The organism is Cupriavidus pauculus, from assembly GCF_022179805.1.
Lineage (GTDB): Bacteria > Pseudomonadota > Gammaproteobacteria > Burkholderiales > Burkholderiaceae > Cupriavidus > Cupriavidus pauculus_E.
Map to the genome: position 1 here is coordinate 169,289 of NZ_BPUO01000003.1, position 56,956 is coordinate 226,244.

54 protein-coding genes and 1 pseudogene (1 of these 55 only partly in view) are annotated in these 56,956 nt (G+C 66.4%); 30 read left to right on the forward strand and 25 right to left on the reverse strand.

What is annotated here, in order from left to right:
* Window positions 1–82: 82 nt before the first annotated feature.
* Entirely contained in the window at window positions 83–526 is a 444-nt protein-coding gene (locus tag MFF62_RS06935) for a hypothetical protein (RefSeq protein ID WP_238261536.1), read from the reverse strand.
* A gap of 174 nt (window positions 527–700) precedes the next feature.
* On the opposite strand from MFF62_RS06935, the gene MFF62_RS30865 reads away from it, so the two are divergent.
* Entirely contained in the window at window positions 701–829 is a 129-nt protein-coding gene (locus MFF62_RS30865) for a hypothetical protein (protein WP_404990702.1), read from the forward strand.
* Between the two features lie 139 nt (window positions 830–968).
* On the opposite strand, the gene MFF62_RS06940 is transcribed toward MFF62_RS30865, so the two are convergent.
* Together MFF62_RS06940 and acnB are read right to left on the reverse strand one after the other, a co-directional pair.
* The gene (locus tag MFF62_RS06940) at window positions 969–2,516 is read right to left on the reverse strand and encodes a choice-of-anchor tandem repeat GloVer-containing protein (RefSeq protein WP_238261538.1); all 1,548 of its coding nucleotides are present in this window, start codon (window positions 2,514–2,516) and stop codon (window positions 969–971) included.
* A gap of 508 nt (window positions 2,517–3,024) precedes the next feature.
* Window positions 3,025–5,616 carry a bifunctional aconitate hydratase 2/2-methylisocitrate dehydratase gene (gene acnB, locus MFF62_RS06945; RefSeq protein WP_238261540.1) on the reverse strand — a complete coding sequence of 864 codons (2,592 nt, stop codon included), beginning with the start codon at window positions 5,614–5,616 and terminating at the stop codon, window positions 3,025–3,027.
* A gap of 488 nt (window positions 5,617–6,104) precedes the next feature.
* Between acnB and fliL the strand changes: the two genes are divergently transcribed.
* The 7 genes from fliL (at window position 6,105) to fliR (ending at window position 10,654) form a co-directional block, all read left to right on the forward strand.
* Entirely contained in the window at window positions 6,105–6,593 is a 489-nt protein-coding gene (gene fliL, locus MFF62_RS06950; protein WP_238261541.1) for a flagellar basal body-associated protein FliL, read from the forward strand.
* 149 nt (window positions 6,594–6,742) lie between these two features.
* Complete coding sequence (gene fliM / locus MFF62_RS06955) at window positions 6,743–7,753, forward strand: flagellar motor switch protein FliM (protein WP_238261543.1); 1,011 nt, start codon at window positions 6,743–6,745, stop codon at window positions 7,751–7,753.
* On the forward strand, window positions 7,746–8,216 hold the full coding sequence (fliN, locus tag MFF62_RS06960) for a flagellar motor switch protein FliN (RefSeq protein WP_238261545.1): 471 nt from the start codon (window positions 7,746–7,748) through the stop codon (window positions 8,214–8,216). The genes fliM and fliN overlap by 8 nt, the downstream gene beginning before the upstream one ends.
* Window positions 8,213–8,746, forward strand: coding sequence for a flagellar biosynthetic protein FliO (gene fliO / locus MFF62_RS06965; RefSeq protein ID WP_238261547.1), 534 nt, complete (start codon window positions 8,213–8,215; stop codon window positions 8,744–8,746). The genes fliN and fliO overlap by 4 nt, the downstream gene beginning before the upstream one ends.
* Complete coding sequence (gene fliP, locus MFF62_RS06970) at window positions 8,743–9,552, forward strand: flagellar type III secretion system pore protein FliP (RefSeq protein WP_238261549.1); 810 nt, start codon at window positions 8,743–8,745, stop codon at window positions 9,550–9,552. The genes fliO and fliP overlap by 4 nt, the downstream gene beginning before the upstream one ends.
* Before the next feature lie 13 nt (window positions 9,553–9,565).
* Window positions 9,566–9,835: a flagellar biosynthesis protein FliQ gene (gene fliQ / locus MFF62_RS06975; RefSeq protein ID WP_238261551.1), complete on the forward strand. Its 270-nt coding sequence runs from the start codon at window positions 9,566–9,568 to the stop codon at window positions 9,833–9,835.
* 33 nt (window positions 9,836–9,868) lie between these two features.
* A complete protein-coding gene (gene fliR, locus MFF62_RS06980) occupies window positions 9,869–10,654 on the forward strand; it encodes a flagellar biosynthetic protein FliR (protein WP_238261553.1) in 786 nt (261 codons plus the stop codon).
* 13 nt (window positions 10,655–10,667) lie between these two features.
* Here fliR and blaOXA read toward each other — a convergent pair whose 3' ends face one another.
* Window positions 10,668–11,519 (reverse strand): OXA-1206 family carbapenem-hydrolyzing class D beta-lactamase, encoded by an 852-nt coding sequence (blaOXA, locus tag MFF62_RS06985; RefSeq protein ID WP_238261555.1) that lies wholly within the window; start codon window positions 11,517–11,519, stop codon window positions 10,668–10,670.
* A 144-nt stretch (window positions 11,520–11,663) separates the two neighbouring features.
* Here blaOXA and MFF62_RS06990 point away from each other — a divergent pair, with 144 nt between their 5' ends.
* Entirely contained in the window at window positions 11,664–13,319 is a 1,656-nt protein-coding gene (locus MFF62_RS06990) for a hypothetical protein (protein WP_238261557.1), read from the forward strand.
* A 1-nt stretch (window position 13,320) separates the two neighbouring features.
* Here the strand turns inward: MFF62_RS06990 and MFF62_RS06995 are convergent, their stop codons facing one another.
* Entirely contained in the window at window positions 13,321–14,949 is a 1,629-nt protein-coding gene (locus tag MFF62_RS06995; RefSeq protein ID WP_238261559.1) for a methyl-accepting chemotaxis protein, read from the reverse strand.
* A 409-nt stretch (window positions 14,950–15,358) separates the two neighbouring features.
* Between MFF62_RS06995 and MFF62_RS07000 the strand changes: the two genes are divergently transcribed.
* Together MFF62_RS07000 and MFF62_RS07005 are read left to right on the forward strand one after the other, a co-directional pair.
* Complete coding sequence (locus MFF62_RS07000) at window positions 15,359–16,561, forward strand: NnrS family protein (RefSeq protein WP_238261561.1); 1,203 nt, start codon at window positions 15,359–15,361, stop codon at window positions 16,559–16,561.
* 140 nt (window positions 16,562–16,701) lie between these two features.
* A complete protein-coding gene (locus MFF62_RS07005) occupies window positions 16,702–17,145 on the forward strand; it encodes a nuclear transport factor 2 family protein (RefSeq protein WP_238261563.1) in 444 nt (147 codons plus the stop codon).
* 113 nt (window positions 17,146–17,258) lie between these two features.
* Here the strand turns inward: MFF62_RS07005 and MFF62_RS07010 are convergent, their stop codons facing one another.
* Window positions 17,259–17,525 (reverse strand): TFIIB-type zinc ribbon-containing protein, encoded by a 267-nt coding sequence (locus MFF62_RS07010; protein ID WP_238261565.1) that lies wholly within the window; start codon window positions 17,523–17,525, stop codon window positions 17,259–17,261.
* A 274-nt stretch (window positions 17,526–17,799) separates the two neighbouring features.
* Here MFF62_RS07010 and MFF62_RS07015 point away from each other — a divergent pair, with 274 nt between their 5' ends.
* Together MFF62_RS07015 and MFF62_RS07020 are read left to right on the forward strand one after the other, a co-directional pair.
* Window positions 17,800–18,396: a biliverdin-producing heme oxygenase gene (locus tag MFF62_RS07015; RefSeq protein WP_238261568.1), complete on the forward strand. Its 597-nt coding sequence runs from the start codon at window positions 17,800–17,802 to the stop codon at window positions 18,394–18,396.
* Window positions 18,368–20,050, forward strand: coding sequence for a sensor histidine kinase (locus tag MFF62_RS07020; protein WP_238261570.1), 1,683 nt, complete (start codon window positions 18,368–18,370; stop codon window positions 20,048–20,050). Before MFF62_RS07015 ends, MFF62_RS07020 begins: the two co-directional genes overlap by 29 nt.
* Before the next feature lie 85 nt (window positions 20,051–20,135).
* Here the strand turns inward: MFF62_RS07020 and MFF62_RS07025 are convergent, their stop codons facing one another.
* Window positions 20,136–20,573, reverse strand: coding sequence for a response regulator (locus MFF62_RS07025; RefSeq protein WP_238261572.1), 438 nt, complete (start codon window positions 20,571–20,573; stop codon window positions 20,136–20,138).
* Window positions 20,536–22,989, reverse strand: coding sequence for an ATP-binding protein (locus MFF62_RS07030; protein WP_238261573.1), 2,454 nt, complete (start codon window positions 22,987–22,989; stop codon window positions 20,536–20,538). The genes MFF62_RS07025 and MFF62_RS07030 overlap by 38 nt, the downstream gene beginning before the upstream one ends.
* A 300-nt stretch (window positions 22,990–23,289) precedes the next feature.
* Between MFF62_RS07030 and MFF62_RS07035 the strand changes: the two genes are divergently transcribed.
* From MFF62_RS07035 to MFF62_RS07075, 9 genes and pseudogenes are all read left to right on the forward strand, one after another.
* Entirely contained in the window at window positions 23,290–24,798 is a 1,509-nt protein-coding gene (locus MFF62_RS07035) for an NCS1 family nucleobase:cation symporter-1 (protein ID WP_238261575.1), read from the forward strand.
* A 19-nt stretch (window positions 24,799–24,817) separates the two neighbouring features.
* Window positions 24,818–25,555, forward strand: a complete 738-nt coding sequence (locus MFF62_RS07040) for an aspartate/glutamate racemase family protein (protein ID WP_238261577.1) — start codon at window positions 24,818–24,820, stop codon at window positions 25,553–25,555.
* A 264-nt stretch (window positions 25,556–25,819) separates the two neighbouring features.
* Window positions 25,820–26,575, forward strand: a complete 756-nt coding sequence (locus tag MFF62_RS07045; protein WP_238261579.1) for a GntR family transcriptional regulator — start codon at window positions 25,820–25,822, stop codon at window positions 26,573–26,575.
* A 9-nt stretch (window positions 26,576–26,584) separates the two neighbouring features.
* A complete protein-coding gene (locus MFF62_RS07050) occupies window positions 26,585–27,520 on the forward strand; it encodes a LysR family transcriptional regulator (RefSeq protein ID WP_238261581.1) in 936 nt (311 codons plus the stop codon).
* A 114-nt stretch (window positions 27,521–27,634) separates the two neighbouring features.
* On the forward strand, window positions 27,635–28,831 hold the full coding sequence (locus tag MFF62_RS07055; protein ID WP_238261583.1) for an MFS transporter: 1,197 nt from the start codon (window positions 27,635–27,637) through the stop codon (window positions 28,829–28,831).
* A gap of 138 nt (window positions 28,832–28,969) precedes the next feature.
* A pseudogene (locus MFF62_RS07060) lies at window positions 28,970–29,649 on the forward strand (hypothetical protein); the annotation flags it as partial.
* A gap of 153 nt (window positions 29,650–29,802) precedes the next feature.
* Window positions 29,803–31,119, forward strand: coding sequence for an MFS transporter (locus MFF62_RS07065; protein WP_238261585.1), 1,317 nt, complete (start codon window positions 29,803–29,805; stop codon window positions 31,117–31,119).
* A 36-nt stretch (window positions 31,120–31,155) separates the two neighbouring features.
* Window positions 31,156–31,758: an RBBP9/YdeN family alpha/beta hydrolase gene (locus MFF62_RS07070; protein ID WP_238261587.1), complete on the forward strand. Its 603-nt coding sequence runs from the start codon at window positions 31,156–31,158 to the stop codon at window positions 31,756–31,758.
* Window positions 31,759–31,830: 72 nt separating this feature from the next.
* Window positions 31,831–32,994 (forward strand): porin, encoded by a 1,164-nt coding sequence (locus tag MFF62_RS07075; protein ID WP_238261589.1) that lies wholly within the window; start codon window positions 31,831–31,833, stop codon window positions 32,992–32,994.
* 113 nt (window positions 32,995–33,107) lie between these two features.
* Here the strand turns inward: MFF62_RS07075 and MFF62_RS07080 are convergent, their stop codons facing one another.
* Entirely contained in the window at window positions 33,108–34,127 is a 1,020-nt protein-coding gene (locus tag MFF62_RS07080; protein WP_238261591.1) for an AraC family transcriptional regulator, read from the reverse strand.
* 117 nt (window positions 34,128–34,244) lie between these two features.
* Between MFF62_RS07080 and MFF62_RS07085 the strand changes: the two genes are divergently transcribed.
* The 5 genes from MFF62_RS07085 (at window position 34,245) to MFF62_RS07105 (ending at window position 37,553) form a co-directional block, all read left to right on the forward strand.
* Window positions 34,245–35,303, forward strand: a complete 1,059-nt coding sequence (locus tag MFF62_RS07085; protein ID WP_238261593.1) for a beta-keto acid cleavage family enzyme — start codon at window positions 34,245–34,247, stop codon at window positions 35,301–35,303.
* Between the two features lie 32 nt (window positions 35,304–35,335).
* On the forward strand, window positions 35,336–35,542 hold the full coding sequence (locus MFF62_RS07090; protein WP_238261595.1) for a DUF1289 domain-containing protein: 207 nt from the start codon (window positions 35,336–35,338) through the stop codon (window positions 35,540–35,542).
* 161 nt (window positions 35,543–35,703) lie between these two features.
* Entirely contained in the window at window positions 35,704–36,681 is a 978-nt protein-coding gene (locus MFF62_RS07095) for a Bug family tripartite tricarboxylate transporter substrate binding protein (RefSeq protein WP_238261597.1), read from the forward strand.
* A 52-nt stretch (window positions 36,682–36,733) separates the two neighbouring features.
* Window positions 36,734–37,096 (forward strand): ArsR/SmtB family transcription factor, encoded by a 363-nt coding sequence (locus MFF62_RS07100; RefSeq protein ID WP_238261599.1) that lies wholly within the window; start codon window positions 36,734–36,736, stop codon window positions 37,094–37,096.
* On the forward strand, window positions 37,074–37,553 hold the full coding sequence (locus MFF62_RS07105; protein ID WP_238261601.1) for an SRPBCC family protein: 480 nt from the start codon (window positions 37,074–37,076) through the stop codon (window positions 37,551–37,553). Before MFF62_RS07100 ends, MFF62_RS07105 begins: the two co-directional genes overlap by 23 nt.
* A 7-nt stretch (window positions 37,554–37,560) precedes the next feature.
* On the opposite strand, the gene MFF62_RS07110 is transcribed toward MFF62_RS07105, so the two are convergent.
* Window positions 37,561–38,457 (reverse strand): LysR family transcriptional regulator ArgP, encoded by an 897-nt coding sequence (locus MFF62_RS07110; RefSeq protein WP_238261603.1) that lies wholly within the window; start codon window positions 38,455–38,457, stop codon window positions 37,561–37,563.
* 73 nt (window positions 38,458–38,530) lie between these two features.
* Between MFF62_RS07110 and MFF62_RS07115 the strand changes: the two genes are divergently transcribed.
* Window positions 38,531–39,220: a LysE/ArgO family amino acid transporter gene (locus MFF62_RS07115; protein WP_238261605.1), complete on the forward strand. Its 690-nt coding sequence runs from the start codon at window positions 38,531–38,533 to the stop codon at window positions 39,218–39,220.
* A 68-nt stretch (window positions 39,221–39,288) separates the two neighbouring features.
* On the opposite strand, the gene MFF62_RS07120 is transcribed toward MFF62_RS07115, so the two are convergent.
* From MFF62_RS07120 to MFF62_RS07130, 3 genes are read right to left on the reverse strand one after another with little or no spacing between them, the layout of a single operon-like run.
* Window positions 39,289–40,938 carry a fatty acid--CoA ligase gene (locus MFF62_RS07120; protein ID WP_238261607.1) on the reverse strand — a complete coding sequence of 550 codons (1,650 nt, stop codon included), beginning with the start codon at window positions 40,936–40,938 and terminating at the stop codon, window positions 39,289–39,291.
* Between the two features lie 14 nt (window positions 40,939–40,952).
* Window positions 40,953–41,801 (reverse strand): TauD/TfdA dioxygenase family protein, encoded by an 849-nt coding sequence (locus MFF62_RS07125; protein WP_238261609.1) that lies wholly within the window; start codon window positions 41,799–41,801, stop codon window positions 40,953–40,955.
* Between the two features lie 10 nt (window positions 41,802–41,811).
* On the reverse strand, window positions 41,812–42,792 hold the full coding sequence (locus tag MFF62_RS07130) for a quinone oxidoreductase family protein (protein WP_238261610.1): 981 nt from the start codon (window positions 42,790–42,792) through the stop codon (window positions 41,812–41,814).
* A 193-nt stretch (window positions 42,793–42,985) separates the two neighbouring features.
* Here MFF62_RS07130 and MFF62_RS07135 point away from each other — a divergent pair, with 193 nt between their 5' ends.
* Window positions 42,986–44,020 (forward strand): AraC family transcriptional regulator, encoded by a 1,035-nt coding sequence (locus MFF62_RS07135; RefSeq protein WP_238261612.1) that lies wholly within the window; start codon window positions 42,986–42,988, stop codon window positions 44,018–44,020.
* Here MFF62_RS07135 and MFF62_RS07140 read toward each other — a convergent pair.
* From MFF62_RS07140 to MFF62_RS07160, 5 genes are read right to left on the reverse strand one after another with little or no spacing between them, the layout of a single operon-like run.
* Window positions 43,977–44,426, reverse strand: a complete 450-nt coding sequence (locus MFF62_RS07140; protein ID WP_238261614.1) for an ion channel — start codon at window positions 44,424–44,426, stop codon at window positions 43,977–43,979. The two genes, MFF62_RS07135 and MFF62_RS07140, sit on opposite strands and share 44 nt — an antisense overlap.
* A gap of 28 nt (window positions 44,427–44,454) precedes the next feature.
* The gene (locus MFF62_RS07145) at window positions 44,455–45,483 is read right to left on the reverse strand and encodes a DUF2955 domain-containing protein (RefSeq protein WP_238261616.1); all 1,029 of its coding nucleotides are present in this window, start codon (window positions 45,481–45,483) and stop codon (window positions 44,455–44,457) included.
* Entirely contained in the window at window positions 45,473–46,612 is a 1,140-nt protein-coding gene (locus tag MFF62_RS07150; protein ID WP_238261618.1) for an HlyD family secretion protein, read from the reverse strand. The genes MFF62_RS07145 and MFF62_RS07150 overlap by 11 nt, the downstream gene beginning before the upstream one ends.
* A complete protein-coding gene (locus tag MFF62_RS07155) occupies window positions 46,609–48,144 on the reverse strand; it encodes an efflux transporter outer membrane subunit (protein WP_238261620.1) in 1,536 nt (511 codons plus the stop codon). Before MFF62_RS07155 ends, MFF62_RS07150 begins: the two co-directional genes overlap by 4 nt.
* Window positions 48,145–48,146: 2 nt before the next feature.
* Window positions 48,147–49,265 carry an AI-2E family transporter gene (locus MFF62_RS07160; protein WP_238261621.1) on the reverse strand — a complete coding sequence of 373 codons (1,119 nt, stop codon included), beginning with the start codon at window positions 49,263–49,265 and terminating at the stop codon, window positions 48,147–48,149.
* A 203-nt stretch (window positions 49,266–49,468) separates the two neighbouring features.
* Between MFF62_RS07160 and ppk2 the strand changes: the two genes are divergently transcribed.
* Entirely contained in the window at window positions 49,469–50,317 is an 849-nt protein-coding gene (ppk2, locus tag MFF62_RS07165; RefSeq protein ID WP_238261623.1) for a polyphosphate kinase 2, read from the forward strand.
* Window positions 50,318–50,342: 25 nt separating this feature from the next.
* Here ppk2 and MFF62_RS07170 read toward each other — a convergent pair whose 3' ends face one another.
* The 7 genes from MFF62_RS07170 to MFF62_RS07200 form a co-directional block, all read right to left on the reverse strand.
* Window positions 50,343–50,735 (reverse strand): hypothetical protein, encoded by a 393-nt coding sequence (locus tag MFF62_RS07170; RefSeq protein WP_238261625.1) that lies wholly within the window; start codon window positions 50,733–50,735, stop codon window positions 50,343–50,345.
* A 31-nt stretch (window positions 50,736–50,766) separates the two neighbouring features.
* Entirely contained in the window at window positions 50,767–51,360 is a 594-nt protein-coding gene (locus MFF62_RS07175; protein WP_238261627.1) for a hypothetical protein, read from the reverse strand.
* A gap of 22 nt (window positions 51,361–51,382) precedes the next feature.
* Window positions 51,383–51,871 (reverse strand): glycine zipper domain-containing protein, encoded by a 489-nt coding sequence (locus MFF62_RS07180; RefSeq protein WP_238261629.1) that lies wholly within the window; start codon window positions 51,869–51,871, stop codon window positions 51,383–51,385.
* 3 nt (window positions 51,872–51,874) lie between these two features.
* Window positions 51,875–55,051, reverse strand: a complete 3,177-nt coding sequence (locus MFF62_RS07185; protein ID WP_238261631.1) for an efflux RND transporter permease subunit — start codon at window positions 55,049–55,051, stop codon at window positions 51,875–51,877.
* Window positions 55,048–56,304, reverse strand: coding sequence for an efflux RND transporter periplasmic adaptor subunit (locus MFF62_RS07190; protein WP_238261633.1), 1,257 nt, complete (start codon window positions 56,302–56,304; stop codon window positions 55,048–55,050). The genes MFF62_RS07185 and MFF62_RS07190 overlap by 4 nt, the downstream gene beginning before the upstream one ends.
* Before the next feature lie 30 nt (window positions 56,305–56,334).
* Complete coding sequence (locus MFF62_RS07195; RefSeq protein WP_238261635.1) at window positions 56,335–56,589, reverse strand: RNA recognition motif domain-containing protein; 255 nt, start codon at window positions 56,587–56,589, stop codon at window positions 56,335–56,337.
* A 123-nt stretch (window positions 56,590–56,712) separates the two neighbouring features.
* Window positions 56,713–56,956, reverse strand: partial view of a response regulator transcription factor gene (locus MFF62_RS07200; protein WP_238261637.1) — the 3' portion only. Its footprint extends 128 nt past the window's final position; the window shows 244 of its 372 coding nt (coding positions 129–372); the start codon falls outside the window, past its right edge; its stop codon occupies window positions 56,713–56,715.

Consider the following 56,956-nt stretch of genomic DNA (forward strand, 5'->3'; position numbering starts at 1 on the left):
GCGTTGTAGCGCTGCGCAGCGTCTGCCGAAACTCCTCGCTCCCACGTCTGGTGGGAGCGAGGAGTTTTTCATTGGTAACGCCTCAGTCCGCCGTCACATGGGCCGGCGCGCCTTCCTTGAGCCAGGGCAGGAACGCATGCAGAAAGCGCGACGCGGCCGGCATGAAATAGCTGCCGTGGTGATAGCACGGGTCCAGCGTCGCTACGATGCGGCGTCCCGGTCCGCTAGCCGCATCGTCGTACAGCACCGACCGACCATTGACGGTATCCTCGACCGACACGGCACCTTCGGGTGGCACCAGTTCACCATGCCGATGCCACGTGTCATCGGGCAGCCCCATGCGCGCATACAGGCCATGGCGCACATCGCCCACGCGCAGGCCGGAATCGGCCTCCGGTGCGCGCCACCACCAGAAATTGACTTCGCCCGCATGCCATTGCGCGTCGTCGAGCCATAGGTCGGCCCGGCTTTCACCCAACGCCACCACGAGCTTGCCGGCCGTCCAGGAAATCGGAGACCACGCCACGCACCGCCACCATGTCGGCCGGATTCTGGCGGCTGGCCACGTACAAGCAATCGACCTGCGCGAGGTTGGCGCGCGCCAGCTCCGGCGCATAGACGTTGACGTCGAAGTACCGGCGCAGCGCCGGGGCGTTGAAGGTTGCGTGGTGGTAAGCGGCAACTGGCAGCCAAGCTTGGGGTGCGCGCCGAAACGCTGAGCCGGCTGCTGTCCGACTGGCGCAAGCTTGGGTATTTGGCGGGATGGGGAAGGCAGTGGCTGATCGCCAGGCCGTGTGTGCTGGATGCGGTGGCACGGGGGGTGCGGTAACACTCAGCGGCGTGGAAGAAGCAACGCCAAACAAAAAACCCCGACGGACGCTCACGCGCCCGTCCATGTATCAGCAAATGAAAAATGGAGCTTTATTGGCAGACACCTCTTCTTCGGTGTCTGCCGGGTGCGTAGCCGTTCAGTTCACCCTGAACACCGTACCGCGATTGCCGGAGCCGCCATACATGGTGGTGCCAAACATATTGCCGCGACTGTCCACGACGAGGCCGCCATTCGGGGTGCTACCATCGGCCGCGCCGGTGAAGGTGTACAGCAGCAGCGACGTGTACGTGCCGTCGCCATTGGCCTTCAGCTCGAACACCACGCCGTTGCTGCTTGCGCCACCTGCCGACGTCGTGCCAAACAGATTGCCCTGTGCGTCGAGCGTGAGGCCCGCCAGCGGCGTAGCGCCCGTGGCGCTGGAAAACGAGTAAAGGGTCGTCGTCGTATAGGTGCCGTCACCGTTGGGCTTCAGCTTGAACGCCGTGCCGCTGCCATTGGTGCCGCCATTCTGGGTCGTGCCGAACAGGTTGCCCTGGGCGTCCATGGCCAGCTCCGTCGGAACGTTGCCATCGGTACCCATCCCCGTGAAGGCATGGAGGGTAACCGGCGTCGCATAAGTGCCATCTCCGTTGGCCTGCATCCTGAAGGCGGTGCCATTGCCGCCAGTGGTCACGCCATACAGGTTGCCCTGGCCGTCCAGCATCAGTCCGGCTGGCTTGCTGCCCGCGGCGCCTTCGAAGGCATAGAGCGTCGTCGCCGACTGGTACGTGCCGTCGCCGTTCGCCTGCAGCTTGAAGACCGTGCCGCAACCAAACATGCACGAGAAAAAGCTGCCGCCGGTGCTTGTAGTGCCGAACAGGTTGCCTGCGGAGTCGATCGTCAGACCGGTCGGCCTGCTGCCGTCGGTGTCGGCAAACGAGTGCAACGTCACCATGGTGTAGGTACCGTCACCGTTGGCCTTGAGCTCGAAGACCGTGCCATAACCGTTGGCGCCGCCAGACTGAGTCGTTCCGAACAGATTGCCGTGGCTGTCGATCGCCAGGCCGGTGGGAACGCTGCCATCCGTGCCGGTGAAGGCATACACCGTGGCGGTGGTGTAAGTACCGTCGCCATTGGTCTTTACCGAGAACACCGTGCCATAGCCGGCAATGCTGTCCTGAGTCGTGCCGTACAGGGTGCCCTGCGCATCCGCGACCATCCGGCCAGTCGGACGAATCCCGTCTGCACCAGAGCCCGAGAAAACGTGCAGCGTGTTCAGTTGCGGAGCGTGGCAGTCGACCGTAATGTTGTTGACGTTGGTCGCCACGGTGCCCTGGCCATTTGTCACCGGGCACAACAGCACGCTACTGCCTGCGGAGATGCTGCTCACCGTCACCACGTAAGTGTTGCCGACCTGTACCTTGGCGCCGAAGCTGAACGGCACTGCCGCCGTGCCCGAACTCGGGCCATTGACTACAGTAGGATTCGCGCCGTCGAGCATCAGCGTCACGCTCTGCCCTGCCGAGAGACCCGACACGGAGCCGGTGATGGCATAGGCAGCTACCGGTTGCGGCGTCTCGGGCTGCGGAGCCGCAGGCTGCTGCGCCCCAGGCTGCGTCGCGGTCGGGGAATCGTTGCCCCCGCATCCGGCGAGGGTCAACAGAAGAAGCGCGCAGGCGGCGACGCCTGAGGAGATTCGAGGCATTTTGGGGGACGGTCTTGAGTTCTAGAAATCAGAATGGGAGCGCAGCGAGCCGCGCGCAGCCGATCGCTAGCCATTTGACGGAAGCCGACTGCCGACCTTTGCACGAAGTACATTTCAACCGGCATAGTGCCCAGTCGCTTTCGCGCGATCGCGCAGCAGTATATCGACGCAATCCGGCCTGATTCACTACCCCGTTGTGGGGTGGACGATTGAGACTGGTAGTGTTTCTCGGTCTGCACGCTTGGTACGGCGCCGACGTTGGTTGGTAAAACAGCCAGGAAAACGCGAGCGTCATCCACATACCCGCAGGACGCGTGCCACCAAAATGGAATCGCTCACTGATGCGGAGTACGCGCAAAAAAGAATTGGCCGGCAAGCCGGCCAATCGATACAGCGAATTTGCTCGAAGCGGTGATGCATTAGTTGACGGTCACTAGTTTCAACCGTTGCGCCAATTAGCGCTCAATAATGCACGCGCCCGTTGGTTCTCACCAGCGGGCAGTGACGATCAGACCGTCACCGTATCGGCAACTTCCTTGAAGTCTTCGATCTGGTCGAAGTTCATGTACTTGTAGATCTTGTCGCCGTTGGCGTTCAGCACGCCCATGTCGGCCATGTACTCTTCCTTGGTCGGGATACGACCCAGGCGCGAGCAGATGGCGGCCAGTTCGGCCGAACCCAGGTACACGTTCGTGTTCTTGCCCAGGCGGTTCGGGAAGTTACGCGTCGACGTGGACATCACCGTTGCACCTTCGCGCACTTGTGCCTGGTTACCCATGCACAGCGAGCAGCCCGGCATTTCGGTACGCGCACCAGCCGTTCCGAACACGCCGTAGTGGCCTTCCTCGGTCAGCTGTTTCTGGTCCATCTTGGTCGGCGGGGCCACCCACAGCTTCACGGGGATGTCGCGCTTGCCTTCCAGCAGCTTCGATGCAGCGCGGAAGTGACCAATGTTGGTCATGCACGAACCGATGAACACTTCGTCGATCTTGGCACCGGCCACATCCGACAGCGTCTTCACGTCGTCCGGATCGTTCGGGCAGGCCACGATCGGCTCGTGCACGTCGGCCAGGTCGATTTCGATCACGGCGGCGTACTCGGCGTCGGCGTCCGGCTCCAGCAGCTTCGGATCGGCCAGCCATGCTTCCATGGCCTTGATACGGCGCTGCAGGCTGCGCGGGTCCTGGTAGCCTTCGGCGATCATCCACTTCAGCAGCGTGATGTTGCTGTTGATGTATTCGATGATCGGTTCCTTGTTCAGGCGCACCGTGCAACCGGCGGCCGAACGTTCTGCCGAGGCGTCGGACAGTTCGAAAGCCTGTTCCACCTTCAGGTCAGGCAGACCTTCGATCTCCAGGATACGGCCCGAGAAGATGTTCTTCTTGCCTTGCTTGGCCACGGTCAGCATGTCCTGCTTGATCGCGTACAGCGGAATGGCGTTGACCAGGTCGCGCAGCGTCACGCCGGGCTGCATCTTGCCCTTGAAGCGGACCAGCACCGATTCCGGCATGTCCAGCGGCATCACGCCGGTGGCAGCAGCAAATGCCACCAGGCCCGAGCCGGCCGGGAAGCTGATGCCGATCGGGAAGCGGGTGTGCGAATCGCCGCCGGTGCCCACGGTGTCGGGCAGCAGCATGCGGTTCAGCCACGAGTGGATCACGCCGTCACCAGGACGCAGCGAGATACCGCCACGGGTGCTGATGAATTGCGGCAGCGTGTGGTGCGTCTTCACGTCCACGGGCTTCGGATACGCGGCGGTGTGGCAGAACGACTGCATCACCAGGTCGGCCGAGAAGCCCAGGCAGGCCAGGTCCTTCAGCTCGTCGCGCGTCATCGGGCCGGTGGTGTCCTGCGAGCCCACCGAGGTCATCTTCGGTTCGCAGTACGTGCCCGGACGGATACCCTTGTTGTCGGTCAGGCCGCAAGCACGACCCACCATCTTCTGGGCCAGCGTGAAACCCTTGCCGGTATCGACCGGGTTCTGCGGCAGGCGGAACAGCGTCGACGGGGCCAGGCCCAGTGCCTCGCGGGCCTTGGCGGTCAGGCCACGGCCAACGATCAGCGGAATGCGGCCACCGGCGCGCACTTCGTCAAACAGCACGTCGGACTTGACCTTGAATTCGGAGATCACGGCGCCGTTCTTCAGGGCCTTGCCTTCGTACGGGCGCAGTTCCACGACGTCGCCCATTTCCATCTGCGACACGTCCAGCTCGATCGGCAGCGCGCCGGCGTCTTCCATCGTGTTGTAGAAGATCGGGGCAATCTTGCTGCCCAGGCACACGCCGCCAAAGCGCTTGTTCGGCACGAACGGGATGTCTTCGCCCGTGAACCACAGCACCGAGTTGGTGGCCGACTTGCGGCTGGAACCCGTACCGACCACGTCGCCGACGTAGGCCACGAGGTGACCCTTTTCCTTCAGCGATTCGATGAATGCCACCGGGCCGCGCTTGCCGTCTTCTTCCGGCTGGAACGCCGCGCCTTCGCGCTTGTTCTTCAGCATGGCCAGCGCGTGCATCGGGATGTCCGGGCGCGTGGTGGCGTCGGGCGCCGGCGACAGGTCGTCGGTGTTGGTTTCGCCCGGCACCTTGAACACGGTGATGGTCATCGACTCCGGCAGTGCCGGACGGCTCGTGAACCACTCGGCATCGGCCCAGCTTTGCAGCACGGACTTGGCGTTGGCGTTGCCGGCGTCGGCCTTTTCCTTCACGTCATGGAAGGCGTCGAACATCAACAGCGTCTTCTTCAGCGCGTCGGCGGCGACGGTGCCCACTTCGGCGTCGTCCAGCAGTTCGATCAGCGGCGAGATGTTGTAGCCGCCCAGCATCGTGCCGAGCAGTTCGGTGGCGCGGGCGCGCGAGATCAGCGCGGTCTTTTCGGTACCCAGGGCCACGGCGGCCAGGTACGACGCCTTGACCTTGGCGGCGTCGTCCACGCCGGCCGGCACGCGGTAGGTAATCAGGTCCACCAGGGTCTGCTCTTCGCCCGCCGGCGGGTTCTTGATCAGTTCGATCAGCTCGGCCGTCTGCTTGGCGGTCAGCGGCAGAGGAGGAATGCCAAGCGCGGCGCGTTCGGCGACATGGGCGCGATAGATATCAAGCATGGGAACCTGCTGTTAATAGGGTTGTAACGGGGGTGCTGCTTTGTCTCTTGTGGGCTGACGGCGCAATGCCGCCAACTGCGCCGTGATTGTAGTCCGAAGTCCGCCGCAGATCAAACGTCTTATATCTTATATAAGAGTTAAACGAGATGATGCACGGCACCACAAGGGCTGGCGGCCGATTGGCTGTTGTAAATCCGCAGATCGCCCTGACGCAAGGGTCACAAAAGCCGGCGCGATACCTCTCCGCCTAAAAGCGCCTTATACATTACATACACGTCATGTCACGCACCGAAACGGCATGCACGTCTTAAGTTCCGCGCCCCTTTATCGTTAACCACCGTAGCAGGTGCAAATGGCGCGCCAATGCGCCCCTGCGCCCGATGCCCGCTCGCTCAAACGGCCAAGCTGAGCGGGTTTCCCCCTTTTTATCGGCCCTTTGCTTACCTGCGATTCGGGAAGAATGGCAGGCATTCCGACACAGGCATCTCATGGCGAACACGCTTTCCCCCTCCCAGACTGGCGGCACTTCGAGCAAGCGCGGCCGACTGCTGCTGATTGGCGGCGGCGTGCTGGTGGTGGTGCTGGCTGCTGGCGGCTTTTTCCTGGGCAGCATCCTTAGCAGCAATCATCAGCCGGCAGCTCCGGCTGCCCCGGTGGTGCCGCCGCCGATCTTCGTGCCGCTGGACGCGTTCACCGTGAATCTCAAGAGCGAGGACGGCGACCGCTTCCTGCACACCGGCCTGTCGCTGAAGGTAGCGGATGCCGACACCCAGGGACGTCTGGCGCAGTACCAGCCGGAAGCACGCAGCCGCATCCTGCTGCTGCTCTCGGCACGCCAGCCGGGCGATCTGGCCACGGTGGAAGGCAAGCGCAAGCTGGCCCAGGACATTCAGGCGGCGATCAGCCAGCCGTTTGCCACTGGCCTGCCGCCGCAGAAGGTGCTGGATGTCTTGTTTACTTCGTTCGTGGTGCAGTAAGTCTTGCTGTCCGCACCGCGAACTCAGAGCCAACCGATAGATATGAAACTGCCCGCCGATCAACTTCCCTGCCGCCGCGTCATGCGTGGCGTCTGAAGACTGACATGGACCGTTTCATCCTCACAGCCGTTCACGGGGCAGGACACTAGATGGCCTACGACAAGTTCCTCTCGCAGGACGAGGTAGACGAATTACTGAAAGGGGTATCGGGTGAAGCCGATACGCCCACGGCCAGCGCGCCGGTCGTCGAAGAAGGCGGCGTACGGCCGTACAACCTGGCCAACCAGGAACGCGTCGTCCGCGGCCGCCTGCACACGCTCGAAATCATCAACGAGCGTTTTGCCCGGGCACTGCGCACCGCGCTGTTCAACTTCATCCGCCGTGGCGCCGATATCTCGGTCGGCACGGTAAGGATCGAGAAGTACGGCGATTTCGTGCGCAACCTGCCGGTGCCGACCAACCTGAACCTGGTCCACATGAAGCCGCTGCGGGGCACCGCGCTGTTCGTGTACGACCCGAATCTGGTCTTCCTGGTCGTCGACAACCTGTTTGGCGGCGACGGTCGTTTCCACACTCGTGTGGAAGGCCGCGACTTCACCCAGACCGAGCAGCGCATCATCCGCCGCATGCTCGACCTGACGCTAAACAGCTACAGCCAGGCCTGGCGCACCGTGCATCCGATCGAGTTCGACTATGTCCGCTCGGAGATGCACACCAAGTTCGCCAACGTGGCCGGTCCGAACGATGCCGTGGTCACCACCGCGTTCCATATCGAACTGGGCGCGGTTGGCGGGCAACTGCATATCTGTATCCCCTTCTCGATGATCGAGCCGCTGCGCGATTTGCTGATGAATCCGCTGCAGGACGAAGTCGAGGTGGACAAACGCTGGCTCGGCCAGCTTTCCAACCAGTTGCGTGCCGCCGAAGTGGACCTGGTGGCCGAATTCACGCATCTGCGCAGCACCGTGGCCGAGGTTCTGGCCATGCGCGAAGGCGACGTGCTGCCGATCGAACTGCCCGAGAAGATCTTTGGCAAGGTCGACGGCGTACCCGTCATGCAGTGCGGTTTCGGCACCATGAATGGCCAGTACGCACTGCGCGTGGAACGAATGATCAATTACCAAGACAGCGATTCCAACAAGGAAACCGATCATGACTGACGGCACTCAGGACAAGCCGGTCGATCCGATGGACGATTGGGCCAGCGCCCTCGCGGAGCAGACCAGCGCCGAACAAACGGCGCCTGCTGCCGAAGCGGCCGCCACCACCACGGTAGCACCCGCTCCGGCCATGCCCACGGCCACGCCGGCGGCTGCCACCGTGTTCCCGCCCCTGGCACAGGAGGCGCCGAGCGGCTTTCACAACGATATCGGGATGATTCTCGATATCCCGGTGCAGCTGACCGTGGAACTGGGCCGCACCAAGGTACCCATCAAGAACCTGCTGCAACTGGCGCAGGGCTCGGTGGTGGAACTGGACGGCCTGGCCGGCGAACCCATGGACGTGCTCGTGAACGGCTACCTGATCGCCCAGGGCGAAGTGGTGGTGGTGAACGACAAGTTCGGTATTCGCCTGACGGACATCATCACGCCGTCCGAACGTATCCGGAAGCTCAACAAATGACATCCGCCTCGCGCCGGTTTGCAGCTGCCGCGCGCATTGCCTCGGTCACGGCCCTCGCGGGCCTGGCTGCAACCGGTGCGCAGGCAGCCGATGTCGTACTCAGCACTGCCCAGGCAGGCAACCCCGCCAGCAGTGCCGCAGCCAGCCATGCCTTTACCGGCAATGCGCCGGTGATCAGCAACGGTGCCAGTCTTGCCCAGGCCGGACTCGGCCTGTTCGGCGTCATCGCGCTGATCCTGGGCATGGCCTGGCTCGCCCGCCGCGTGGGCCTGGTGCGCCACGGCACGGGCAACGCCTCGATCAAGGTCGTGAACAGCCTGGCGCTGAGTGCGCGCCAGAAGGTCGTGACCGTGGAAGTGGGCGATACCTGGCTCGTGCTCGGTGTCTCGCCCAACGAAATCCGCCCGCTCCATACGTTGCCGGCCCAGCCCGACAACGGCGCGCCCGCCGGATCGCAGCCAGTCCCGCCGATGCAGGGCGGCTTTGGCGAACGGCTGATGCGCGCCATGCAGGAAAACCTCAAGAAATGAACACGCCGCGTGCCGCCGCTGTCCAGCGGCAATCCGTGAAGGCCCCCGTGCGTCCGTCGCATGTGGCTACCGCCCTGCTGGCCCTGGCGCCGCTGGCGCTGTGGCTCGCGCCCGACGCCGCGCTGGCACAGTCGCTGCCCGGCGTGACCAGCAAGGCAGCCGCAGGCGGCGGCCAGGTCTGGTCGCTGTCGATCCAGACGCTGGTCCTGCTCACGTCGCTGTCGTTCCTGCCGGCGGCCATGCTGATGATGACGGGCTTCACGCGCATCATCATCGTGCTGGGCCTGCTGCGCAACGCGCTGGGCACGGCGTCGTCGCCGCCCAACCAGGTACTGGTGGGCCTGTCGCTGTTCCTTACCTTCTTCGTGATGTCGCCGGTGCTGGACAAGGTCTACACCGACGCCTACAAGCCGCTGTCCGAGAACAAGATCAGCCTTGAGACGGCCGCGCAGCGCGCCGCCGTGCCGGTGCGCGCGTTCATGCTGCACCAGACGCGCGAAAAAGATCTGGCCCTGTTCGCGCAGATGGCCAAAACGCCGGAAATGCAGGGCCCGGACGACGTGCCGTTCTCGGTGCTGGTGCCGGCCTTCGTGACCAGCGAGTTGAAGACCGCGTTCCAGATTGGCTTCACGATCTTCATTCCCTTCCTGATCATCGACCTCGTCGTGGCCAGCGTGCTGATGGCGATGGGCATGATGATGGTGCCACCCGCCACCATTTCGCTGCCGTTCAAGCTGATGCTGTTCGTGCTGGTCGATGGCTGGCAACTGCTGCTGGGGTCCCTGGCGCAGAGTTTCTTGAACTGAGCGGAGCCCGCACATGACACCCGAAATGGTCATGACCATCGCCACGCAGGCGATGAAGATGACGCTGATGCTGTCGGCCCCGCTGCTGCTGGTGGCGCTGGCGGCCGGCCTGGTCGTGAGCCTGTTCCAGGCCGCGACCCAGATCAACGAAATGACGCTGACGTTCATTCCCAAGCTCATCGCGCTGTTCGTGACGATGGTGCTGATCGGGCCGTGGATGATCAACACGTTCGTCGACTACATGCGCGAAGTGTTCCAGGGCATTCCCGCCCTGGCGCACTGACGCCTTACCCACCCACAGCAGGACACAGGCGCCGTGTTCGAGGTCACCACCGACCAGATGTATGGGTGGATCGCCGCCTTCCTGTGGCCGATGTTCCGGCTGCTGGCGCTGATCGCCACCGCGCCGCTGTTCAGCGAATCCACCATCCCGCGCCGCGCCAAGATCCTGCTGGCCGCCGCGCTGGCCACGATCGTGTCGCCCACGATCAGCAACATCCCCACCGCGCCAATCTACTCGTACGAGGGCCTGCTCGTCGTCATGAACGAACTGGGCATCGGCGTGGCCATGGGCTTCACGATGCGGCTGGTCTTCGCGGCGGTGCAGATGGCCGGCGAAGTCATCGGCCTGCAGATGGGTCTGTCGTTCGCGGCGTTCTACGACCGGTCCTCGGGCGGCCAGACCATGGTGCTGTCGCGCTTTCTCAACATCGTGGCCACGTTGATGTTCCTGTCGCTGGACGGCCACCTGATGATGCTTGCCGCGCTGGTCGACAGCTTCCAGGGCGTGCCGATCGCCGCCGTTCCGCTGTCCGGCAACGGCTGGGGCATGGTCGCGCGGGCCGGGTCCACAGTCTTTGCATCGAGCACGCTGCTGGCGCTGCCGATGATCGCCGCGCTGCTGACGCTGAACCTGGCCATGGGTATCCTGAACCGCGCCTCGCCGCAACTGTCGATCTTTGCCGTGGGCTTCCCGGTGACGCTGCTGGGCGGCATGCTGGTGATGGTGCTCTGCATGCCGCAGATGGGCGTCTACATGCAGCATCTGGTCGATACCGGCCTGGAAGCCGCGGGCATGGTGATCAACCAGCTGGCGCCCTAGTCAGCCGCGCCGGTCAGGGCAGCGCGCCCACCTGCTTGAGCACCGCGCGGGCAATCTCCTGCCGTTTGGCGCCGACTTCCGGCCGGGGCATGTCCAGATTCATCGCGAACACGTAGGTATCGTCGCCGCGCGTGACCCAGCCCACCCACCAGCCCACGTCCACCCTGCCCGCCGTCGACCAGCCGGTCTTGGCGCGCAGCGTGTATTCCGGCGTGCGCTCGATGGTCAGGATGTCGTCGAGCGCTTCGAAGCTGTGCTCCGAGATCAGTGGCACCTTGTGCGCTGCCGCGCGGCTCAGGAAGTCCACCTGCTGGTAGGTATTGATCTGCAGGTGCCCGTTCAGCCAGAACCGGTCGATCGGCCCCTCGGCATCGGCATTGCCGAAATGCGCGGCGGTCAGGTACTTGCGGTACTGCGCCGTGCCCACACGGCGCGCCAGCGCCTGGTATGCCGGCACGCACGAGTTCTTCAGCGCCACGCGTAGCGGCACTTCGCCATTGCAGACCTCCGGCAGGATCGGCTTGCCGTGGTGCATCCATACCTTGCCGTCCCACGGCAGCTTGTCGTTGTCGACATCGGCCACGGCACCGGTCTCCAGGCCGATCAGCGTATTGAAGATCTTGAACGTCGAGGCCGGCGAGTAGGCCGTGGCGGCGCGCGCCGGGTTGTAGCTCAGCATCCGCTGGCGGCGTACGTCGTACACCACCATCGTGCCGTCAACGCCGGCGGCATCGAACAGCGCCTTGGCGTCGAGCGGCACCTCGGGCGAGGCCGTATTGGCTGTATTGGCCGCATGGGCCACGCCGGCCAGCAGCCATGGCATCAGGGACAGGGTCAGGAAAAGTCGGGCTAGTCTGTTTCGCATATCAACACGCTATGGTCTTGTGGTTGTGAGGGTTGTCGTCATGCAGACGGTTGGCAATCCAGGCCCGGATCGTGGTGCGGAGAATAGGTGCTGGCCTGAAAGTCGCCAACCGCCGCCGCTGTAACACGCGTAACATCGCCACCCATGCCCGCCTCCACATTCGTCCATATTGACCTGTCCGGCCCATACCGCGTGGACAGCCACACCGCGCGCTACCAGTCGGTCTGGCTGCTGGCGCGGATCTGGCTGGCCGCCGCGCGCGATGGTGAAGACCTTGGCGTGGCCACGGTGCGCACGCGCTTTGCCGATGCGGCGAATGTGCGCATGATCGTCTCGCGCGCGTTCTCGGATTTCGCACATTGGCGGGTACCGGTGGGATGGGGTGCCGACAAGGGCGTCGGCATTTCCGGCCTGCGCGCCGATGGCCGCAGCCGGGGTCCGTTCTGGATGTCCGCCGCCACGGCTCGCCGGCTGAAATTCGCGGTCCATGGCAAGCCGCTCGGCCCCGCAGGCGTGGCCCGCTGGCTCGGACAGGCGCCGGCCGGCGACGCGGCACCGCCGCCGCAAGCCAGCGAGGGCCTGCACTACGTGATGCGCGACATGGCGTTCTGGCGCCATCTAACCCAGGCGATGCGCGGTGCGCAGGACGGCTTTGCGGGCGTGATCGACCACGGCGTGGCCGAGTCGTTTCGCGCCGCGCAACGCAGCGCCGCCGACGACTTCCAGCAGGCGCTGTCCCTGCTCAAGGAAAGCCTGGCATGGCGCCGCAGCGACCGCCTGGACAAGAGCCGCGCGGCGCTACGGGGGTTCGAACGCATCGTCGTGGCGGGCGGAGTCAATGCGGCATTGCCGACGTTTGCAGCGATGGCGCATGTGGTGCGCGCGTGGGAACACTATGCACGCGGAGACCTCGATGCCGCGCAGGGCGAACTGGTGCGCCTGTCGGGCGATGCCGAACTGCGGCCCGTGGTGCGCTACAACCCGCGCGTCCGCTTCGAGACGCTGAACCTGGAAGCGCTGGTCAACAAGAGTCTTGCCTTGCGTCCGGAACAGCCCGAGCCCACGGCTGCAGGCACGTCGCAACGACAGGACGCCGCGCGGCGCGCGCTCGACGCATTCTCTGGCGCGCTGCAGGCCGCATACGAGGCCGATTCAGTCGATGCGGTCCAGCACGCGGCAGCCAATATCGGCTGGTCGCTATGGTTGTTCTGGCAATACCGGCTGGTCGACGAAGCGCGGGCGATGCCGGCCGGCGACGTGCAACGGCAGGCCATGCGCTGGCTAGGGCTATCGGAATGGATCTGCGACCGCTTTGGTGTGGGCGGTGGGTCGGCCTGGAACACGATCTTCCTGCTTCGCGTGGCCCGTGGCGAGGGGAGCGAGGGAAGTGACAACGCGCAGCCATCGCTGGCCGCGTTCCGCGCGCTGCAGCCGCTCACGGTAGCGGCGGCCATCGATGCGCTGCGGCCTTTCCACGCGCCATTCGCGCCGGCCAAGGGTTTTGTCAGATGGTCGTCGGTGGCCGCCTTCGCGCTGGAGGAGCACGATACCGGCCGCGTGCGCTACAACGCGCTGCAGTTGGCCAACCTGCTGCTGGAATCGGCCTGGTACCTGACGCACGAACAGGGTGCATCGGCCCAGGCCTATGCGGCCATGGAGCGCCTGGCCACGCAGCTCGGCACGTTGCGCGCCGCCGAGCGCGGGTTCTTTCACGCGGAGATCCGCGCGTTTCCGCCCGAACTGCGCGCGGCCGCCGCCGAGGCGGCACGCGCGCGGCGCGGGCGTACGGCAGCGGCCTGAATCAGGCCTGGCCGTAGGCCACGCCGCCCGGCACGCGACGCCGCTCGCGCCCGTCGCGCAGCGCCACGGCACTGCCCGGCAGTTTGAAGAAGGCCACCGCGTCGGTCAGCATCCGGCCCTGGTCCTCCAGCGACTTCGATGCCGTGGCGGCTTCGTGCACCAGCGACGCATTCTGCTGCGTGACCTGGTCGATCTGCACGATGGCCTGGTTCACCTGCTCGATGCCGCGATTCTGCTCGGCGGAAGCCGCCGCGATCTCGCCCACGATATGCGTCACCCGCGCCACCGCCTCGGTCACCTCGGCCATGGTCTGGCCGGCCTCGCTGGCAAGCGTGGAGCCGGCCTGCACCTGCGCCACCGATGCATCGATCAGTTCCTTGATCTCCTTGGCGGCATTCGACGAGCGCTGCGCCAGGTTGCGCACCTCGCTGGCCACCACGGCAAAGCCACGGCCCTGCTCGCCGGCACGGGCGGCCTCCACCGCTGCGTTGAGCGCCAGGATATTGGTCTGGAACGCAATGCTCTCGATGATGCCGGTGATGTCGGCGATCTTCGACGAACTCGCGCTGATGCCCTCCATCGTGTCCACCACGCGGCTCACGGTGCCGCTGCCCTGCTGCGCCACGTCGGCGGCACTGCGCGCCAGTTCGCTGGCATGCCGCGCGTTCTCGGTGTTGTGGCGCACCGTGGCCGTCAGTTGCTCGATGCTGGCGGCGGTTTCCTCCAGCGACGCGGCCTGCTGCTCGGTGCGGCTCGACAGGTCCATGTTGCCGTTGGCGATCTCGCCCGTGGCCACGCCGATATTGGCGCTGCTTTCGCGCACGCGCGACACGGTTTCGGCCAGGCGGTCGTTCATGTCGCGCAGCGCGGCCAGCAGGCGGCCGGGCTCGTCCTGCGAATCCACTTCGATATGCATGCCGACTTCGCCACGCGCCACGGTGCGGGCCACCTCGACGGCGCGCTGGATCGGGCCGGTGATGGCGCGCGTCAGCAGCAGCCCGCCAAAGATGCCGAACGCCACGGCGGCAATCGCCACCGCGATCAGGAACAGCCGCTGGCGTGAGTAGTCGTCGTCGAGCTGGCGGATCATCTCGTTCTGGCGCTCGCGCGTGAATTCCGCGTAGCCGGTGGTGGCCTTGATCAGCGCGGCCAGCAGCGGACGGCATTCGGCGTTCATCTTGGCGACGGCGGCGTCCTTCTTGCCGTCGAGCGCCAGCGCGACGATATCGGTGGCCACCGGGCCGTAGCGCGACTCGATGCGGTCGACTTCGGCCACCAGCTTGCGCGCGCCTTCGCTGACGCCCTCGGCCATGATCATCTGCTTGAGCTTGCCCAGGCGTTCCTGCACGTCGCCATGCGCCTTGAACACCTCGGCCTTTTCCAGGTCGAGATCAGCCTGGGTGGTTACCAGCACAAGGTTGCGCGCGGCAATGGCCCGCTGGTCCACGGCCGCCCTCACCTGCGACGCCACCTCGGCCCGGGCGTTGAGCCCGTTGATATAGGCGGAGAACCCGTCGGTGGATCGGCTCAGCGCGCGCAGCGACAGGCCAGACACCACCAGCACGGTGAGCGCCAGCATGCCAAACCCCGCCAGGAGCTTGGTCTTGATCGATAGATCTCGAAGTTTCACGGTCCTTCCCCTCTCTGTTTCCCGATTGATGGCCCTGACGCTGGACCGAAGGCGATTCATGCCACGACAGGTGTCATGGCACAGGCATCGCTGAGGTACCCGTTCAAAAGGCTTGGCAACGGCGTCATGGCGCCGCGCCTTGTAATGTCTGCTTTGTCTGGCTAACGGGCGGACAAGGGCTCGATTTACCCCTACGCGCGGAGGGGATGCGCCCAAAATGCATAGGTGCTTTCACTTACGCAACGCGTTGCAGTCACTGTTTCATCACTCCTACATCACGATTTCGCCGTCATCGAATCATTAAATTGCATTTAACATGCATCTTTCCTAGAATCCAATACGTCACACCGCGACATACCGTCTGCTTACACCGCATCCCTGCATCCGTATCCATCAGCCGCACCTCATCATGTCCGTCCTGCTGCAGATCTCCCCTCCCTCGCGCACGCCCAGCTATCGCGGCCTGCCTGTCCTGGCCCTCGGCTTCCGTCCGTTCTACCTGCTGGCCGCGACGTTCGGCGCACTGGCCATAGCCATGTGGGTGGCCATCTATCTGGGCTGGTGGGTGCCGGCCAGTCAGCCGTGGCTGGGCGCCATGGCCTGGCATGCGCACGAAATGGTGTTCGGGTTCGCCGCCGCTGTGGTGATCGGCTTCCTGTTCACGGCCGGCAAGAACTGGACGGGCATTCAGACGCCGCAGGGCGCCTGGCTGGGCGCGCTGGTGGGCGTATGGCTGCTGGCGCGCGTGCTGATGTGGACCGGGCCGGCATGGGCCGCCATTGCCACGGACGTCGCGCTGCTGCCGCTGTGCAGCCTGAGTTTCTTCCTGATCCTGCGCCGCGCGAAGAGCCAGCGAAACTACGGGCTGGCCATCGCGCTGGGCGTCATGGGCGCGCTCAACATCGGCTTTCATGCGGCCGCGCTGTCGGGCCGCATCGACTGGTCGCTGCACGCGGCCGAGGCGGCGACCGGCCTCGTGGCCATCTTCGTGACCGTGATCGGCGGCCGCGTGATCCCGATGTTCACCGCCAATGCCATTCCGGGCGTGCGCATCCGCCGCTGGCAGATCGTGGAGCGTGGCGTGATCGTCCTGACACTACTGGCCACGCTGGCAGCCGCCCTGCAGGCTCCGGTGTGGCTGACCGGCGTGCTGGCGCTGGGCGCCGCCGCCGCCCACGGCACCCGCCTGTATGGCTGGGACCCGCTGCGCACGTGGCGCAAGCCCATCGTCAGCATCCTGCACGTGGCCTACGCATTCCTGCCGATTGGCTTCCTGCTCATCGCCGCCGCTTCGGCCGGCTGGCTCGACCGCTCCACCGCACTGCACGCGCTGACCGTGGGCGTGATCGGCTGCGCGATCATCGCCATGGTCACGCGCACCGCCCTGGGTCACACGGGCCGTCGGCTGGAGACGGGCCGCATGGAACATCTGGCCTACCTGTTCATGACGCTGGCCGCTGTGGTGCGGGTGGCCGGGCCGCTCTGGCTGCCGTCGTACAAGCCCGAGGCCGTGGCGCTGGCCGGTGCGCTTTGGGTGCTGTCGCTGGTGCTGTACGTGATCAAGTACGCACCGTTCCTGACACGCCCGCGCATCGACGGCAAGGAGGGCTAGCACCCGGTGTCTCCCGGCCGCAACCGAACGTGTTGCGGCTCGAATTGCTGTGATACGATGACCTACAACTTAACGCGAAGACCATCCGCGTAGGTTGCCCTCATCCACACCCTCGAAATTCAGAACAAACGGGAGACATCATGCGTAAATTCACCGCGGCGCTGGGCGCCGCCGTTCTGCTTGGCATCGCCGCCGCGCCGGCACTGGCGCAATCGGGCGAGACCCAGGCCGTCACCTCCGCCGCCGAAAAGCTGCGCGTCGCCATGGTCGACCCCGACCAGGCAACGCTGTCGGGCCTGGTAGCGGAATCGCTGAGCTACGGCCATTCGGGCGGCCGCATCGACACCAAGACCAGCTTTATCGGCGATCTGCTCGACAAGAAGTCGGACTTCGTCAGCATCAACATCACAGAACAGAGCGTGAACGTGAACGGCGATGTCGCGGTGATCCGTCACACCCTGTCCGGCGAAACGCTCGACAGCGGCAAGTCGGGCACGGTCCTGCTGAAGGTGCTGCAAGTCTGGCAAAAGCAGGGCGGCCACTGGAAGCTGATTGCCCGCCAGGCCGTCAAAGCCGCCGCGTAAGCTGGCGCGTGCCTGTATGGAAGACCAGACATTGATACGATGTCTGATGTCTTGAGGCAGCAAGAAGGGCGCATCCATCGGATAGCGCCCTTTTTCATTGCGATTGAAATGGCTCAGTCGAAGATCTCGTAGAGCCAGGACTTCTTGCGTTTGTCATAGCCGTGGTGGCCGCGATGGTCGCCGTGATAGGCGGGCGACGCGTGCCGCTCGCGCGGCGCTGACGCCTGAGCCGGGGGCGTGGCCATGGTCGAGCGCTCGAGGATCTTGTCCAGCTCGCCACGGTCCAGCCAGACACCTCGACATTGCGGACAGTAGTCGATCTCAACGCCCTGGCGATCCGCCATGGTCAGCGTTGTATCGGGACAGGTCGGGCATTTCATTGAGAACTCCTTCGGACGGCTGCGCACGGGGCGCGGTACGGGCCATTCTATGGTCGGCATCCGCGGTGTGCCGCGCATGACGCAATTGTCATGGCCCCGTCATCGGACGCCGCGGAACCGCCCCGTGCGATAGGCATGAAACGCCGCAAATACGCTGCCGGTGGTGGAGTCCTGTACGATGTGGGCTTGCTGTCCTCGTGCGCGTTTGACGAAGACGGCCCACCGGCGCAAGCACCAATGGCGCGACTTTCAGGACCATCGGATCATCACCCGCGTGACTGAACACTCGACCCCATCTCACGATGTGCTGGCTTCGCTGCGCACCGCTACCTCCGCCCTGCACGACAAGCTGGACCGCGCCATGCCGCTGTCCCACGGCACGCCCACGCTGGACGACTATCGCGATCACCTGCTGATCCTGCGCGCGTGGCTGGCGCCACTGGAAACGTGGCTGGCCGGGTTCGGCGATGGCCCGCAAGACCCCGCGCTGCTGCCGGCCGCGATGCGCACGCCGATCCTGCGCCAGGACCTGGCGCATCCGGCGACACCGCCGGGCGGCGTCACGGTGCCCGACATCGACGTCGGCACGCTGCCCGCCGATGCCGCCTACCGCTGGGGCCTCTGCTACGTCATCGAGGGCTCGCAGCTGGGCGGTGCCGTGCTGTACCGGCAACTGGCCGAACGTCTGGCGCCGCATCCGCTGCAGTACCTGGGTGCCGGCAGAACGCCCGGGCCGCGCTGGCAACAGTTCATCCACGCGTTGCGCGCCAATGTGCGCGAGCCTGCCGAGATCGCGCAGGCCTGCGCTGGCGCCAAACGGGCGTTCGAGGATCTGCTCGATCGTGTGCCCGCCACCGCCGGTGCCCGGTAACCGCGCGAACCGCACGATGGAAGGCGCCGAACTCCAACGCTCGCAAGACCCTTCGCTCGATACCGCATCGCTGTTCGACGCCCTGCCCGAGTCCTACCTGGTACTGAACGCGCGGCACGAGGTGGTCGAGGCCAACACGCGCTACCTGGCCATGGCGGGCCGCACGCGCGGCGATGTCATCGGCAAGTCGGTGTTCGACATCAACCCGACGCAGTCCGAAGCCCAGATGCGGGCGCGCCGCGAATGGCTGCTGGCCACGCTCGACAACCTGGCCGAAGGCGAATCGCGCATGTCGCCGCTGATCCGCTACGACGGCCATCCGGCCGGCAGCGGCAACGGCGAGCGCTACTGGCAAGCCAAGGCGACACGGCTGGCGGATGCCGATGCCGCGGGCGCGGCATTCGTGCTGCAGGTCACCGATGTCACCGACCAGATCGTGCAGACCGAGCAGAACCGGCGCGAGCACGCCAAGCTACGGTCGCAGGCCAGGTTGCGGCAGGTGCTGGTGCAGGAAGCCAACGCCGCGCTGCAAACCCACCGCGAGCAACTGGAACAGCTACTGTCGTTTGCCAAGGTCGGGGCGTGGGAGCTGGACATGGCCACCGGCTTCATGGTCTGCACCGACCAATGCAAGGCCAACATGGGATTGCGCGCCGACGACACCATCGACGAGGCGCGGGTGTTTGGTGAACTCATGCACACCAACGACCGTGCCGGTGTGCGCGCCGCCATGGACCATGCCATCGCGTCGCGCACGCATTTCGAGGTCGAGTACCGCGTGATCTGGCAGGACGGCACCCTGCACTGGCTGATGTCGCGCGGCGCGGCCCACTTTCTCGACGACGGTTCGGCGCAGACGCTGATCGGCTTCACGATCGACATCACGGCACGCAAGGCGTCCGAACTCCACTACCAGGCGGTGGCCGAGGAGGAGCAGCGCGCCCGCGAGGTCAGCGAGCGCGGCGCCCGCGCCATGGACCACTTTGTGGCGGCGGTCAGCCATGAACTCCGTTCGCCGCTGCACGCCATCCTGTGGTGGACCACGCTGCTGAAGCGCGGCACCGACCCGACCCACGTGCAACGCGCCGCAGAGGTCATCGAACGCAATACGCGCCAGTTGGCCCGCATGGTCGACGACCTGCTGGACAGCGGCGCCATTGCCACCGGCAAGCTGTCGGTGGACCTGCGCCCGCTGGACATGGCGGCCCTGGCGGCCACCGTGGCCGAAGACCTGCGCCTGGACGCCGAATCGCGCAACGTCACGCTGGTGGTGACGCCCGCCCTGCCCTGCCCGGTCATGGCGGACGAACACCGGCTCAAGCAGGTGGTGCTGAACCTGCTGACCAACGCGTTGAAATTCGCCGAGCGCGGCACCGTGGAGCTGACCGTATCGGCCGATGGAGAACATGCGGTGATGTCGGTGCGCGACTCCGGCGTGGGCATTTCACCAGAGGCCCTGGAACGGATCTTCGAGCGGTTCGAGCAGGCCCACCGCGATCACGCCAACCGCGCGCCGGGCCTTGGGCTGGGACTGTGGATGGTCAAGAATCTGGTGCTGATGCACAACGGCAGCGTCACCGCGCACAGCGAGGGGCTGGGAAAGGGTTCGACGTTCCGGGTGCGCCTGCCGGTGGCGGGGCAGGTGCAAAGCTGATCCCTTGGGTTTTGCTCCCCTCTCCCACATGTGGGAGAGGGGAGCAAACTGGTCAGTCAGCAAAATCACCTCGCCTCAACGCGCATCACCGCGTATAAGGCGGCGGCTCATTCAACACCGCCCAGAACACCCCCAGATCATTGATCGCATCCATGAAGTCGTCGAACTCCACCGGCTTCACAACGTAGGCATTCACGCCAAGGTCATAGCTCTTCAGCAGATCGCGTTCCTCTCGCGACGACGTGAGCATCACCACGGGCACGCGGCGAAGCTGGTCGTCGGCGCGCACCGCGCGCAGTACCTCGTGGCCATCCACCTTGGGCAACTTCTTGTCCAGCAGGATCACCGCCGGATTTTCTTCCGGACGGTCGGCATAGGCGCCCTCGCGGCGCAGGAAGTCGAGTGCTTCGGCGCCGTCGCGAACGGACACCACCGGGTTGGCCAGCCGGCTCTTCTCCAGCGCGATCAGCGTCAGTTCGATATCGTCAGGATTGTCTTCCACCAGCAGGATCGGCCTCAGCACGCTCGCTCTCCAAGTTTTTTGCATCTTTCAGCACTGGCCGGTAAGGCTGGCCCGACGACACGGCGGCAAGGCGGGCCGCGGCCTCGGCTGCGGTTTCGTTGACGCCAGTCGTCCCTTCGGGCACGAAATCGCGCGGCAGCGAGAACCAGATCGTGGCCCCGCGATCCATCTCGCCCTCGGCCCAGGCAGTGCCGCCATGGCGCTCCACAATGCGCCGCACGCTGGCCAGGCCGATACCGGTGCCCGGAAACTCCTCCACGCGATGCAGGCGCTGGAACACGCCGAACAGCTTGTCGGCGTAGCGCATGTCGAAACCCACGCCATTGTCGCGGACAAAGAATACATCCTGGCCGGCCAGTTCGCCCTCGCCCGGCTGCATGCCGACCTCGATGGTCGCAGCCGCCGCGTCGGGCTCCACGCCGCGCGTGCCGGTGAATTTTATCGCGTTGGCGATCAGGTTCCGCAACACCACGTCCATCAGCACCGGATCGGCAGTGACTTCGCCGAGCGCTCCGACCTTGTACTGCAGCCGGCGCGTGCCGATCTCCTTCGATTCCTCCGCCAGCAGGCGCTCCGCCAGCGCGCGCAGGTCCACGCGTTGCGGCCGCAGGGCCGCGCGGCCCATCTGCGAAAACGCCAGCAGGTCGTCCACGAGCTTGCCGCCAAAACGGGCCTGCGCAATGATGCGCTCGACAAAATGCCGGCCACGGTCCGACAGCCGGCTCTGGTCCATCTCGCGCAGCAGATCGGCGAATCCGACGATATGGCGCAGCGGCGCGCGCAGGTCATGCGACACCGAATACGAGAACCCTTCGAGCTCGCGGTTGACGCGTCCAAGCTCCAGCGCCAGTTGCGCCAGTTCCTCGGCGCGGCGCAGCACGATGCCCAGCAACGCCCCGCGAAACTCCGTGGCGATCTCCAGTTCGGCCGCGCGCCACGGATCAGACCTGCCACGCACGGTCTGCGTCCAGACCTCGAAACTTTCGCGTGGCGACAGCGACACCGACAGTCCCGACAGCTTGGCGCGCGGATCGCCCGCCCAGCGGATTGTGCGCACTACCTCGCCACGGAACCAGATCACGTAATTGCGGAACAGGCGCGACAGCGGCACCACCAGCATGCCCGCCGCCTCTGGCCCCGCGCCCTGCGCGGCGGCCTCGGGCCACTCCTCGGCCAGATGGTCGGTGGCGTGGACGTCGTCACCGCGCGTATCCAGCCACGTCAGCAACTTCTCTACCACCTCGTCCGGCGGCGCGTCGCCAAACCGCACGATGCGCCCTTCGAACACCGCCACCGCGCCCGTGGCGCCCACCAGTGCCAGCAGGTCGTCGCCCTCGGCCTGGATCGCATCGACAAAGTCATCGGTATTGGCCATCGATGCCAGCAGCCGCGCCTGCCGCTGGCGCAACGCCAGCCGGTAGCTGGCCTCGGCGTGGTCCTCCTTGGCCTCCACCTGCAGCGACAGTACCTGCGCGATGTGCTCGCACGCGGTGCGCACCTCGAACGACGGCACGCGCGCCGTGTCGTGGTGGCACGAGATCAATCCCCACAGGCGGCCGCGCACGACGATCGACATCGACATCGACGCCCACGTGCCCATGTTCTTCATGTACTGCACATGCACGGGCGAGATGCTGCGTAGCGATGCGTAGGTCAGGTCGGTGGGCTTCCCGGTGTCCGGGTGCTGCGCGGGCACCAGTGGGGCGGCCACGTAGTCGGCGTCGGCAATCAGCCGGATACGGTTGCGCACGTACAGCGCGCGGGCCTGCTGCGGGATGTCGGATGCCGGAAAGCGCTGGCCCAGGTAGCTCGCGTAGCCGGGGTCCAGCGACTCGGCCAGCACGTGGCCGTGCCCTTCTTCGTCGAACGCGTACACCATGGTGCGGCCGAACCGCGTGATGCGATGCACTTCCTCGGCGGCCAGCCGGGCCAGCCCGTCCACGTTGTCCACGGCCTGCAGGCTGTTGATGAAGGTGCGCACCAGCGGGTAGATCGACGCGAACACATCGGCAGTACCGTGCGCGGGCTCGAACTCGACGATGTGCAGGCCCTGCCATACATGCACCACGATGGCCAGCGGCGACCTGCGGGTAGCGGCATCGGCCCGGCCGCGCGGATCCTCGATCGATCCGGCGTACAGCGGAATGCCCTCGATGTTCAACGTGGCCAGCGCGTCCAGCGCCAGCCGGGCGCCGTCGCCAATCAGCGCGGCCAGCGGCTGGCCCAGCAGTTGATCGGCCTGATCAGGGTCCTTGCCCGCCAGCAACGCCGTGTTGCGGCTGGCCTGGACGATGGTGCCCGCGGCATCGACGCTGACCAAAAAGCCGTGGGGCTGGATACCGCCGGGAATATGTATCGGTTCCTTGGCGCAATCCGCCGCCAGTGCAACCGGCGCGGACGTGGAATCGTGAACCATGCTTGCTCCGCCAGAAGGCATGCGCGGATTTTGGCACAGGCCCGTGCTGCCTGCCCGCTTTGTGTGGAATTGACCGCACCCCACGGGCCGCCCACAAGGCCGTCCGTAAAAGTTACAAGCCGCCCGCGTCACCCTCCGCTAGGTATCTACCCGCATCAGCCGGGCGTTATGTTGACAATCCATTTTCCGTGATCTACAACTTCGTACACAAACAAAAACGATTTTGTAGACAATTTTGTAGTCACAACGAAATCAGCGATGACCCGTGCATGTACGCGGGGCCACCAACGGAGACACCAAATGCCAGTGACAGCTTCACCCGCCGTCGATACCATCGGCACGCACGCCCCCGAAAGCAACGCCGTGATCAAGCCAGGCTACGACGAGCGGCTGACCAATGAAGACCTTGCCCCGTTGCGCAAGCAGACCTGGGGCACGTACAACATTTTTGCGTTCTGGATGTCCGACGTGCACAGCGTGGGCGGCTACATCACCGCTGGCAGCCTGTTCGCGCTGGGCCTGTCGAGCTGGCAGGTGCTGGTGGCGCTGCTGATCGGCATCCTGATCGTGCAGTTCTTCTGCAACCTCGTGGCCAAGCCCAGCCAGGTCACCGGCACCCCGTACCCGGTGATCTGCCGCGCGTCGTTCGGCGTGCTGGGCGCCAATATTCCGGCCATCATCCGCGGCCTGATCGCGGTGGCCTGGTACGGCATCCAGACCTACCTGGCATCGAGCGCCTTCCTGGTGCTGGCGCTGCACTTCTTCCCATGGCTGGCACCGTATGCCGACCTGAAGCAGCACGGCTTCGCCGGGCTCTCCACGCTGGGCTGGGCCGCGTTCATGACGCTGTGGGTGCTCCAGGCGCTGGTGTTCTGGACCGGCATGGAGACCATCCGCAAGTTCATCGACTGGGCCGGCCCCGCCGTGTACGTAGTGATGATCGCGCTGGCCATCTGGCTGATCAACAAGGCCGGCATCGAGAACGTGAACTTCACGCTGAGCTTCCTGAAGTACCAGGGCTGGGATGCGGTGCCCGTGATGCTCAGCGCGATTGCGCTGGTGGTGTCGTACTTCTCGGGCCCGATGCTGAACTTCGGCGACTTCTCGCGCTATGCCAAGGACTTCAAGTCGGTGAAGCGCGGCAACTTCTGGGGCCTGCCGATCAACTTCCTGGGCTTCTCGCTGCTGGTGGTGGTGACCACGTCGGCCACGCTGCCGGTGTTCGGCAAGCTGATCACCGACCCGGTAGAGACCGTCAGCCATATCGACAACACGTTTGCGATGCTGCTGGGCGCGTTCACGTTCATGACCGCCACCATCGGCATCAACATCGTGGCCAACTTCGTCTCGCCTGCGTTCGACTTCTCCAACGTGTCGCCCAAGCACATCAGCTGGCGCACGGGCGGCATGATCGCCGCGGTGGCGTCGATCTTCATCACGCCGTGGAACCTGTACAACCACCCGACGATGATCCACTACACGCTCGACGTGCTGGGCGCGTTCATCGGCCCGCTGTTCGGCATCCTGATCTCTGACTTCTTCCTGGTGCGCCGCCAGCGCGTGGTGGTGGACGACCTCTACACCATGCGCAAGACCGGCCGCTACTGGTACAGCCGGGGCTATAACCCGACCGCCGTGGCCACCATGATTCCGTCGGCCATCGTCCCGGTGCTGTGCGTGGTGATCCCGACCTGGCAGTGGCTGGCCAACTACAGCTGGTTCATCGGCATGGGCATTGCTTTGGTCCTGTACCGCGTGCTTGCCGTGCGGATGATGCCGAGCCATGTGGCCGACGCCCACCAGGACTGATTTCCCCGTGAACGACACCATGAAAATCAAGATCATCAATCCGAACACCACGCAGAGCATGACCGAGAAGATCGGCCAGTGCGCCCGGGCCGTGGCCAGCAGCGACACCCGCATCGTGGCGGTCAGCCCGCGCATGGGCCCGGCGTCGATCGAAAGCCACTATGACGAGGCGCTGAGCGTGCCCGGCATCCTGGACGAGATCATGCTCGGCGAGCGCGAAGGCATCGACGGTTACGTGATTGCCTGCTTTGGCGACCCCGGCCTGTACGCCGCCCGCGAACTGGCGCGCGGCCCGGTCATCGGCATCGCCGAGGCCGCCATGCACGCCGCCAGCTTCATCGGCACCAGCTTCAGCGTGGTCACCACGCTGTCCCGCACCTGCAATATCGCCTGGCACCTGGCCGAGCGCTACGGCATGGAACGCTTCTGCCGCAACGTGCGCGCCAGCGACCTGCCCGTGCTGGACCTGGAAAAGCCGGGCTCCGACGCCCGCCGCATCATCACCGACGCCTGCCGCCAGGCGCTGGCCGAGGACCGCAGCGACTGCATCGTGCTGGGCTGCGCCGGCATGACCGACCTCTGCGAGGAAATCGCCGACGCCATCGGCGCCCCGGTCATCGACGGCGTGACCTGCGCGGTCAAGATGGCCGAGGCGCTGGTTTCAGTACGATTGGCGACGAGCAAGCGTGGTGATTGGGCCCGGCCGCTGCCGAAGGCTTATGCGGGGATGTTGAGTCACTATGCTTTGAACGGCTAGAAACGCTTTCGCCTTGCGTATGTTTGCTCCCCTCTCCCGCATCGCGGGAGAGGGGTTGGGGGTGAGGGCCTGGCGGTGCAAATTGCGACCAGTCGGCAAGCAGAACCTCAACGCCCTCACCCCCAGCCCCTCTCCCAGCGGGAAAGCGGAGCCACATAGGGGAATAAAGCTAGAGCGCAAATCAGCCCCTGCACCATTTTTGTGTACGATATGCACAATTTTTGTCATCACTCGCACCACACACCGCGAGATATCGTTCCGAAAATGGCAACCCGACGCAAGAAAGCCGCCGATACCGAATCGGCTGGCTTGCAGGACGGCACCGATGCCGTGGCGGCCGACGCCGCTGAATCGTCCGTCAACGAAGGCATCTACCAGGACCTGCTGAACGCGATCATGGAACACCGGCTGCTGGCCGGTACCAAGCTCGTGGAAGAGCGGCTGTGCGAAGTCACGGGTGCCAGCCGGGCACGGATTCGCCAGGTGTTCGCGCGGCTGGCCCACGAGAAGCTGGTCACGCTGGTACCCAACCGTGGCGCGTTTATCTCCAGCCCCAGCATCGAGGAAGCGCGCCAGGTCTTCCAGGCGCGCCGGCTGGTGGAGCCCGAGCTGGCCGGCCTGCTGGCCACCACGGCCAGCGCCACCCAGATCCGCACGCTGCGCCGGCATATCAAGCAGGAAGACGATGCCCGTACCCGCGGCGACCGCGCGGCCGTGATCCGCCTGTCCGGCGAGTTCCATATCGTGCTGGCCGAGATGGCGGGCAATGCGATCCTCGAAAAACTGATCCGCGAGATGGTGTCGCTGACCTGCCTGATCATCACGCTTTACGACCGGCCCGGTGCGCCAGCCTGCCCCGAGGACGAACACCGCGTGCTCGTCGACGCCATCGAGCAGCGCAATGCCGCCCAGGCACAGGCCATCATGTCCGAGCACCTGGCCCACATCGAAGGCTCGCTGGACCTGACCGTGCGCGAATCGGGCGCGCCCGATTTCTACAGCATCTTCAGCAAGGGCTGATCCCGAACCATGGACAAGCTGCTCGCGCTGCGGATGTACGTCGAGACGGTGGATGCCAAGGGCTTCTCGGCTGCCGCGCGCCGCATGAACCTGGCCACGTCGTCGGTCACGCGCACGCTGGACGGCCTGGAGGCATCGCTTGGCGCGGTGCTGCTGAACCGGTCCACGCGGCAGGTGACGGTCACCGAGGCGGGGGCCAGCTACTACCAGCATGCGCGCCAGATCCTGGAAGCGGTGGCCGAAGCCGATGCATCGATTGCCGACCATGGCGACCAGCCCGTCGGGCAGCTACGCGTGTCGCTGCCCGTGGCGTTCGGGCGTTGCTGCATTTCGCCGTACCTCGGTGCGTGGATGGCGCGCCATCCGCAGCTCGAACTCGATGTCGAACTGACCGACAGCATCGTCGATCTGCTCGGCGCGCGCGTGGACGTCTCCGTGCGGCTCGGCAGTGCGGCGGACTACGACAACGTGATCGCGCGCGAAGTCGGGCGCTTTCGGCGGCTGGTGGTCGCGAGTCCCGCTTACCTGGATCAGCATGACGTGCCCGGCGAGCCGGCCGACCTGGTCAACCATCGCTGCCTGCGCTTCAGCTTCGGGGCGCGCGAGCAGGCATGGACGTTCCGCCGCCACGATACCGACACCGCCACCGACGCAGATCCGCTTGCAGTCCCCGTCAACGGCCATTTCCGCAGCAACAACATCGAGGTACTGCGCGACATGGCGCTGGCGGGCGGCGGCATTGCGCTGCTGCCCGACTGGCTGGTCGATGGCGATATCGCCGCGGGCCGGCTGCGCGTGCTGTTCGACGACTGGTCGGTCACGCCGAACCAGTCCAGCTCGGTCGTCACCGCGCTGTACCTGCCGAACCAGCGCGGCTCGCGTCGCATCGCGGCCTTCCTCGACTTTCTGGCATCGCTGCCCGGCCCGACGGCAACGCGCGACTGATTGCGGCATCGCACGCTTTGCGCGGGGCGCAACGCTGAGTTGCGCCGCATTGTGCTTCCCGCAACGCCGCGCGGCACCTACGCTCTGGACACACGTAAACACATGTCCAGAGTCATGCAAACCCAAACCTCTCCCAACGTAGCGTCTCCCGGCGTCGCGCCGATGTCCGGCGCGCTGGTCGCCCTGTTCTCGCTGTGCGCCGGCGTACTGGTGGCCAACCTCTACTACGCGCAGCCCATCATCGAGCTGATCGCGCCGGCCGTGGGCCTGTCCGCGCAGAGCGCCAGCATCATCGTGTCGCTGACCCAGATCGGCTATGCGATCGGGCTGTTCTTCCTGGTGCCGCTGGCCGACCTGCTCGAAAACCGCCGCCTGCTTGCCATCAGCGGCATCGCTGCCGCCATGAGCCTGGTCGGCGCCGCGCTCTCGTCGCATCCCGGCCCGTTCCTGCTGGTATCGCTGCTGCTGGGCCTGAGTTCGGTCAGCGTGCAGATCCTGATTCCGCTGGCCGCGCACCTGGCGCCCGAGGCGCTGCGTGGCCGTACTGTCGGCACGATCATGGGCGGCCTGCTGTCCGGCATCCTGCTGTCGCGTCCGCTGTCCAGCATGGCGGCCCAGTTCCTGGGCTGGCGCGCAGTGTTCCTGGTGGCAGCCGCGATGACGCTGGTCACCGTGGCCATCATCATGATCACGCTGCCGCGCCGCGTGCCCCAGCACCGCGCCAGCTACGGCAGCCTGCTGGCCTCGTTGTGGCATCTGTTCACGCGCTACGCCGTCCTGCGCCAGCGCGCGCTGCTGCAGGGCCTGCTGTTTGCCGCGTTCAGCCTGTTCTGGACCGCCGTACCGCTGGAACTGGCCAGCCGCCATGGGCTGTCCCAGTCGCAGATCGGCATCTTCGCGCTGGTCGGTGCGCTGGGCGCCGTGGCCGCTCCCATCGCGGGACGGCTCGCCGATGCCGGCCACACCCGCGTGGCGTCGTTCGCGGCACTGATCGCCGCCGTGCTGTCGTTCATGCCCGGCCTCGTGGACGGTCCGGCCGGGCTGTACGGCCTGGCGCTGACCGGCGTCGTGCTCGACTTCGCGGTGCAGATGAACATGGTGCTGGGCCAGCGCGCGGTCTACGCGCTCGACGCCCACAGCCGCGCTCGCCTGAACGCGCTGTACATGACGGCGATCTTCGCCGGCGGCGCGGTGGGCTCGGCCGCCGCCAGCGCGCTGTACACGCATGCCGGCTGGCACGGCGTGGTGGCTGCTGGCAGCGGGCTGGCCGTGGTCGCGCTCGTGGTGCTGCTCGTGACGTCGAAACGCTGATCACATGGACTGTAGCCCCGCCGACAGCGTATGCGCAGACAGTGTGGCCGCAGTCCATCAGGACTGAATTGAACTTTGCACGACCGTTTCATAGACTCCAGCGCAACGTTGTTCGATCCGACGCATGGAGAGTTGCCGATGAAAGACGTGCTCGCACACATCATGCGCAGGAAGCTGGCCTACGCCAGGCTGCCGCTATTCGATCGCATGCGCGATCAGAGCCTGCCGCCACAGACACGGCTGGCCTTCATGCGCGGCTTCGCGTTCTTCGTCATGGCGTTTGGCGACCTGAACCGCTACGTCCTGCGCCGCGATCCACCGCGCGACGCGTATCAGGAACAGGTCAACGCCCACACGTACGAAGACGACCACCACTGGCCCTGGTATCTCGAAGACTTCGAGGAACTTGGCTGGGACCATGCCACGTCGGCCACCGATGCCATGCGCATGCTCTGGAGCGAAGACACGCACCGCAGCCGCGTGCTGATGTACGACCTGTGCGCCATCGTGGCCGATGCCCAGGGCCCGGAACGCCTGGCCGTGATCGAGGCCATCGAGGAAACCGGCAACGTGCTCTTTTCGCTCACCACGCCGCTGGCCGAGGCCGTCCAGTTGCGCATCGGCGCCGAACTGCGCTACCTGGGCGCCTACCACTTCGCGCTCGAATCGGGCCACATGCAGCACGCCGACCACCGCGCGCTGGCCAGCATCACGCTGAACGGCAACACTGCATCGCACTGGTCGACCGCGTCTTCGAGACGTTCACCGCCTGGACCCACGAGGCAGCCGGGCAGATCGACCTCGCCGCGGCCTGCCCGCCATATCGTCCATGCTGGTCGGCGGGGTTTTCCCGCACTGTCCCGTCAAGCAAAAAGGATGTCCCGGATAGTCAAACCGTAAGCCCCCATTCCTAGATACTTCGCTCGTCGCAGCCTGACCGCGAACGGTACAGGTATCTAGGAGATGGTGTCATGTCGGGACTTCGTTCCACGCATCCTCAAACATCGGCCGGCACCCGCCGCGCCTCGCGCCACTATCCGTGGCTGGTTTTTGCGCTGAGCTTCGGCCTGCTGCTGAGCGACTACATGTCGCGGCAGGTGCTCAATGCGCTGTTTCCGCTGCTCAAGGCCGAATGGGCGCTCAGTGATGCCAGCCTTGGCGCACTGGGCGGCGTGGTGGCGCTGATGGTGGGCCTGCTGACGCTGCCGCTGTCGATCCTGGCAGACCGCTGGGGCCGCGTGCGCAGCCTGACGCTGATGGCCGCGCTGTGGAGCCTGGCCACGCTGGGCTGCGCGGTGGCCAGTTCGTATGGCGAGATGTTCGTTGCCCGGCTCTGCGTGGGCATCGGCGAAGCCGCCTACGGCAGCGTGGGCATCGCCTTGGTCCTGTCCGTCTTTCCGCGCCACCTGCGCGCCAGTCTCAGTGCCGCATTCATCGCCGGCGGCGCGTTCGGATCGGTGCTGGGCATGGCGCTGGGCGGCCTGATCTCGGCCTGGCTCGGCTGGCGTTTCGCGTTTGCGGGCATGGCGCTGTTCGGACTGGTGATGGTGGGCTTCTATCGCCTCGTCGTCACCGAGCCGCGCCTGCAGGCCCAGCGTGCCGCACTGGGCGAGCCAGCCACTGTCGAAGCCCCACGTGGCGCCATGCCGCTGCGTGCGCTGTGCAACGCGCTGTTCGCGTCACGATCCATCCTGTGCGCCTATGCGGGCAGCGCGCTGCAACTGCTGGTCATGGGGTCGCTGCTGGCGTGGATGCCGAGCTACCTGGGCCGCTACTACGCGATGAGCACCGAGCATGCCGGCCTAGGCGCCGCGGGCTTCGTGCTGGCAGGTGGTGCCGGCATGATCGTGTGCGGCGCACTGACCGACCGCGTGGCACGCACCAGGCCCGCACGCAAATGGCTGATGGCCGTGACGTACAGCGTGCTCTGCTTCGTACTGCTGGGCGCCGCGTTCCATCTGCCGCCGGGCACCGCGCAACTGGCACTGGTGGCGGCCGGCATGATGCTGGCCGGCGGCAGCGCGGGCCCGGCCAGCGCCGCCGTGGCCAACCTCACCGATCCCAGCATCCACGCCAGCGCGTTCGCCACGCTGACGCTGGCCAACAACCTGCTTGGCCTGGCGCCGGGACCGTTCTTCACAGGCGTGCTGGCCGATCACATCGGCCTGGCCGCCGCGCTGCAGTGGCTGCCGCTGACCGGCCTGATCGCCGCCTTCTGCTTCCTGGCCGGCCGCCGCACCTACGCGGCGGACGTGCAACGGCTAGGCCAGCGCCGCCGCTCCGCGTGAATGCGGCGACACCGTTCCAAACCCGTCGAGAACAACATGTCCCTGTCCCCCGCCTTGTCCCCCGATACCACCGTGTTGCTGGTGCCCGGCCTGCGCGAATACGTGCCCGACCACTGGCAGACCCTGCTGCAGGCCGATCTGCACGCCATGCGGCAACCCGTTGCGTCGGTGTCGCCGCTCGAACACGACAAGCTCAGTTGCGGCGCGCGCATCGCGGCACTCGACCGTGCACTTGCCGCCATCGACGGCCCGGTGCTGCTGGCCGCGCACAGTGCCGGCGTGATGATCACCGGGCATTGGGCCCGGCAATTGCATCGCCACCTGGCACCCGGCAAGATCGTTGGCGCATTGCTGGCCACCCCCGCCGACCTGGAATCACCCATGCCCACCGGCTACCCTGAAATCGACACGCTGGCGCACCACGGCTGGCTGCCGGTGCCACGCACGCCGCTGCCGTTCCCCACATTGCTCGCCGCCAGCCGCAACGATCCGCTCGCATCGTACGAACGCGCTGCCGGCATGGCACGCGACTGGGGCAGCGCAATAGTGGACCTGGGCCACGTCGGCCATCTGAACCCAGCCGCCGGCTTCGGTCCGTGGCCCGACGCCATGCCATTGCTGGCGCGGCTGGCACGCTGAAACGCGCCCTCGCATCCCCCCATTACCCACGCAGCAAACCCTCAAAACACAAGACCACACGGAGACAGTTTCATGAATTACAAGGGCATGGCCGCGGCCGTACTGCTCACCTGCATGGGCGGCGCCTTCGCGCAATCGAACGTCACGCTGTATGGCGTGGCCGACATCAACGTCGAATATGTGAATCACCTTGGCGCCGTGCCCACGGCGGCCAACGGCTTCAACCCGGGGCCATCCAACAACGCATACCGCATGAACTCGGGCGGCATGGCCGGCTCGCGCTGGGGCATGCGTGGCACCGAGGACCTGGGCGGTGGCCTGAAGGGTCTGTTCGTGCTGGAAAGCGGCTTCAACCTGGACAGCGGCACGATGCAGCAGAGCGGCCGCCTGTTTGGGCGCCAGGCATTCGTGGGCGTGCAGAAAGCGGCCATCGGGCAGATCAGCCTGGGCCGCCAGTACACGTCGATGTTCGAGGCGCTGGCCAATTTCTCGCCCACCGCGTACGCCACGCAATACGAACCGGTGGTGCTGCAATCGGGCGCCAACTTCCGCGAGGACAACACCATCAAGTACACGGGACAGTTCGGGCCGGTGACCGCGCTGGCGCACTGGTCGTTCGGCACAGGCCTGGCGCTGCCGGCATCGGTGGGCATCCCCACGCCAATCGGCGGCAACGGCGAAGTGCCGGGCGCGTTCCGTCGCGACACCGCGTATGGCGCCGCCGTGGCGTATTCGGGCGGCCCGTTTGGCGTGACGGTTGGCTACGACCAGTGGAATCCCACCATCGGCGCCAGCAGCGGCACCATGCGCAAGGCCGCGGTGGGCGCCAGCTACACAGTGAACAACACCGTGAAGATCATGGGCGGCTACCGCTGGGGACAGAACAAGAACGCGGCGGGCAGCATCATCCAGCGCGATGATTTCTACTGGATCGGCGCCAACTACCAGGTCACGCCGGCGGTTGGCCTGACGCTCGAATACAACTACGACGACATGAAGAACCTGTTCGGCGCCAACGCCCCGAACCCGTGGCAGATTGCCTTCGTGGCCAACTATTCGTTCTCCAAGCGCACGGACCTCTACCTGTCCACGGCCTACGCCAAGAACGCCGGCCTGATGCTCGAATCGCTGGGCACGGTCTACGCCAACAGCCTGTCGCTGGGCAACAGCTACGCGCTGGCCAACGGCCAGAGCAACATGCTTGGCGTGGCCGTGGGCATTCGCCACAAGTTCTGAGTTCATGCGGGGGACGGCGCTGCCGCCTGGATGAACGCGTACCCCTTGGGTGGCACGCGCCGCGCTTCGTTTGGCCACACCGGCATTGCGTGCCGGCGTGGCCTTTTTTGCTGTCAGGCGTCGGCATCGTCCGGCGTGCCGTGTCCGGCCCGCCACTTCGACACGCTGCAGCCGAACCGCGCCGCAAACCAGCGCGAGAACGCGCTCAGCGACGAGAAGCCCAGCAGGGTAGCCACCTCCGACAACGGCCGCGCGCGGTTGGCGATATAGCGAGTGGCCAGGCTGGCACGCGCCTCGTTGACGATATCGGAATAGGTCACGCCATCCTGCGCCAGCCAGCGATGCACGGTGCGACGGTCCACGCCGAGCTGCTGCGCCACGCGGTCCACCGAGCACATGCCGCTTGGCAGCAGCGCATGCACGAGCTTGCGCACCTTGTCGGTCATGCTGGTGTCCGACTGCGCCAGCAGCGTGCCCAGGTAGCGCTTCACCTGCTGCGCCATCACCGGATCGTACGAAGGCAGCGGCGCCTCCAGGTCGCTCGCCACGCAGACGATACCGTCGAAGTCCTGGCTGTACAGCGCCGGCATGCCAAACACGCGCAGGCAGGTGGTCTGGCTGTCGGGCGCCGTATGCGTGAAGCAGATGCTGCGCGGGCGCCATGCCGGCCCCAGGAACAGCGTGAGCATGCGGAACATCACCCCCGCCGCCAGTTCCGTGGCCTGCCGCGACGCGCCGCCCGTATCGGTCAGGATATGCAGCCGGATCAGCACAATGTCGTCGATCTCTTCCACGCGCATGGCCAGCGCCTCGTTCTGCAGGCCCATGTACCGCACCATCGACTCCAGCGCGCGCCGCAGCGTGGGTTCCTCGCGCACCACGAACGCCAGCGGCCCCAGGTTCGAGAACTGCCGCAGCTCGGCCATGCGCAGCCCGAAGTCGTCCACGTTTGCAGCGCTGGCCGATGCCTCCAGCAGCCGGTCCACCAGCGCCGCCGGAATGCGGATATCGGGGTCCAGCAGCGCGTTGCGGCTGATCCTGGCGGCACGCAGCATCTGGTGGGGATCGAGCCCCACAGCCCGCGCCACATCCACGTAGTTGGTCAGGCTCGCGCTGCGCAGAAAGTAGGACATCGTGTTTTCCCGGAGTGTCCCGAAATGTAAATCCAGCGTCCCCGATCGTCAAATTGCCGCGCACCGTTCGCCGATACTTCGGGCACTGGCACACACCCTACAAAACAGGAGACACAGATGCAGTTCCTCGACGATTCCCTGCACCCCGAGAACATGGACAAGGTGGTCATCACCGTGGCCCCGTACGGCCCCGAGTGGATGCCCGAGGACTTTCCGGAAGACATCCCCGTCACGATGGAAGAACAGGTACAGAAGGCGGTGGACTGCTACAACGCCGGCGCCACCGTGCTGCACCTGCATGTGCGCGAACTGGACGGCAAGGGCTCGAAGCGCCTGTCCAAGTTCAACGAGCTGATTGCCGGCGTGCGCGCTGCCGTTCCCGACATGATCATCCAGGTGGGCGGCTCGATCTCGTTCGCCCCCGAGAACGAAGGCCAGGCCGCCGTGTGGCTATCCGACGACACGCGTCACATGCTGGCGAACCTGACGCCCGCGCCGGACCAGGTGACCGTGGCCATCAACACCACGCAGATGAACATCATGGAGCTGCTGTACCCCGAGTACCTGGCCGGCACATCGCTGTCCAACCCGGCGTACATCGAGGCTTACCGCGAGATGACCGTGCCGGCCGGCCCGGGCTGGGTGGAGGAACACCTGCGCCGCCTGTCGGCCGCGGGCATCCAGCCGCATTTCCAGCTCACCGGCATCCACGCGCTGGAAACGCTCGAACGCATGGTGCGCGCCGGGGCGTACAAGGGGCCGCTGAACCTGACGTGGATCGGCATCGGCGGCGGCTTCGACGGCCCGAATCCGTTCAACTTCTTCAACTTCATCCATCGCGCGCCGGACGGCTGCACGCTGACCGCCGAGTCGCTGCTCAAGAACGTGCTGCCGTTCAACATGATGGCCATGGCGATGGGGCTGCACCCGCGCTGCGGCATCGAGGACACGATCATCGACCAGCACGGCAACCGCATGACGTCGGTGCAGCAGATCGAGCAATGCGTGCGCGTGGCGCATGAACTGGGCCGCGAGATTGCGTCGGGCAAGGAAGCGCGCCGCATCTACCGCATCGGCACGTGGTACGACAGCGCGGACGAGACGCTGGCCGCGCACGGCATGCTGCCGAACCGCCAGTCCGGCCAGAAGAACCTGCCGCTGCGCCGCGTCGCCTGACCGATCCAGCCGAACGCACTACCCGCCCCGTCATGCGATATCCCTCCGATAGCACGCCGCCCGCCAACCCCTGCATCAACATCTGCCGCATGGACAGCGCGCGCAGGTATTGCCAGGGATGCGGCCGGACTTCGACCGAAATCGGCCTGTGGGACGGCATGACCGACGCGCAGCGTGCCTTCGTGCTGGCCGCGCTGCCCGCGCGGCGCAAGCGTCCTGCCGCGCCCGGCCAGCCCTGAGGCACACCCTTTCCCCGGCGACGCGCCGCACACCGCATGCGGCGCGCGCCAGACGCCTTTTTCCGGGTCTGCCAGTCCCAACGCAAAGACACTTTCCTGTTCAGCCCGATGCGGGCAGGTCCGGCCTTCTACACCTCACAAGACCTATCATGGAGACAACCATGCCGAACCAACCTGCCCTTCTCCGCGTGCGCCGCGCCGCCGTGGCGGCCATGCTGACGCTGGTGATGCCCGCCGCCATGGCGTGGACCAGCAAGCCCGTGCGCGTGCTGGTGCCCGCGCCCGCCGGCGGCACCATGGATGTCATGGCCCGCGTGCTGGCCGAACAGCTTGCCGCCGACCTGGGCCAGCCCGTGGTCGTCGACAATAAGCCCGGCGGCGGTGGCGCCATCGCCATCAACACGCTGCTGGTCGCGCCCGCCGATGGCCAGACCATCATGGTCACGGCCACCAACGTGCTGACCGAGGTGCCGCAGGTGCAGAAGACCCCCTACGACACCATGAAGGACATCCGTCCGCTGGCCGCCGTGGGCCGCTCGCGCATGGTGCTGGTGGGCACGCCCAACCTGCCGGCCAAGGACCTCAAGAGCCTGATCTCGTATGCGCGCGCCAATCCGGGCAAGCTCAGCTTTGCCTCGTACAGCGCGGGCACCGCGTCGCACTATGCGGGCGCCATCCTGAACCAGGAGGCGGGCATGGACCTGCAGCACGTGCCGTTTGCCGGCTCCGGCCCCGCGCTGGCCCAGGTCATGGGCGGGCAGATTCCGCTCATGTACGACGGCATGGTCACGTCGCTGCCGATGATCCGCGCCGGCAAGCTGCAGCCGTACGCCGTGGCATCGAAGAACCGCTCGCCGATGCTGCCCCAGGTGCCCACGTTTGCCGAACTGGGCTATCCCGACATCGACTTCAGCAACTGGGTGGGCGTGATCGCATCGGCGCAGGTGCCGGCCGAAGTGGCGCAGAAGATCCGGGGCGCCGTGTACAAGGCCGCCGCCAACCCCAAGGTGCGCGAGCGCCTGGAGACGCTGGGCTACGAACCGATGCCGCCGCAGTCGCTGCAAGACCTGAACCAGTCCCTGCACGCCGAATACGACCGCAACGCCGGCATCGTCAAGACGTTCCACATCAAGCCTTGACCGGGCTTTTGGGTATTTGCAAACGGCTCCATCCTGACCTATAGTTATCCTTATGGCTAACTATCAAGTTCCGGTGAGCGACGTGTTCCACGCGCTCGCCGATCCCACTCGCTGCGCTATCGTTGCCGCGCTGGTTACCGGCGCGCAGACGGTTTCGGCCCTGGCAGCGCCATTCGACATGGCGCTGCCGTCGTTCCTGAAGCACGTAACGGTGCTGGAACGCAGTGGGCTGATCCGCACCAGCAAGGCCGGGCGCACGCGCACGTGCGAGCTGGTGCCGGCAACGCTTTCGCAGGCCGAGCAATGGCTGGCCGAACAGCGCGCCGTATGGGAAGCCAGATCCGACAGCATGGTCGCATTCGTCGAACGACTTCATCAGGAGGAGCAAGCCCATGCAGCAACAAGACGCCGCTGAATCCCGCGACCTCGTTATCTCGCGCGTCCTGCGCGCACCCCGTGCCGCGCTGTGGCGCGCCTGGTCCGACCCCGAACTGCTCAAGCAGTGGTGGTGTCCCAAGCCCTGGACCACCGAGGTCCGCGCCTTCGACATGCGGCCGGGCGGCGCCTTCCACACGATCATGCTGGGCCCCGACGGCGGCGTCAGCGACAACCCCGGCTGCTTCCTGGAAATCGTGCCCGCCGAACGCCTGGTGATGACGTCGATGCTGACCGGCGACTGGCGCCCGCAGACGCCGTGGCTGGGCTTTACCGCGATCATCACGATGGAAGACGAAGGCGACGGCTGCCGCTACACCGCCCGCGTGATGCATCCCGACGAAGCCACGCGCGACAAGCACGAGGAAATCGGCTTCTTCGACGGCTGGAACACGGTCATCGGGCAGCTCGAAGAGTTTGCGGCCAACCTGCGCTGAGCCGCGCCTATAACGGCAGCAACGCGGTGCGGGCCGCCGCCAGCACCTCGTTGCCCAGCCCTTCCAGCAGCGACGACGCAGCGCGCGCGTACTGCCAATGCAGCGGCACGTCGAGCGGCGTGCCATCCACCAGTTCGACCAGCGTGCCCGCCGCCAGATGGTCCTCGATCATCGACTGCGGATGCATGCCCCAGCCCATGCCCGCCAGCGCCGCCGTGACGAACGCGTGCGACGACGGCAAGGCATGGCGCGGCAACTGCACGTGCCGATGGCACAGCCGGCTGACCCAGCGTGCCTGCAATTCGTCCTTGGCGTTGAACACCAGGCTTGACGCCTGCGCCAGCGTGCCAGGACCCACGCCGGCCGAAAAATGGCGCGCCACGAAGTCCGGACTGGCGGCCGCCACATAGCGCATGGCGCCAAGCGGCTGGCTGTTGCAACCGGCGGCCGGCCGCGCCGTGGCCGTCACGGCAGCCAGCACCGCCCCGCCGCGCAGCCATTCGGTGGTGTGGTCCTGGTCGTCCACCGCCACCTCCATCAGCACCGGATGCCGCGCCGCGAACGTGGCCAGCGGCTGCGCCAGCCACGTGGCCAGGCTGTCCGCGTTCACCGCCACCGGCAATGCCACGCGCGCCTCACCCTGTGGCGCCAGCGCCGGCAGCGCGCCGTACAGTTCCTGCTCCAGCAGCCGCACATGATCGACGTGCTGGCACAGCCGACGGCCGGTCTCGGTCGCCCGGCAAGGGTTGTCGCGCACTACCAGCGCGCAGCCCACGCGCTCCTCCAGCGCCCGGATGCGCTGGGAGATGGCCGATGGCGTGACGTGCAGCGCGCGGGCCGCCCGCTCGAAGCTGCCTTCGCGGACAACCGCGGCCAATGCCGAAAGCGCGGCGTAATCGAGCATGATTTAGTTTTACTAATGGTGATGAAGACAGATTAGTTTGTCTTCACAGCGCTGTAATGGCAAGCTGCGCGCCATGAATCCTTCCGACATCGCCGCCTCTCCGCTGCTCCCCGCCTTGGCCCCCGGCCTGGCCGTGCTGGTCCAGGGCCTCGTCCTGAGCCTGGGCCTGATCGTCGCCATTGGCGCGCAGAACGCCTTTGTGCTGCGCCAGGGGCTACGCCGCCAACACGTGGGCAGTGTTGTGCTGCTCTGTGCACTGGCCGATGCGTTGCTGATCGCGGCCGGCGTGATGGGCATGGCCCGCGCGCTGGGCGACCGGCCGGCACTGGCGGCGGCGCTGGCGCTGGCCGGCGCCGTGTTCCTGGCCTGCTACGGGTGGCGCGCATGGCGCCGGGCCGGCGAACAGCATGCGCTGCGGGCCACCGAGGACCGCGCTGCGGCCACGCGCGGCGCAGTGCTGGCGCAGGCGCTGGCTTTCACCCTGCTCAATCCGCATGTCTACCTGGACACCGTGCTGCTGGTAGGCAGCATCGGCGCCCAGCAGCCGGCATCGATGCGTAGCTGGTTCGTGGCTGGCGCGAGCTGCGGCAGCCTGCTGTGGTTCGGCGCGCTTGGCTTTGGCGCACGGTGGCTCGCGCCGTGGTTTGCCAGCCCGCGCGCCTGGCAAGTACTGGACCGGCTGGTCGGCGCGACCATGCTGGTGCTGTCGGCGCTGCTGGTGCATCACGCCATCGGCGAATTCCGGGCGCTGACGTGGCTCTAGGCTGGTAAGCAAAAAAAAGCCGCCCGGCATGCGAACACATGCGGGCGGCGTCAGTTTTCCCGTTTGCCTCAGGCTGCTTGTCGTTGCCGCAGCAGCTTCTTGTCGATCTTGCCCACGCTCGTCTTCGGAATCGCCGTGACGAACGCGATGCGGTCGGCCTCGGGCACCGCGAACTTGCTCAGGCGCTGGGCGTCCACGTAGCCCAGCAGCACCGTGCGGATCCGCTGCGCATCCACCTCGATGCCAGCCGCGCGCACCACATAGGCCATCGGCCGTTCGCCCCAGCGCGCATCGGGCACGCCCACCACCGCGCATTCCTGCACGCCGGGTACCTGCGTGACCAGGTTCTCGATCTCGATCGACGACACCCATTCGCCGCCGGTCTTGATCACGTCCTTGAGCCGGTCCACGATCTGCACGAAGCCGTCCTCACCCCTGACCGCCACGTCCTGCGTGTGCAGGTAGCCGTCGGCCCACAACTCTTCCGACGCTGATGGCTTGCGGAAGTACGAACGGGTCAGGTACGGCGCGCGCAGCACAATCTCGCCCTGCGCCTTGCCGTCGTGCGGCACCTCGCGCATGTCCGGGCCGACGATGCGGAAGTCAGCCAACGGCACCGGCCGCCCCGTGGCGCAGCGCATGCGCACCTCTTCCGCACGGCTTTGTGGCACGCATCCGGGCGGCAACTGGGCCAGCGCCACGATGGGACCGGTCTCCGACATGCCATAGCCCGCGAAAATGTCGATGCCTCGCGCCAGCGCTGCCTCGCACAGCACGGGCGGCAGCGCCGACCCGCCGATGATCATCTTCCAGCCGCCCAGGTCGTGGTCGCCCTCGTTGGCCGCTTGCAGCAGCATCTGCAGGATGGTCGGCACGCAGTGCGAGAACGTGACCTTCTCCGTCTGGCGCAGGTGCAGCAGTGCTGCCGGCACATAGCGGCCCGGCAGCACCGTGCGCAGTCCCAGCATGATCGCCACGTACGGCATGCCCCACGCCATCACGTGGAACATCGGCGTAATCGGCATATACACGTCTTCGCGGTGCATACGCTGGCCTTCGCGCGGCGCGCAGAGGCTGGTGGCCGTGGTCAGCGTGTGCAGCACGATGTCGCGATGGCTGTAGCAGACGCCCTTGGGGTCTCCGGTGGTGCCCGTCGTGTAGAACGTGGTGGCCTTGGTGCGCTCGTCGAAATCGGGGAATTCGTACGCGGCCGACGCATCGGCAAGCAGCGCCTCGTATTCGCCGTCGAACGGCAGCGTGCCCGGCGCCACGTCCTGGCCGTCGGCCATCAGCACGAAGCGCGGCTGGCGCACCAGGTCGTCGCGGATCTGCTCCAGCACCGACACGAAGTCCGGATGCACCAGCACGACGTCGGCGCCGGCGTCGTTCAGCGTGTACAGGATCTGCTGCGGTGATAGCCGCACGTTCACCGTGAACAGCGTGGCGCCCATCATCGGCACACCGAAGTAGCACTCCAGGTAGCGATGGCTGTCCCAGTCCATCACGGCCACGGTGGAACCGTGCCGCACGCCCAGCGCGCCAAGCGTGTTGGCCAGCCTGCCCAACCGCCGGTTGAAATCGCGGTAGGTGTAGCGCATGTCGCCGCGATAGCTGATTTCCTGCGCACCGTGCAGGCTCATTGCGTTGATCAGCAATTGCTTGACCAGCAGCGGGTAGGCGTAAGCCGAGGGTGTGGATACGACGAGGTTGTCTTTCATGCCTGCTCTGTCCTTCAGTACGGCACGCCGCCGACGATGCCGGCGCGCTCCATCTTGCGGTGGCATGGCGCGTAGTCCATCACCGCGTAGTGCTGCGTGGCGGTGTTGTCCCAGATCGCCACGCTGTTCGGTTCCCAGCGCCAGCGCACCTGGAACTCGGGGATATACGCCTGCGACACCAGGTAGCGCAGCAGATCGGCGGCACCGGGATTGGCGTCCTGGCCGTAGCGCACGCGCGCGGCCGTGTGGTAGTTCGTGAAGTGCGTGGTGAAGCCGTTCACGTACAGGATCTTTTCGCCGGTATCCGGATGCGTGCGCACCACCGGGTGTTCGGCATCGGGGTACTGCGCCTTCAGCGCGAGCCGCTTCTCGATCGGCATGGCCGCGCCGAAGCTGGCCTCGATGCTGTGACGCGCGCGCAGGTCGGCGATCTGCGCCTTGACCGTGTCGGGCAGCCGTTCGTAGGCCAGCGCCATGTTGGCCCACATCGTGTCGCCGCCCACGGGCGGGCACTCCACGCAGCGCAGCACGGCGCCGAACTGCGGTGCGTCGCGCCACGTGGTGTCCGAATGCCAGCAGTTCTCGTAGCGGTCGTTCGGCTGGTCGGGCCGCTTGTAGATGCGCACCAGGCCCGGATGCTCGGGGTCGCTGCCCGCCACGGGGTGATCTTCCAGCTCGCCGAATCGGCGTGCGAATGCCACGTGCTCGGCGCGGCTGAACTGCTGGTTGCGCAGGAACAGCACGCGGTGGCGCAGCAGCTGCTCGCGAATCGCGCCGAACAGGTCGTCGTTGCGCGCGGCTTCGGCCAGATCGACACCCACCAGCTCCGCGCCCAGCGCGCAGCTCAGTTGTTGGACTTTCACGGCAGTCTCCTCAGATGACGAAGATCGAAGAACCGGTGGTCTTGCGCGACTCCAGGTCGCGATGCGCCTGCAGCGCGTCTTCCAGCGCATAGCGCTGGTTGATCTCGATGCGGATGCGGCCCGCGCCCACGTGGTCGAACAACTCGCCCGCCAGCTCGGCCTTCTCGCCGGGGTCGGCAATGTAGTCGGCCAGCGCCGGCCGCGTGACGTAGACCGATCCCTTCATCGCCAGCAGCACCGGATCGAACGGCGGAATCGGACCCGACGCCGTGCCCACGCACACCAGCAGGCCGCGCCGCTTGAGCGAATCGAGCGACGCCATGAAGGTGCTCTTGCCCACGCTGTCGAACACCACGTTGGCGCCCACGCCATCGGTCAGTTCGCGCACGCGCTGCGCCACGTCCTCGTGGCTGTAGTTGATGATGTGCTGGCAGCCATGAGCGCGCGCGATCTCGGCCTTTTCCTCGGTCGATACCGTACCGATCACATTGAGCCCCAGCAGCCGCGCCCATTGCGACACGATCAGCCCGACGCCGCCCGCCGCCGCGTGCAGCAGGATGGTGTCGCCCTTGCGGAACGCGTGGATGCGGCGCATCAGGTAGGCCGACGTCAGCCCGCGCATGGTCATGGCCGCCGCCGTCTCGAAACCGATGGTCTCGGGCAGGCGGATCAGCGGCGCGGCCGGCACGATGCGTTCGGTACTATAGGCGCCCAGCGTGTTCAGGAATCCGGTATAGGTCACGCGGTCGCCCACGGCCACGTTGGCCACGCCATCGCCCACGGCCTGCACCACGCCGGCAGCCTCGACGCCCATGCCAGCCGGCAGCGGAACCGGGTAGGTGCCATTGCGGAAGTACGTGTCGGCGTAGTTCAGGCCCACCGCCACGTGGCGGATGCGAATCTGACCGGGCCCCGGATCGCCCACCTCAGCGTCTTCGTAGCGAAGCACCTCGGGGCCACCGGTCTCATACATGCGCACTGCCTTTGCCATGGGAATCATCTCCAGAATCGGTTGGCGCCGCAACGCGCGCCGCCATGTCGACAATCTAGGATTCCGGCGGCCCGGCTGCTTTGCAGCGGCCCCGCGCCACTTTGCATTTCATGCCACGGCCACCTATCATCGCGGCAAAGACGCGTTGGCGCCCCAGCCATGTGACGCGCGAAAAACAGAAGCGGAGACAGACTTGAGAGCCCTGGTACGCGCGGTGGCGTTGACCAATTTCTTCGAGATCGCCCACGACCTCGGGCTCAACGCCGTGCCCCTGCTGCGCACCGCGCGCCTGAGCCGCGCGCTGCTGGCCGACCCCGAGCAGCGCATCCCGGCCGAGGCATGCGCCGGCCTGCTCGAAGCCGCCGCCGAGGCATCGGCCTGCCCTACGTTCGGGCTGCGAATGGCGGAATCACGGCAGTTGTCGGACTTCGGCGTCATGAGCCTGCTGATCAGCCAGCAGGCCACGTTGCGCGACGCGCTGGAAACCATCATCCGCTACCGGCATCTGGTCAACGAGTCGGTAGCGATCCTGCTCGAACCCTCAGGCAAGGTGGTGATCATCCGCCAGGAAGTGGTGCTCGATACGCCATCGCGCCAGGCCACGGAACTGGCGCTGGGCGTGGTGTTCCGGCTGTGCCGCACGCTATTGGGGCCACAGTGGCACCCGCTGAGCGTCAATTTCACGCACGCCGCGCCGCCAGACACGCATGTGCATCGGCGCGTGTTCGGCTGTCCGATCGAATTCGGCAGCGAGTTCAACGGCATCGTCTGCCTGGCCGCCGACCTGGCCGTGCCCAACCCCACCGGCAACGCCGCCATGGCGCGGCACGCCGAGCGCGTAATCGAAGCGTTGCCGCGCGTAAATGATGTCTCGCTCGCACGCGAGGTGCGCAATGCCGTATACCTGATGCTGCCGATGGGCCGCGCCACCAGCGAGGCGGTGGCGCAGGGGCTGGGCCTGACGCTGCGCACGATGCAGCGCCAGCTCGATGCGTCGGGCGAAACGTTCTCCGACATCGTCAACAGCGTGCGGCGCGACCTGGCCCAGCGCTATGTGGCAAATCCCGACTACTCGCTGCTGCGCGTATCCGAACTGCTCGGCTACGGCTCGGCGGCGTCGTTCACGCGCTGGTTCTCGGCGCAGTTCGGCGAGGCGCCGGTCGTCTGGCGGCGCCGGCATCGCATCACGGGGCATCCGGCGGACGCAGCCGGACCTGGTTGCTCTTGATCACGTCCAGCACGGCGGCCGTCATCAGCGCCGTGGACAGGCCGAACATCAGGATGCCCTGGGCTGACTCGATCGGCCCCAGCATGCGCCAGCGCGCGGACATCACGATGTCGCCATAGCCCAGCGTCGCGAAGTTCACGGCCGAGTGATAAAGCGCCGCGCCTAGGTTGTCGAATTCGCCGAGCAACAGGAACAGCAGCGCCCACAGCACCATCTGCGCGAAGTTGCACAGCAGCGTCAGCACCATCACGGCCGATAGCAGCGCCACGTCCAACCACAATGGCTTGCTGCCCTGCCATTCGCGCTGGAAGCTTGCGTAGCGGCGCAGACACAGCGCCACGGCCATGCATTGGAGCAGCAGGCACAGCAGCATGACCGGCGCGGCAACCAGCAGGTGCAGTTGCATGGCGACTCCTTCCCGGCTTTCCCCCGGCTCACGCCGGCACCGGCGTGCGCGGCCGGTCCAGCAACGCGATCATCAGCCACGCGTACAGCGATACGCCGATGAACAGCCCCATGCGCACCATGAACGCCTGGTAGACATCTTTGCCGGCGGCACTGTCCGCCACCGACTGCCCCAGCAGGATGATCATCGTCACCAGGCTGTTGAGCCAGAAGCCCGGCGACAGCGCATCGGGTCGCAGCCGGAACAGCCGGCGCGCCACCAGCAGCGCGAACAGCAGCATCCAGAGGAAGAACATCCACAGGTGGACGAACAGCCCCAGCGCCAGCCAGCACGCAATGGCCAGCACGCCGCCCATCAGTGTCGATCCCACCAGTTCCAGCGCGGCGCCGCGCGCCGTGGTGCAGCTCTGCCGCCCCAGGCTCACCGCCTTCATGATGATCGGCAGGTAGGCCGCCGGGTCGGCCATGGCCAGCAGGAACGGCGGCATGACCACCAGCGTGGCGCGCAACGCATCGCGGTCGGCATCGGGCGATACATCGGGCGCCTTGCGTGCCCCGGCCGCGCCGCCGCGCTCGGGCACCAGCACGTAGCAGACGCCCAGCGCCAGCACCGCCAGCAGCAGGCCGCGCGTCAGCGCGCCGACCACGGTCAGCGCCAGCGCGCTGCTGGCCGTGCCGGCTGCCGATATCAGCGTGACGCCGGCCGCCAGGAACGTCGACACCAGCCCGTTGCCGCCGCGTAGGCCGTAGCGGAATGCCAGGAACAGGCATAGCCCCGTCATCAGCACGCCGGCCAGCGGCGCGTGGCGCAGGAACGGCACCAGCAGCATGCCGCTGCCGGTCGTCAGCGCCACCATCAATGCCATGCCCAGCGCGCCGCGCAATGGCAACGGCCGGTCGAGCGTGGCGAACAGGAACACGGCCAGCACCGGCGCCATGACCGGCACCGGCCATTGCAGGCCGAAGCTGATGACCAGGCAGCCCGCGGTGCCCAGCGCCAGCCGCAGCGCGCGGCGCGCCATCACCCCACGGATATCGGAAGCGGCGTCAGTAGACATACGACAGCCAGCTCATTACGCGCAGGTACGCACGGCCCAGCCAGTTCAGCGGATTGCCCTCGGTGGGAAACGCCATCACCTCGGCCTGGCCACCCACGCGCACGCCTTGCAGCGTCGGCAACTGGTTGGGGTCGATGTCGACGATCACCGGAAAGCGCTGCGCGGGGCGCAGCCAGTCGCGGCTGTTCTGCACGTTCGGCAGGCTGCCCGGCGGCGTGCTCGGGCCCGTGCTCACACCAAAGCCGATGCTGCGCACCTTGCCCGTCAGCACCGTGCCGGGCAAGGCGTCCAGCACGATGCGTACCGGCGTGCCGGGCGCCATGTGGCCGAGGTTGTTTTCGGTCATGTCGGCGCTGATCCAGACGTCGTGAATGGCAATCAGCGTCATGACCGGATTGCCGGCCGCCGCGTACAGGCCGGCTTCCGTGCGCAGGTCGGTGATCAGTCCGCCGGTGCGTGCGCGCACCTGTGCGTTGCCCAGGTCCAGCTCCGCCTTCTCCACGGCGGCGGCGGCGCTGCGCAGCTTGGCGTTGTCGTCGTCGTCGCCGCCCTGCTGTTCGCGCGCCCGTTCCACCTCGGCCCGCGCGGCGGCCACCTGGCTCACGGCCTGGGTATGCGTGGCGCGGGCTACCTCCAGGCGGCGTACCGATACCGTGCCCGGATCTTCGGCATACAGCCGCTCCAGCCGCTCGCTGTCTTGCCTGGCCTTCAGTTCGTTGGCCTGCGCCGCACGCAGCGACGCGCGTGCCGAATCGATGCCGGCCGTATTGGCGCCGATCTGGCGCCGCGTGGATTCCAGGTCGGCGCGCGCGCGGTCCAGCGCGATGCGGTAGTGCTGCGGGTCCACGTCGAACAGCACGGCACCGGCCGCCACGTTCTGGTTGTTATGCACGTAGACGCGCGTCACGCGGCCCGGCACCTCGGACGCCACCGGAATCACGAACGCCTGCACGCGCGCCTGCTGCGTGTAGGGCGTGAAGCGGTCGGCCAGCAGATACCACGCGAGGCTCAGCACGATCAGCACCACCACCCAGCGCAGCCCCTTGCGCGACGGGTCGGCGGCGGCGGGCGCCGGGGCGGGTTCGGCTGGGGCGGGTTGAGTTGGAGTATTGGCGGGCTTGTCGTTCATGGCCGTGCGCTGTCCTGGGTCGGCACCTGTCGCACCTGGTTCGACACTTCGTCCAGCAGGTCGCCCCAATCCGTGCGTTGCTGCATCTGCGTGCGCGTGGCGGCGTCGAGCAGCGGCGCGCTGGTGTCCCAGCCACCGCCCAGCGCCTTGTACAGCGCGATCAGGTAGTTCACCGCGTTGCCGCGATTGACCAGGTAGCCGTCCTGCTGCGCGAACAGCGCGCGCTGCGCATCGAGCACGCGCTGGAAATCCGAATAGCCTTCGCGGAACAGCGTATTGGCCAGCGACAGCGACCGCTCTGCCGATTGCGCCGCCTCGCCCAGGATGCGCTCGCGCTGCAGCGCCTTGGCCAGCCCGCTGGCCGCGTCGTCGGCTTCGCGCGCCGCCTGCCGCACGGCCGCCTGATAGTCGACGATCAGCTGCTGCAGCCGCGCATCCTGCACGCGCACGTTGTTGACGATGCGGCCGTAGTCGAAGATGTTCCAGCGCACGCTGGGCCCGCCCACCAGCAGCAGGCCGTTCTGCGTACCGGGCAGCGACGTGGCCGACCAGCCGATGCTGCCCATCAGCGACACCGACGGATAGAGGTCGGCACGCGCCACGCCGATCTGCGCCGACTGCGCCGCGATGCGCCATTCGGCCGCGCGGATGTCGGGCCGGCGCAGCAGCAGGCTGGCAGGCACGTCCTGCAGTACGGCACGGTCGATCAGCGGCAACTGCCCCGCCCGCTCGGGCGCACCGTCGAGTTCGGGCAACGGGCCGGGCGGGCGGCCCAGCAGGATCACCAGCGCGTTGCGTGCCTGGCCGATCTGGTTCTCCAGCTCCGGCACGCTGCTCAACGTGCCCAGGTACTGCGTGCGCGCCTGCTGGAAATCGAGCTCATCGCTTTCGCCGCCCTTGAACAGCCGCTCGGTGATCTCGAAGCTGCGGTGCTGCAGCCGCGCATTCTCGCGGGCGATGCGCAGCCGTGCCTCGGCCGTGCGCACCGCAAAGTACGTGGTGGCCAGTTGCGCATGCAGCAGCACCAGCACCGCCTCTCGATTGGCCTGCGCCGCGAAGTACGCGCCATCCGCAGATTCGATGGCCCGCGCGAAGCGGCCCCAGAAATCGAGTTCCCAGCCAACATCCACGCCCGCGCTGTACTCCCAGAGCCGGGCGGTCTGCGCGGTCGGCCCCGACTGCCGGCTGTTCACATACATCGCGGACGCGCTGGCCTGCTGCATCTGCGGATAGCGGCCCGCCAGCGCGATACCCAGTTGCGCGCGGGCCTCCATGACACGCAGCCCGGCCACCCGAACATCGGCATTGCCGGCATCGGCTTGCGCCATCAGCGCTTCGAGCACGGGATCGCCAAACACCTGCCACCATTGACGCAGGTCGGGCGCCGCCCGTCGCGTGCTGGCCTGGTCGACGGCATCGCTATGCCAGCCGGCGCTCCACGCCTCGTTCTGCGGCTGGAAGTCGGGGCCCACCCTGGCGCATCCGCCAAGCAGGGCCGCCAGGGCCAGCCAGGCGCGGACCGGCGGCGCCACCTCTACCCACCCGTGATGTCGGCATTGCTGCGCGATTCGATCTCGAAGCGCGGCGGCGGCTCGTCCACCCATTGCCAGAACAGCTGGTAACCCACGGCCAGCACGATGGGGCCGATGAACAACCCGATCACGCCACCGGTGACCATGCCTCCGAGCGCACCTACCAGGATCACCGGCATCGGCACGTCCACGCCGCGCCCCAGCAGCAGCGGCTTGAGCACGTTGTCGGACAGGCCGGCAATGAACACATAGATGGCAAAGACGATGTTGGCGGCGCTGGCGCCCTGCGTGGCAAAGACCAGCACGATCACCGGGATCGTGATCAGCGTGGCTGGCAGCTGCATGATGCCCAGCAGCAGCACAGCCAGCGCCAGCAGCCCGGCGCCTGGCACGCCCTTGATGACGAATGCGATGCCGATCAGCAGCATCTGGATGAACGCGATACCCACCACGCCCTGCGCCACGGCGCGCACGGTAGCCGTGCACAGCGTGGCAATCCGTGGCCCACGCTCGGGCCCCGAGATGCGCGACGCGATCTGGATGGCGCTGCGCGTACCCAGTTCGCCGTAGGCCATGATGATGCCGGCGATGATCAGCGCGCCGACAAAGACCAGCAAGCCCACGCCCACGTTGCCCATGGCGCCCAGCACGCCCAGGCTGGCCGTCTTGATCTGCGGCCCCAGCTTCTGCAGCAACCCGGTAATGTCGGTGGCGGCCATCTGCCATGCGTCATGGATTTTCTGTCCCACCACGGGCAGGCCGGCAATGGCCTCGGGTGGCGGCGGGATATGGAACTCGCCGCTGCGGGCGATGGCCATGGCATGCTCGACCGATTCGATCAACGCGATGCCCAGCAGGTACGTGGGCACCAGGACGATGGCGATGACCAGCACGATGATCAGCGTGGCGGTGCGCCCGTCGCTGGCGAAAAGCTTGCCGCGCAGCCGCAGTTGCAGCGGATAGAGCGTGATGGCCAAGATCAGCGACCACACCAGCAGGTCCAGGAACGGCCGGAAGATCCGGAAGCAGAAGACGGCCAGCAGCGCGATCAGGCCGAAGCGGATGAACGTGTCGATCAGCGTGCGCGACATGGTCGCGCTCGAAAAAGGGGCTTGCGGCATCGGCGGCCTCCGTTGCAGCGCGCGCATTGGCCAGCTCGAATGCCGGCTTGAACGGCCTCTTTGACAAGAGTCCGTCAATCGCCCGGCCAATGCAATTGGTCCTTGGGCCAAGCATTGGACCAAGGTCCATTGCCAAAGCGCGATGCAATGTCCAGATTGGTACGCAGGGACACTGTGCGCACGTACATTCTTGAGGATCAGACATGGCAAGAAAGACGCGGCAGCCGGAGGCCGGCACCGGCACCGACACCGACACCTCCAGCGATGGCGAGGCCGGCGCCGCGCTCGGCCGCAAGGACTACGACCGTGCGCTGGCCGACCTGCACGTGGAACTGGTGCACCTGCAGGAATGGGTCAAGGCCACCGGCGCCAAGATCTGCATCGTGTTCGAGGGCCGCGACGGCGCCGGCAAGGGCGGCACCATCAAGGCGCTCACCGAGCGGGTCAGCCCGCGCGTGTTCCGCGTGGTGGCGCTGCCCGCGCCGACCGACCGCGAGAAGAGCCAGATGTACATGCAGCGGTACATTCCGCACCTGCCCGCCGCCGGCGAGGTGGTGATCTTCGACCGTAGCTGGTACAACCGCGCCGGCGTGGAACGCGTGATGGGCTTTGCCGCCGACGAACAGGTGGAAATCTTCCTGCGCGCCGTGCCGCTGATGGAACGCGCCATCGTCGGGTCTGACATCCTGTTGCTCAAGTACTGGCTGGAAGTCACGCCGGAAGAGCAGACGCGCCGGCTGAAATCGCGCATCGAGGACGGTCGCAAGACCTGGAAGCTGACCGACATGGATCTGAAGTCGTACAGCCGCTGGTTCGACTACTCGCGTGCCCGCGACGCGATGTTCGCCGCGTCCGATACCGACTATGCGCCCTGGCACGTGGTGCGCTCCGATAACAAGCGGCGCGCCCGGCTGAATATCATCAGCCACCTGCTGGCCACCGTGCCGTACAAGCGCATGGCGCGCAAGGAGGTGACCCTGCCCGCGCGCCAGAAGGCGGGCAAATACAAGGCCCCCGACTACCCGTACCGCTACATCCCCGAGAAGTTCTGACGTACAAAGGGGACGCGCGCCTCAATCAATCCTTGATCGCGGTGTTCTTCTTCCAGTCGCCGCCAGGCTGCTGGCAGTACCAGCCCGTCCAGCGCTCGGGCTGCCGGCCTTGCTGGCGAAATTCGCTGCGGATCTTGCGGCAGTGCTGGCCTTTCTCATCCTTGGTCTTGAGCGGCGTGAACGCGCCGTCGGTGGTGCGGCCACGGGCGTCCGGCGCAAGCTGGAACGGCACGCGCGTGCCATCGGCGGACTCGGACAGCGTCTTGCCGAATGTGGTGCGCAGCTCCGCCACCTGGTCCTTGTTCAGCGTGCCGACGATCGTGTTGTTCAGGAAATTGTCGAAGTAGGCGTGCGCCGGGCCGGTCAGGCCAAACAGCGCGGCCGCGCACAGGCCGCGCCATCCCGCAAGGTGTTTCATCGTTGCCTCCATGCCGTGCGCCTCGACGCAACTATTTCGCCGCGCCGGGCGTGACCGATATCGCCACGGCCTCGGTGTACACGGCCTGCACGCGGTCACCCTTCTTGACGTCCTTCATCTGGTCCGGGTCATCCACGCGCAGGTCCACCGTGCGCCCTTTCGGTCCCTTTACCGTCACGATCTGCTTTTCCTTGTCGACGGCCACCACCTGGGCCACCACGGTCACCTCGCGCCCCACGCGGCCGCCGGGCTTGGCGCCGGGGTCGGCGCGCTCGCTGATCTCGCGCTCCTGCATCGATGGCGCGCCGCCGCCCTTCTTCAGGCTCACGGTCAATGCCTCGTTGTACTCGACGGTGACCTTGTCGCCCACGCGAAGCTGGTCGAAGTTGCGCGCCTCATCGCCCACCGTCATCTCCGTCACCTTGCCGGTACGCGTCTTGAGCGTGACCTTGCGCGACGCCTTGTCGATGGCCGTGATGGTGGCCGTTGCCGTGGCCGTGCCAGTTGCCGTGGTCTGGCCAACGCCGCGCGTCACGTCCATCTTCATGTCCGGCTGGGACTGGGCGTATGACGCCGCCGGCAGGCAGAGCAACGCTGCCGCCACGATTGCCGCTTGCTTGAACATAGGGCCTCCCTGTGGTTATCCGTTACTGGATGGTGTAGCCGCGCCCCTGCATGCAGGCCGAGTACGCGCGGTAATAGGTATCCATGGCGCCCGCCTTCTGCGACTGCGCATTGGCCTGGGCGTTGCGCTGGTTCTGCCGCGCGCGGTGTCCGCCCGCCATCGTGCCCACCGCCGCACCGGCCGCGGCACCCGTGCCCGCATCGCCGGCAATGCCGCCAATCACCGCGCCGCCCAGTGCGCCCCGCGCGGCGCCGCCCACGCGCTCGCCACCGCCTACGGCCGGACCGCTTGGCGCCGGCGCGGGTGCAGCCGCCACGGCGGCGGGGTCGATGCCGGTGTTGGTCTTGGCCCACGAATAGCACTGGCCATCGTCCTTTTGCTGCTGGGCCTGGCTCTGTCCCTTGGCGGGGTAGACAATCGGTTTCGACTGCGCGAGCACGCCCAGGCTTGCGCTCAGGGTGGCGATGGCGGCGGCGCCCACCAGCGCTGCCGGGATCCTCGATCTGGACATGGTCTACTCCTTGGCTGGACTGGCCGGTGCGCCCGGGTCGGGCCCGGGGCCGGCGTCCCTGGCGGCCTGTTTCGCGAGCTTCTTTTTGCTCTCTCGCTCCAGGCCCCAGAAGAACATCGGAATGAAGAAGATGGCGATCACCGTGGCTCCGAGCATGCCGCCGATCACGCCAGTGCCCAGCGACTGCCGGCTGGCGGCTGACGCGCCGCTGGCGATGGCCAGAGGGATGCAACCCAGGATAAATGCCAGCGACGTCATGATAATGGGCCGCAGCCGCAGCTTGGACGCCTTGACCGCCGCGTCATACGCGCTCAGGCCCTCCTTGACGCGCATCTCCACGGCGAACTCGAAGATCAGGATGGCATTCTTGGCCGCCAGCGCAATCAGCACGGTCAGGCCGATCTGGAAGTACACATCGTTTTCCATGCCTCGCACCAATATCCCGACCAGCGCGCCGAACAGCGCGAACGGCACGGCCAGCAGCACGCCAATTGGCAACGACCACTTCTCGTACTGCGCCGCCAGGATCAGAAACACCATCAGCAGCGCGAACGCGAACACCATGGCCGCCGTCGAGCCCGCCTTCTTTTCCTCATACGCCTGGCCGCTCCACGCATAGCTGTAGCCCTGCCCCAGCAGCTCGGCGGCCACTTCCTCCATGGCCTGCAGCGCCTGCCCCGAGCTGTAGCCCGGCGCCGCATCGCCGGTGATCTTCGCCGCCGGGAAATTGTTGAAGCGCGTGACCAGGTCGGCGCCCGCCACCCAGCGGGCGGTGGTCACCGCCTTGATCGGCACCATCTCGTTGCGCGCATTGCGCACGTAGACCTTGTCGATGTCCTCGGGCCGCGACCGGTACTCGGGTTCGGCCTGCAAGATCACCTGGAACAGCCGGCTGTTCTTCGGGAACTGGCTCACGTACAGCGACCCGAACATGGTCTGCAGCGCGGCGTACACCTGTTCCACCGGCACGCCTTGCGTCTCCGCGCGCTCGCGGTCCAGGTCCACTAGCAGCTGCCGCGAACGCGTGTTGATGGTGGAACTCACGCCGCGCAGCTCCGGACGCTGCCGCGCCTTGGCGATGAACGCGCGCGTGTGCTCTTCCAGCTGCTGATAGGTGCCGTCACCGGTGCTCTGCAGCCAGAACTCGAAGCCGCCCGTGGTGCCCAGCCCCGGGATGGACGGCGGGTTCACCGGGATCACCAGCCCCTCGCGATAGGTGGAGAACTCGCGGTTGGCCTGGGCAATCAGGTCGGCGGCGCTCTCGCCCTTGCCGCGTTCGTGAAAGCCCTTCAGCGTGATGAACAGCGTGCCGGCGTTGGCCTTGTTCTGCGAGTCGATCAGGCTGAAGCCGTCGGGCACGGCCACCGACTTGACCGCCGGCTGCTTCTCGAACCATTCGGCCGCGCGCTTCGACAACGCGCCCGTGCGGTCCAGGCTCGCCGCATCGGGCAGGATCACGGCACCCAGCAAGTAGCCCTGGTCCTCCACGGGCAGGAACGACGACGGAATGCGCACGAACATCAGCACGCTGGCCACGATCAGCGCGGCCACGATGGCAATCGAGATCACGGTGCGGCGGATCACGGTCTGCACGGCCGCGCCATAGCCTTCCACCAGACGGTCGAAGCTGCGGTTGAACCAGCGGAAGAAGCGGTTCTTCTCGTGGCTGCCGGGCTTGAGCAGGATGGCCGCCAGCGCGGGCGACAGCGTCAGGGCCACCACGCCGGACAGCAGCACCGACACGGCCAGCGTGATGGCAAACTGCTTGTAGAGTTGACCCGTGATGCCGGACAGGAACGCCACCGGAATGAACACTGCCAGCAGCACCAGCACGATGGCGATCACCGGCCCGCCCACTTCATCCATGGCGGCCTTGGCGGCCTCCTTGGGCGGCATGTGGAATTCCATCATGTTGCGCTCGACGTTCTCGATCACCACGATGGCATCGTCCACCACGATGCCGATGGCCAGCACCATGCCAAACAGCGTGAGCATGTTCACCGAGAAGCCAAAAGCCGCCATGGCCGTGAACGTGCCTATGATCGACACCGGCACGGCCAGGATCGGCACCAGCGTGGCGCGAAAACTCTGCAGGAACAGATAGACCACCAGGATCACCAGGATCACGGCATCGCGCAGCGTGTGCACCACCTCGTTGATCGATTCCTGCACGAACTCGGTGGTATCGAGCGCGATCTCGTATTCCAGCCCCGGCGGAAACGTCTTCTTGGCCTCTTCCAGCGTCTTGCGGACCTGGCCCGCCACGGCCAGCGCATTGGCGCCCGGCTGCTGGTACACCGCCAGCAGCGTCGCCGTCTTGCCCTTGTAACGGCTGCGCAGCGAGTAATCCTTGGAACCCAGCTCGGCGCGGCCGATGTCCTTGAGCCGCACCAGCGCAGCGTCACCCGACGCCGCACGCAGGATGATGTTCTCGAACTCGGCCGGCTCGGTCATGCGGCCCTTGGTGGCCACCGGAAACGTCTGCTTGACGGGCCCCGAGGTGGGCGACTGCCCGATGCGGCCTGCCGAGAACTGCTCGTTCTGGTTGGACACCGCGGCCTTGACGTCCTCGGCCGTGATGCCGAGCTGTGCCATGCGGTCGGGTTTCAGCCAGATGCGCATGGCGTAGTCCGGCGTGCCGAAGATGGCCGACTGGTTGGCACCCGGAATGCGCTTGAGCGAATCGAGCACGTAGATGCTCGTGTAGTTGTCGACAAAGGTCTGCGCATAGCTGTTATCAGGCGAATAAACCGCAATCACCATCATGAACGCCTGCGAGCGCTTTTCGACGGTCACGCCCTGCCGGGTCACGGCGTCGGGCAGCGTGGGCAGCGCCAGGTTCACGCGGTTCTGTACATCCACCTGGGCCAGCGACGGATCGGTGCCGATCTCGAAGTACGTGGTCAGCGTCATGTTGCCAGTGGACGAACTCGACGACGACATGTAGAGCATGTTGTCCGCACCGTTGACCTGCTGCTCGATCGGCGCGGCCACGTTCTGCGCCACGACTTCGGAACTGGCGCCCGGATAGGTCGTCGACACCGTGATGCTGGGCGGCGTGATGTCGGGAAACTGGGAAATCGGCAGGTTGAACAGCGCCACCAGCCCGCCCACCACGATGATGATAGACAGCACCGATGCAAAGATCGGCCGGTCGATAAAGAAATGCGACAGCTTCATGAGGCCGCCCCCTTGCCAGCGGGGGGTGCTCCCGGCGAGGCAGGTGCGGAGGGCGCGGCCGGTGCACCGGGCTGCGCGGGCGGTGGGCCGTCAGTTGCCTGCTGCGGTGGCCCGGGTACGGGCTTGACCGGTGCACCCGGCGCCAGGCGCACCGCGCCGTCGACGATCACGGTATCGCCCTCGCGCAGGCCCGAGCGGATCACCCAGTTGCCGCGCGACCATTCGCCCACATCCACCACACGCGATTCGGCCTTGTTGTCCTTGCCCACCAGCCACACCGACTGGCCGCGCTGGCCCTGCACCACAGCTTCCTGCGGCACCGTGATGGCGCCCGTACGTACCGCGCCAATCAGGCGCACGCGCACGAACTGGCCCGGCCGCAACGCGCCCCTGGTGTTGGGCATTTCCGCGCGGATCAGGTAGGTGCCGGTTTCCGAATTGAACGATGCATCGGCGAATGCGATGTGCCCGCGCTGCGGATAGGTGGTGCCATCGGCCAGCACGATCTCCACTTCCATGGCGCCGCGCTCGGGCACCTTAAGCGTGCCCGCCGCGGTCTGAGACTGATACTGTAGTACCTCGTTCTCGGACAGGCTGAAGTTGATCCAGATCGGATCGAGCTTGGCCACATACGTAAGCAGGCTGTTCGACGAATCGATGTACGACCCGACCTGCTTCTTAGCGTAGCTGGACAACCCGTCAACCGGCGATGAGATAGTGGTGTAGCCGAGGTTCAGTTTCGCGTTGGTGACGTTGGCCTTGGCCGCCTCCACGGCGGCGGCGGCGGCCTGTTCCTGCCCAGTGGCGTCGTCCAGGTCCTTCTGGCTCAGAGCGTTCCTGGCGGCCAGCGGCCGCACTCGTGCCAGATTGGCGCGCGCAGTAGTCAGGCGTGCCTGCTGCTGTGCCAGTTCGGCCTGCGCGGCCTCCAGCGCGGCCTGGAACGGCTTCTGGTCCATGCGGAACATGACCTGCCCGGTCTTGACCAGCGTGCCCTCGGTATAGAGCCGCTGTTCCAGGAAGCCGTTCACGCGCGCCCGGATCTCCACCTGCTGCGAACTCTGGGTTTCGCCAACGTACTCGTAGGTCAGCGGCACCTCGTGCAGCGCCACCTTGACGACGCCCACTTCGGTCACCGGCGGCGCGGCGGGCCCCTTGGCTTCCTGCTTCTTGCAACCGGAGACAGCCAATGCCACTGCCAGGGCAAGCGCTAGCCAGGCCCACCGTCCGCGCATGGATTCCAGACCGCTTGCCATTGTCGTATCTCCCGCGCGCGTCAGCCGCCGCTACCTGAAGCGTTCGCGCAGCACCAGCGCGTTGATCTTGTGGCCGTTCCAGAACACGTCGTGGATGCGCGGCACCAGCGGCTGCAGCGTGGCCTGGTCGACCGTCTGGAACGTCAGCGTCACCGATGGCCGGGTGCCGTCGCCTTCCTGCCGCTCATACGCGTCGTACGGCGGAAAGCCATAGCGCTGCAGAAAGTCCTTCACCTGCTCCTCGGTCGTGTCGGGATGGAGGTTGGAAAGCATCAGTATCGACATTTGCCGGTCCCCCTTGTTCAGCTTCCGGACCATTCAGGCGGCTCATGCGCCGCGGCCCGTCCTGCTAAGAGTGTGCCCGCTGCCGCCTGCTTGGCAATTGGACCAAGGACCAAAGGCATGAGGCTATGGCATCACGCTGCGCACCAAGGCCAGCAGCTGACTGCCGTCGAACGGCTTGCGCAGGTAGCCCAGCGCGCCCGATGACAATGCCGCGTCGCGCGCCTCGGGTACGTCATGCGCGGTGATGAAGATCAGGGGCAGCGCCAAGCCGGACAGGTGTGCCTGCACCTCCAGGCCGTCCATTCCCGGCATGCAGACGTCCAGGATCACGCAGCCGGGGCGATACGCGGGCTGGTCCTGTATCCGC

Coding starts and splice junctions, on each gene's coding strand:
- MFF62_RS07170 (WP_238261625.1), bottom strand. CDS start 50,735: ATGAAACACCTTGCGGGATGGCGCGGCCTGTGCGCGGCCGCGCTGTTT.
- fliN (WP_238261545.1), top strand. CDS start 7,746: ATGACTGACGGCACTCAGGACAAGCCGGTCGATCCGATGGACGATTGG.
- MFF62_RS07110 (WP_238261603.1), bottom strand. CDS start 38,457: ATGCTCGATTACGCCGCGCTTTCGGCATTGGCCGCGGTTGTCCGCGAA.
- MFF62_RS07195 (WP_238261635.1), bottom strand. CDS start 56,589: ATGTCGATACTGATGCTTTCCAACCTCCATCCCGACACGACCGAGGAG.
- MFF62_RS07190 (WP_238261633.1), bottom strand. CDS start 56,304: ATGGCAAGCGGTCTGGAATCCATGCGCGGACGGTGGGCCTGGCTAGCG.
- MFF62_RS07115 (WP_238261605.1), top strand. CDS start 38,531: ATGAATCCTTCCGACATCGCCGCCTCTCCGCTGCTCCCCGCCTTGGCC.
- fliM (WP_238261543.1), top strand. CDS start 6,743: ATGGCCTACGACAAGTTCCTCTCGCAGGACGAGGTAGACGAATTACTG.
- MFF62_RS07100 (WP_238261599.1), top strand. CDS start 36,734: ATGGCTAACTATCAAGTTCCGGTGAGCGACGTGTTCCACGCGCTCGCC.
- MFF62_RS07035 (WP_238261575.1), top strand. CDS start 23,290: ATGCCAGTGACAGCTTCACCCGCCGTCGATACCATCGGCACGCACGCC.
- fliL (WP_238261541.1), top strand. CDS start 6,105: ATGGCGAACACGCTTTCCCCCTCCCAGACTGGCGGCACTTCGAGCAAG.
- MFF62_RS07175 (WP_238261627.1), bottom strand. CDS start 51,360: ATGTTCAAGCAAGCGGCAATCGTGGCGGCAGCGTTGCTCTGCCTGCCG.
- MFF62_RS07120 (WP_238261607.1), bottom strand. CDS start 40,938: ATGAAAGACAACCTCGTCGTATCCACACCCTCGGCTTACGCCTACCCG.
- MFF62_RS07010 (WP_238261565.1), bottom strand. CDS start 17,525: ATGAAATGCCCGACCTGTCCCGATACAACGCTGACCATGGCGGATCGC.
- MFF62_RS07145 (WP_238261616.1), bottom strand. CDS start 45,483: ATGTCTACTGACGCCGCTTCCGATATCCGTGGGGTGATGGCGCGCCGC.
- ppk2 (WP_238261623.1), top strand. CDS start 49,469: ATGGCAAGAAAGACGCGGCAGCCGGAGGCCGGCACCGGCACCGACACC.
- MFF62_RS06990 (WP_238261557.1), top strand. CDS start 11,664: ATGCCCGCCTCCACATTCGTCCATATTGACCTGTCCGGCCCATACCGC.
- MFF62_RS07030 (WP_238261573.1), bottom strand. CDS start 22,989: ATGGTTCACGATTCCACGTCCGCGCCGGTTGCACTGGCGGCGGATTGC.
- MFF62_RS07005 (WP_238261563.1), top strand. CDS start 16,702: ATGCGTAAATTCACCGCGGCGCTGGGCGCCGCCGTTCTGCTTGGCATC.
- MFF62_RS06940 (WP_238261538.1), bottom strand. CDS start 2,516: ATGCCTCGAATCTCCTCAGGCGTCGCCGCCTGCGCGCTTCTTCTGTTG.
- MFF62_RS07185 (WP_238261631.1), bottom strand. CDS start 55,051: ATGAAGCTGTCGCATTTCTTTATCGACCGGCCGATCTTTGCATCGGTG.
- MFF62_RS07140 (WP_238261614.1), bottom strand. CDS start 44,426: ATGCAACTGCACCTGCTGGTTGCCGCGCCGGTCATGCTGCTGTGCCTG.
- MFF62_RS07070 (WP_238261587.1), top strand. CDS start 31,156: ATGTCCCTGTCCCCCGCCTTGTCCCCCGATACCACCGTGTTGCTGGTG.
- MFF62_RS07085 (WP_238261593.1), top strand. CDS start 34,245: ATGCAGTTCCTCGACGATTCCCTGCACCCCGAGAACATGGACAAGGTG.
- MFF62_RS07105 (WP_238261601.1), top strand. CDS start 37,074: ATGCAGCAACAAGACGCCGCTGAATCCCGCGACCTCGTTATCTCGCGC.
- fliQ (WP_238261551.1), top strand. CDS start 9,566: ATGACACCCGAAATGGTCATGACCATCGCCACGCAGGCGATGAAGATG.
- MFF62_RS07095 (WP_238261597.1), top strand. CDS start 35,704: ATGCCGAACCAACCTGCCCTTCTCCGCGTGCGCCGCGCCGCCGTGGCG.
- MFF62_RS07130 (WP_238261610.1), bottom strand. CDS start 42,792: ATGGCAAAGGCAGTGCGCATGTATGAGACCGGTGGCCCCGAGGTGCTT.
- MFF62_RS07000 (WP_238261561.1), top strand. CDS start 15,359: ATGTCCGTCCTGCTGCAGATCTCCCCTCCCTCGCGCACGCCCAGCTAT.
- MFF62_RS07045 (WP_238261579.1), top strand. CDS start 25,820: ATGGCAACCCGACGCAAGAAAGCCGCCGATACCGAATCGGCTGGCTTG.
- MFF62_RS07065 (WP_238261585.1), top strand. CDS start 29,803: ATGTCGGGACTTCGTTCCACGCATCCTCAAACATCGGCCGGCACCCGC.
- MFF62_RS07090 (WP_238261595.1), top strand. CDS start 35,336: ATGCGATATCCCTCCGATAGCACGCCGCCCGCCAACCCCTGCATCAAC.
- MFF62_RS07160 (WP_238261621.1), bottom strand. CDS start 49,265: ATGCCGCAAGCCCCTTTTTCGAGCGCGACCATGTCGCGCACGCTGATC.
- MFF62_RS07075 (WP_238261589.1), top strand. CDS start 31,831: ATGAATTACAAGGGCATGGCCGCGGCCGTACTGCTCACCTGCATGGGC.
- MFF62_RS07050 (WP_238261581.1), top strand. CDS start 26,585: ATGGACAAGCTGCTCGCGCTGCGGATGTACGTCGAGACGGTGGATGCC.
- MFF62_RS07080 (WP_238261591.1), bottom strand. CDS start 34,127: ATGTCCTACTTTCTGCGCAGCGCGAGCCTGACCAACTACGTGGATGTG.
- MFF62_RS07150 (WP_238261618.1), bottom strand. CDS start 46,612: ATGAACGACAAGCCCGCCAATACTCCAACTCAACCCGCCCCAGCCGAA.
- fliO (WP_238261547.1), top strand. CDS start 8,213: ATGACATCCGCCTCGCGCCGGTTTGCAGCTGCCGCGCGCATTGCCTCG.
- acnB (WP_238261540.1), bottom strand. CDS start 5,616: ATGCTTGATATCTATCGCGCCCATGTCGCCGAACGCGCCGCGCTTGGC.
- MFF62_RS07040 (WP_238261577.1), top strand. CDS start 24,818: ATGAAAATCAAGATCATCAATCCGAACACCACGCAGAGCATGACCGAG.
- MFF62_RS07180 (WP_238261629.1), bottom strand. CDS start 51,871: ATGTCCAGATCGAGGATCCCGGCAGCGCTGGTGGGCGCCGCCGCCATC.
- MFF62_RS07055 (WP_238261583.1), top strand. CDS start 27,635: ATGCAAACCCAAACCTCTCCCAACGTAGCGTCTCCCGGCGTCGCGCCG.
- fliP (WP_238261549.1), top strand. CDS start 8,743: ATGAACACGCCGCGTGCCGCCGCTGTCCAGCGGCAATCCGTGAAGGCC.
- blaOXA (WP_238261555.1), bottom strand. CDS start 11,519: ATGCGAAACAGACTAGCCCGACTTTTCCTGACCCTGTCCCTGATGCCA.